The organism is Mesorhizobium sp. M0293 (assembly GCF_040321735.1).
Classification (GTDB): Bacteria; Pseudomonadota; Alphaproteobacteria; order Rhizobiales; family Rhizobiaceae; genus Mesorhizobium.
Genome location: NZ_JAMYSA010000042.1, coordinates 1 through 55,747 on the forward strand (window position 1 = coordinate 1; position 55,747 = coordinate 55,747).

Annotated in this window: 57 protein-coding genes, 1 tRNA gene and 1 riboswitch; of the genes, 24 read left to right on the forward strand and 34 right to left on the reverse strand. The window is 62.6% G+C overall.

Annotation, left to right across the window (positions count from 1 at the left end; translation table 11 throughout):
* From NKJ06_RS17385 to NKJ06_RS17410, 6 genes are all read left to right on the forward strand, one after another.
* Positions 1-431: zinc-binding dehydrogenase (locus NKJ06_RS17385; protein WP_352810291.1), on the forward strand; the 431-nt coding region annotated here is incomplete at its 5' end.
* 67 nt (positions 432-498) lie between these two features.
* Entirely contained in the window at positions 499-1,068 is a 570-nt protein-coding gene (gene gfa, locus NKJ06_RS17390; protein ID WP_352628110.1) for an S-(hydroxymethyl)glutathione synthase, read from the forward strand.
* A 67-nt stretch (positions 1,069-1,135) separates the two neighbouring features.
* On the forward strand, positions 1,136-1,603 hold the full coding sequence (locus NKJ06_RS17395; RefSeq protein ID WP_352628109.1) for a YaiI/YqxD family protein: 468 nt from the start codon (positions 1,136-1,138) through the stop codon (positions 1,601-1,603).
* Positions 1,604-1,634: 31 nt separating this feature from the next.
* Positions 1,635-2,312, forward strand: coding sequence for a DUF1345 domain-containing protein (locus NKJ06_RS17400; RefSeq protein ID WP_352628108.1), 678 nt, complete (start codon positions 1,635-1,637; stop codon positions 2,310-2,312).
* A 97-nt stretch (positions 2,313-2,409) separates the two neighbouring features.
* Positions 2,410-3,291 carry a cytochrome b/b6 domain-containing protein gene (locus tag NKJ06_RS17405; RefSeq protein WP_352628107.1) on the forward strand — a complete coding sequence of 294 codons (882 nt, stop codon included), beginning with the start codon at positions 2,410-2,412 and terminating at the stop codon, positions 3,289-3,291.
* Position 3,292: 1 nt separating this feature from the next.
* Positions 3,293-4,084 carry a molybdopterin-binding protein gene (locus NKJ06_RS17410; protein ID WP_352628106.1) on the forward strand — a complete coding sequence of 264 codons (792 nt, stop codon included), beginning with the start codon at positions 3,293-3,295 and terminating at the stop codon, positions 4,082-4,084.
* Positions 4,085-4,132: 48 nt separating this feature from the next.
* Here the strand turns inward: NKJ06_RS17410 and NKJ06_RS17415 are convergent, their stop codons facing one another.
* The gene (locus tag NKJ06_RS17415) at positions 4,133-5,134 is read right to left on the reverse strand and encodes a hypothetical protein (protein WP_352628105.1); all 1,002 of its coding nucleotides are present in this window, start codon (positions 5,132-5,134) and stop codon (positions 4,133-4,135) included.
* Between the two features lie 280 nt (positions 5,135-5,414).
* Positions 5,415-5,501: riboswitch (glycine riboswitch) on the forward strand.
* 149 nt (positions 5,502-5,650) lie between these two features.
* On the opposite strand from NKJ06_RS17415, the gene gcvT reads away from it, so the two are divergent.
* The 3 genes from gcvT to gcvP are packed head-to-tail and all read left to right on the forward strand — an operon-like array spanning position 5,651 to position 9,953.
* A complete protein-coding gene (gcvT, locus tag NKJ06_RS17420; RefSeq protein WP_352628104.1) occupies positions 5,651-6,751 on the forward strand; it encodes a glycine cleavage system aminomethyltransferase GcvT in 1,101 nt (366 codons plus the stop codon).
* Positions 6,752-6,756: 5 nt separating this feature from the next.
* Positions 6,757-7,125 carry a glycine cleavage system protein GcvH gene (gcvH, locus tag NKJ06_RS17425; protein WP_013531953.1) on the forward strand — a complete coding sequence of 123 codons (369 nt, stop codon included), beginning with the start codon at positions 6,757-6,759 and terminating at the stop codon, positions 7,123-7,125.
* A 17-nt stretch (positions 7,126-7,142) separates the two neighbouring features.
* Positions 7,143-9,953 carry an aminomethyl-transferring glycine dehydrogenase gene (gcvP, locus tag NKJ06_RS17430; RefSeq protein WP_352628103.1) on the forward strand — a complete coding sequence of 937 codons (2,811 nt, stop codon included), beginning with the start codon at positions 7,143-7,145 and terminating at the stop codon, positions 9,951-9,953.
* 123 nt (positions 9,954-10,076) lie between these two features.
* Here gcvP and NKJ06_RS17435 read toward each other — a convergent pair whose 3' ends face one another.
* From NKJ06_RS17435 to cpaB, 10 genes are all read right to left on the reverse strand, one after another.
* The gene (locus NKJ06_RS17435; RefSeq protein WP_352628102.1) at positions 10,077-11,252 is read right to left on the reverse strand and encodes a GGDEF domain-containing protein; all 1,176 of its coding nucleotides are present in this window, start codon (positions 11,250-11,252) and stop codon (positions 10,077-10,079) included.
* Between the two features lie 166 nt (positions 11,253-11,418).
* Positions 11,419-11,889: a hypothetical protein gene (locus NKJ06_RS17440; RefSeq protein ID WP_352628101.1), complete on the reverse strand. Its 471-nt coding sequence runs from the start codon at positions 11,887-11,889 to the stop codon at positions 11,419-11,421.
* A 142-nt stretch (positions 11,890-12,031) separates the two neighbouring features.
* Positions 12,032-12,871: a PA3715 family protein gene (locus NKJ06_RS17445; RefSeq protein WP_352628100.1), complete on the reverse strand. Its 840-nt coding sequence runs from the start codon at positions 12,869-12,871 to the stop codon at positions 12,032-12,034.
* A gap of 78 nt (positions 12,872-12,949) precedes the next feature.
* Complete coding sequence (locus tag NKJ06_RS17450) at positions 12,950-13,912, reverse strand: type II secretion system F family protein (RefSeq protein WP_352628099.1); 963 nt, start codon at positions 13,910-13,912, stop codon at positions 12,950-12,952.
* Between the two features lies 1 nt (position 13,913).
* Positions 13,914-14,879 carry a type II secretion system F family protein gene (locus NKJ06_RS17455; protein WP_352628098.1) on the reverse strand — a complete coding sequence of 322 codons (966 nt, stop codon included), beginning with the start codon at positions 14,877-14,879 and terminating at the stop codon, positions 13,914-13,916.
* A 3-nt stretch (positions 14,880-14,882) separates the two neighbouring features.
* Positions 14,883-16,304 (reverse strand): TadA family conjugal transfer-associated ATPase, encoded by a 1,422-nt coding sequence (locus NKJ06_RS17460; RefSeq protein WP_352628097.1) that lies wholly within the window; start codon positions 16,302-16,304, stop codon positions 14,883-14,885.
* On the reverse strand, positions 16,301-17,515 hold the full coding sequence (locus NKJ06_RS17465) for a CpaE/TadZ family protein (protein ID WP_352628096.1): 1,215 nt from the start codon (positions 17,513-17,515) through the stop codon (positions 16,301-16,303). The genes NKJ06_RS17460 and NKJ06_RS17465 overlap by 4 nt, the downstream gene beginning before the upstream one ends.
* 44 nt (positions 17,516-17,559) lie before the next feature.
* Entirely contained in the window at positions 17,560-17,829 is a 270-nt protein-coding gene (locus NKJ06_RS17470) for a hypothetical protein (RefSeq protein WP_352628095.1), read from the reverse strand.
* A 4-nt stretch (positions 17,830-17,833) separates the two neighbouring features.
* Positions 17,834-19,279, reverse strand: a complete 1,446-nt coding sequence (locus NKJ06_RS17475) for a type II and III secretion system protein family protein (RefSeq protein WP_352628094.1) — start codon at positions 19,277-19,279, stop codon at positions 17,834-17,836.
* Between the two features lie 32 nt (positions 19,280-19,311).
* Positions 19,312-20,238, reverse strand: a complete 927-nt coding sequence (gene cpaB, locus NKJ06_RS17480) for a Flp pilus assembly protein CpaB (RefSeq protein ID WP_352628093.1) — start codon at positions 20,236-20,238, stop codon at positions 19,312-19,314.
* Between the two features lie 238 nt (positions 20,239-20,476).
* Between cpaB and parE the strand changes: the two genes are divergently transcribed.
* Complete coding sequence (gene parE, locus NKJ06_RS17485; protein WP_352628092.1) at positions 20,477-22,531, forward strand: DNA topoisomerase IV subunit B; 2,055 nt, start codon at positions 20,477-20,479, stop codon at positions 22,529-22,531.
* Positions 22,532-22,575: 44 nt separating this feature from the next.
* On the forward strand, positions 22,576-24,642 hold the full coding sequence (locus tag NKJ06_RS17490) for an FUSC family protein (RefSeq protein WP_352628091.1): 2,067 nt from the start codon (positions 22,576-22,578) through the stop codon (positions 24,640-24,642).
* 58 nt (positions 24,643-24,700) lie between these two features.
* Here the strand turns inward: NKJ06_RS17490 and NKJ06_RS17495 are convergent, their stop codons facing one another.
* On the reverse strand, positions 24,701-25,822 hold the full coding sequence (locus NKJ06_RS17495) for a DUF2336 domain-containing protein (protein ID WP_352628090.1): 1,122 nt from the start codon (positions 25,820-25,822) through the stop codon (positions 24,701-24,703).
* Positions 25,823-25,975: 153 nt separating this feature from the next.
* Here NKJ06_RS17495 and NKJ06_RS17500 point away from each other — a divergent pair, with 153 nt between their 5' ends.
* Positions 25,976-26,428, forward strand: coding sequence for a MaoC family dehydratase (locus NKJ06_RS17500; protein ID WP_352628089.1), 453 nt, complete (start codon positions 25,976-25,978; stop codon positions 26,426-26,428).
* Positions 26,429-26,431: 3 nt separating this feature from the next.
* Positions 26,432-27,313, forward strand: coding sequence for an HpcH/HpaI aldolase/citrate lyase family protein (locus NKJ06_RS17505; protein ID WP_352628088.1), 882 nt, complete (start codon positions 26,432-26,434; stop codon positions 27,311-27,313).
* A gap of 12 nt (positions 27,314-27,325) precedes the next feature.
* Here NKJ06_RS17505 and NKJ06_RS17510 read toward each other — a convergent pair whose 3' ends face one another.
* The gene (locus tag NKJ06_RS17510) at positions 27,326-28,000 is read right to left on the reverse strand and encodes a methyltransferase family protein (protein WP_352628087.1); all 675 of its coding nucleotides are present in this window, start codon (positions 27,998-28,000) and stop codon (positions 27,326-27,328) included.
* Between the two features lie 149 nt (positions 28,001-28,149).
* Here NKJ06_RS17510 and NKJ06_RS17515 point away from each other — a divergent pair, with 149 nt between their 5' ends.
* Entirely contained in the window at positions 28,150-28,869 is a 720-nt protein-coding gene (locus NKJ06_RS17515; RefSeq protein ID WP_352628086.1) for a TetR/AcrR family transcriptional regulator, read from the forward strand.
* Positions 28,870-28,873: 4 nt separating this feature from the next.
* Here the strand turns inward: NKJ06_RS17515 and NKJ06_RS17520 are convergent, their stop codons facing one another.
* Both NKJ06_RS17520 and NKJ06_RS17525 read right to left on the reverse strand, forming a co-directional pair.
* Positions 28,874-29,482 (reverse strand): flavin reductase family protein, encoded by a 609-nt coding sequence (locus tag NKJ06_RS17520; protein WP_352628085.1) that lies wholly within the window; start codon positions 29,480-29,482, stop codon positions 28,874-28,876.
* The gene (locus NKJ06_RS17525; RefSeq protein WP_352628084.1) at positions 29,483-30,067 is read right to left on the reverse strand and encodes a nitroreductase family protein; all 585 of its coding nucleotides are present in this window, start codon (positions 30,065-30,067) and stop codon (positions 29,483-29,485) included.
* A gap of 158 nt (positions 30,068-30,225) precedes the next feature.
* Between NKJ06_RS17525 and NKJ06_RS17530 the strand changes: the two genes are divergently transcribed.
* On the forward strand, positions 30,226-31,188 hold the full coding sequence (locus tag NKJ06_RS17530) for an RgsD C-terminal domain-containing protein (protein ID WP_352628083.1): 963 nt from the start codon (positions 30,226-30,228) through the stop codon (positions 31,186-31,188).
* A gap of 33 nt (positions 31,189-31,221) precedes the next feature.
* On the opposite strand, the gene NKJ06_RS17535 is transcribed toward NKJ06_RS17530, so the two are convergent.
* The 6 genes from NKJ06_RS17535 to yidD form a co-directional block, all read right to left on the reverse strand.
* Positions 31,222-31,536 carry a type II toxin-antitoxin system RelE/ParE family toxin gene (locus NKJ06_RS17535; RefSeq protein WP_352628082.1) on the reverse strand — a complete coding sequence of 105 codons (315 nt, stop codon included), beginning with the start codon at positions 31,534-31,536 and terminating at the stop codon, positions 31,222-31,224.
* Entirely contained in the window at positions 31,526-31,801 is a 276-nt protein-coding gene (locus NKJ06_RS17540; protein WP_352628081.1) for a type II toxin-antitoxin system ParD family antitoxin, read from the reverse strand. The genes NKJ06_RS17535 and NKJ06_RS17540 overlap by 11 nt, the downstream gene beginning before the upstream one ends.
* A 109-nt stretch (positions 31,802-31,910) precedes the next feature.
* Positions 31,911-32,849 carry a lysophospholipid acyltransferase family protein gene (locus NKJ06_RS17545; RefSeq protein ID WP_352628080.1) on the reverse strand — a complete coding sequence of 313 codons (939 nt, stop codon included), beginning with the start codon at positions 32,847-32,849 and terminating at the stop codon, positions 31,911-31,913.
* 86 nt (positions 32,850-32,935) lie between these two features.
* Complete coding sequence (gene thrS, locus NKJ06_RS17550; RefSeq protein WP_352628146.1) at positions 32,936-34,912, reverse strand: threonine--tRNA ligase; 1,977 nt, start codon at positions 34,910-34,912, stop codon at positions 32,936-32,938.
* A gap of 178 nt (positions 34,913-35,090) precedes the next feature.
* The gene (gene blaOXA, locus NKJ06_RS17555; RefSeq protein ID WP_352628079.1) at positions 35,091-35,918 is read right to left on the reverse strand and encodes a class D beta-lactamase; all 828 of its coding nucleotides are present in this window, start codon (positions 35,916-35,918) and stop codon (positions 35,091-35,093) included.
* Positions 35,919-36,052: 134 nt separating this feature from the next.
* Entirely contained in the window at positions 36,053-36,427 is a 375-nt protein-coding gene (gene yidD / locus NKJ06_RS17560) for a membrane protein insertion efficiency factor YidD (RefSeq protein WP_352628077.1), read from the reverse strand.
* Positions 36,428-36,762: 335 nt separating this feature from the next.
* Between yidD and NKJ06_RS17565 the strand changes: the two genes are divergently transcribed.
* On the forward strand, positions 36,763-37,668 hold the full coding sequence (locus NKJ06_RS17565; RefSeq protein WP_352628074.1) for a LysR substrate-binding domain-containing protein: 906 nt from the start codon (positions 36,763-36,765) through the stop codon (positions 37,666-37,668).
* A gap of 17 nt (positions 37,669-37,685) precedes the next feature.
* On the opposite strand, the gene NKJ06_RS17570 is transcribed toward NKJ06_RS17565, so the two are convergent.
* The gene (locus tag NKJ06_RS17570) at positions 37,686-38,132 is read right to left on the reverse strand and encodes an iron-sulfur cluster assembly scaffold protein (protein WP_352628072.1); all 447 of its coding nucleotides are present in this window, start codon (positions 38,130-38,132) and stop codon (positions 37,686-37,688) included.
* Between the two features lie 239 nt (positions 38,133-38,371).
* Between NKJ06_RS17570 and folE the strand changes: the two genes are divergently transcribed.
* The 4 genes from folE (at position 38,372) to NKJ06_RS17590 (ending at position 41,252) form a co-directional block, all read left to right on the forward strand.
* Positions 38,372-39,007: a GTP cyclohydrolase I FolE gene (gene folE, locus NKJ06_RS17575; protein ID WP_352628070.1), complete on the forward strand. Its 636-nt coding sequence runs from the start codon at positions 38,372-38,374 to the stop codon at positions 39,005-39,007.
* Between the two features lie 36 nt (positions 39,008-39,043).
* A complete protein-coding gene (hisI, locus tag NKJ06_RS17580; RefSeq protein ID WP_352628068.1) occupies positions 39,044-39,505 on the forward strand; it encodes a phosphoribosyl-AMP cyclohydrolase in 462 nt (153 codons plus the stop codon).
* A 138-nt stretch (positions 39,506-39,643) separates the two neighbouring features.
* On the forward strand, positions 39,644-40,555 hold the full coding sequence (locus NKJ06_RS17585; protein WP_502899252.1) for a patatin family protein: 912 nt from the start codon (positions 39,644-39,646) through the stop codon (positions 40,553-40,555).
* A 139-nt stretch (positions 40,556-40,694) separates the two neighbouring features.
* Complete coding sequence (locus NKJ06_RS17590; RefSeq protein ID WP_352628066.1) at positions 40,695-41,252, forward strand: dihydrofolate reductase family protein; 558 nt, start codon at positions 40,695-40,697, stop codon at positions 41,250-41,252.
* A gap of 15 nt (positions 41,253-41,267) precedes the next feature.
* Here NKJ06_RS17590 and recJ read toward each other — a convergent pair whose 3' ends face one another.
* The 8 genes from recJ to NKJ06_RS17630 all read right to left on the reverse strand — a co-directional run bounded on the left by recJ (position 41,268) and on the right by NKJ06_RS17630 (position 48,487).
* On the reverse strand, positions 41,268-43,052 hold the full coding sequence (gene recJ, locus NKJ06_RS17595) for a single-stranded-DNA-specific exonuclease RecJ (RefSeq protein ID WP_352628064.1): 1,785 nt from the start codon (positions 43,050-43,052) through the stop codon (positions 41,268-41,270).
* Between the two features lie 189 nt (positions 43,053-43,241).
* Positions 43,242-43,466 carry a DUF6434 domain-containing protein gene (locus NKJ06_RS17600; protein WP_352628062.1) on the reverse strand — a complete coding sequence of 75 codons (225 nt, stop codon included), beginning with the start codon at positions 43,464-43,466 and terminating at the stop codon, positions 43,242-43,244.
* Between the two features lie 73 nt (positions 43,467-43,539).
* Complete coding sequence (glpX, locus tag NKJ06_RS17605) at positions 43,540-44,523, reverse strand: class II fructose-bisphosphatase (RefSeq protein ID WP_352628060.1); 984 nt, start codon at positions 44,521-44,523, stop codon at positions 43,540-43,542.
* A gap of 203 nt (positions 44,524-44,726) precedes the next feature.
* Positions 44,727-44,894, reverse strand: a complete 168-nt coding sequence (locus tag NKJ06_RS17610; protein ID WP_352628058.1) for a Thivi_2564 family membrane protein — start codon at positions 44,892-44,894, stop codon at positions 44,727-44,729.
* Positions 44,876-45,319, reverse strand: coding sequence for a hypothetical protein (locus NKJ06_RS17615; protein ID WP_352810293.1), 444 nt, complete (start codon positions 45,317-45,319; stop codon positions 44,876-44,878). Before NKJ06_RS17615 ends, NKJ06_RS17610 begins: the two co-directional genes overlap by 19 nt.
* 137 nt (positions 45,320-45,456) lie before the next feature.
* Positions 45,457-46,770 (reverse strand): homoserine dehydrogenase, encoded by a 1,314-nt coding sequence (locus tag NKJ06_RS17620; protein WP_352628054.1) that lies wholly within the window; start codon positions 46,768-46,770, stop codon positions 45,457-45,459.
* A 46-nt stretch (positions 46,771-46,816) separates the two neighbouring features.
* Entirely contained in the window at positions 46,817-48,034 is a 1,218-nt protein-coding gene (locus NKJ06_RS17625) for an LL-diaminopimelate aminotransferase (protein WP_352628052.1), read from the reverse strand.
* Positions 48,035-48,094: 60 nt separating this feature from the next.
* Positions 48,095-48,487, reverse strand: a complete 393-nt coding sequence (locus tag NKJ06_RS17630) for a hypothetical protein (RefSeq protein WP_352628051.1) — start codon at positions 48,485-48,487, stop codon at positions 48,095-48,097.
* Between the two features lie 98 nt (positions 48,488-48,585).
* On the opposite strand from NKJ06_RS17630, the gene phaC reads away from it, so the two are divergent.
* The 4 genes from phaC (at position 48,586) to NKJ06_RS17650 (ending at position 52,252) form a co-directional block, all read left to right on the forward strand.
* Positions 48,586-50,421 carry a class I poly(R)-hydroxyalkanoic acid synthase gene (gene phaC, locus NKJ06_RS17635; protein ID WP_352628050.1) on the forward strand — a complete coding sequence of 612 codons (1,836 nt, stop codon included), beginning with the start codon at positions 48,586-48,588 and terminating at the stop codon, positions 50,419-50,421.
* Between the two features lie 215 nt (positions 50,422-50,636).
* The gene (locus NKJ06_RS17640) at positions 50,637-51,887 is read left to right on the forward strand and encodes a YcbK family protein (RefSeq protein ID WP_352628049.1); all 1,251 of its coding nucleotides are present in this window, start codon (positions 50,637-50,639) and stop codon (positions 51,885-51,887) included.
* Positions 51,888-51,956: 69 nt separating this feature from the next.
* Positions 51,957-52,175 carry a hypothetical protein gene (locus tag NKJ06_RS17645; RefSeq protein WP_352628048.1) on the forward strand — a complete coding sequence of 73 codons (219 nt, stop codon included), beginning with the start codon at positions 51,957-51,959 and terminating at the stop codon, positions 52,173-52,175.
* 2 nt (positions 52,176-52,177) lie between these two features.
* Positions 52,178-52,252, forward strand: a tRNA-Glu gene (locus NKJ06_RS17650).
* Positions 52,253-52,523: 271 nt separating this feature from the next.
* Here the strand turns inward: NKJ06_RS17650 and NKJ06_RS17655 are convergent.
* The 4 genes from NKJ06_RS17655 to NKJ06_RS17670 all read right to left on the reverse strand — a co-directional run bounded on the left by NKJ06_RS17655 (position 52,524) and on the right by NKJ06_RS17670 (position 55,389).
* Positions 52,524-52,826, reverse strand: a complete 303-nt coding sequence (locus NKJ06_RS17655; protein ID WP_352628047.1) for a DUF1330 domain-containing protein — start codon at positions 52,824-52,826, stop codon at positions 52,524-52,526.
* A 497-nt stretch (positions 52,827-53,323) separates the two neighbouring features.
* Positions 53,324-53,728 carry a TadE/TadG family type IV pilus assembly protein gene (locus NKJ06_RS17660; RefSeq protein ID WP_352628046.1) on the reverse strand — a complete coding sequence of 135 codons (405 nt, stop codon included), beginning with the start codon at positions 53,726-53,728 and terminating at the stop codon, positions 53,324-53,326.
* Positions 53,718-54,143 (reverse strand): TadE/TadG family type IV pilus assembly protein, encoded by a 426-nt coding sequence (locus NKJ06_RS17665; RefSeq protein WP_352628045.1) that lies wholly within the window; start codon positions 54,141-54,143, stop codon positions 53,718-53,720. Before NKJ06_RS17665 ends, NKJ06_RS17660 begins: the two co-directional genes overlap by 11 nt.
* A 19-nt stretch (positions 54,144-54,162) precedes the next feature.
* Positions 54,163-55,389, reverse strand: a complete 1,227-nt coding sequence (locus NKJ06_RS17670) for a pilus assembly protein TadG-related protein (protein ID WP_352628044.1) — start codon at positions 55,387-55,389, stop codon at positions 54,163-54,165.
* Between the last annotated feature and the right edge of the window lie 358 nt (positions 55,390-55,747).

Below are 55,747 nucleotides of genomic sequence, written 5' to 3' on the forward strand. Positions count from 1 at the left end.
CGCATTTCGTCAATCCGAAGGAGATCGACGGCGATGTCGTGCCGCACCTCGTCAACATGACCAAGCGCGGCGCCGACCAGATCGGTGGTGCCGACTACACCTTCGACTGCACCGGCAGCACCAAGGTGATGCGTCAGGCGCTGGAAGCCTCGCATCGCGGCTGGGGCAAGTCGGTGGTCATCGGCGTGGCAGGCGCCGGCCAGGAGATTTCGACGCGGCCGTTCCAGCTGGTCACCGGGCGCACCTGGATGGGCACCGCCTTTGGCGGCGCGCGCGGCCGCACCGATGTGCCGAGGATCGTCGACTGGTACATGGACGGCAAGATCCAGATCGACCCGATGATCACCCACACGCTGAAGCTCGAGGATATCAACAAGGGCTTCGACCTCATGCATGAGGGCAAATCGATCCGAAGCGTCGTCGTTTACTGAAGAAGACCACAAGCCGCCGACCAACCGGCCTGCGACCTCTGTGGCTCACAACTGGGAGGAGAAAAACATGGCGGAGAAACTGCATCCGAAAATCGACAATGGCTTGCCCAGGGAAAGCGCAAGCTTTGCCGGCGGCACGCTGGTCTGCGCCTGCACCAGCAATCCGGTCAAGGTTAAGGTCAAGGGCCAAATCGCCCACAACCACGCCTGCGGCTGCACCAAATGCTGGAAGCCCGAAGGGGCCCTGTTCTCGGTCGTGGCGGTTGCCGGTACGAGCGACGTGACGGTCACCGAGAATGGCGACAAGCTCAAAGTGGTCGACCCCTCGGCGCTGATCCAGCGGCATGCCTGCACCGGCTGCGGCGTCCACATGCACGGACCGGTCGAGCGCGACCACGCGTTCAAGGGGCTTTCCTTCATCCATCCGGAGCGCTTCGAGGAGGACGGCTGGTCACCTCCGGGCTTTACCGCCTTTGTCTCGTCGATCATCGAATCCGGCGTCGATCCAAGCCGTATGGACGGCATCCGCGCCCAGTTGAGGTCGATCGGGCTCGAACCCTATGACTGCCTCAATCCCGGCCTGATGGACTATATCGCCACCTGGACGGCGAAGAAGTCCGGCGCCTTGCCGGCTTAGTATCTAATCGGATTGTATCCATGGGGCCGGACGAAATCGTCTGGCCCCATGCTCATTGGAACCAGCGATGCCAGCACCTGCTATTTACGTCGATGCCGACGCCTGCCCGGTCAAGGCCGAGGTCGAAAAGGTCGCCGAGCGCCATGGCATCGTTGTCACTTACGTCTCCAATGGTGGCTTGCGCCCTTCCCGCGACCCGATGATCCGCAATGTCGTGGTGTCCAAGGGCGCCGACGCCGCCGACGACTGGATCGTCGACAATGCGCGGACCAACGACATCGTGATCACCGCGGACATTCCGCTGGCCGCCCGCGCGGTGGCGCTTGGCGCGCATGTGCTTGGGCCAACCGGACGTCCGTTCACGCCGGAAACGATCGGCATGGCGGTGGCGATGCGCGACCTCAAGCAGCATTTGCGCGAGACAGGCGAAAGCAAGGGCTACAATGCCAGCTTCGCGCCGCAGGACCGTTCGCGGTTTCTCGGCGAACTCGACCGCATCTTGCGGCGGGCGCTCAAATCCGCCACACCGCAGTAGAAACCGAGCGCCATCCAAGGTTGGAACCGCCATGGCTGCTGAAACCCCGATGAAGCCTCCCTTGCAGCGCCACATGCTGTTTGCGGTGTCGGCCTGCTTCGGCGTCGTGGCGCTTGCCGTGGCGTTGCTGCTTCATGCCTCGCTCGCCTATTCGATCGGCGCCAACGCATTCTTTGCTACCTACGTCATTCTTGTCGTCACCCAGATGCCGAAATTCACCGGCAGGTATCTGAGCAAGAATGCGCGCGCCACCGACCAGCCGATGCTGGTCATCTTCGCGGTGACTTTGGTCGTCGTCGGCGTTGCCACCTTCTCGTTGTTTCAGCTGATCAATGAGAAAGACAGCACCCACCCTATCGAATTGATCTTCGCGCTGCTGTCGATCCCGCTTGGCTGGTTCACGATCCATGCCATGGTGGCGCTCCATTATGCGCACGTCTACTGGATGGACGGCGATACGGTCGACGCCGAGACCAAGAAGAAGGTTCCGGTCGGCGGACTGCTGTTCCCGGGCGACAAACGGCCGGAAGGCTGGGATTTCCTCTACTTCTCGACGGTTATCGGCATGACGGCGCAGACCGCCGACACCAACATCTCTACGACGCATATGCGACGTGTCGTGCTTGTCCATTCGATCCTGTCGTTTTTCTTCAACACGGTCATCGTCGCCGCCGCCGTCAATCTCGCCGTCAGCCTGGGCGCTCCGTAATAAATCCGTGATCGGATGAAACATTGGTTTGGATCGCGACGTATCAGGAGGACAATGAACGTGCAGGCCACGCCGTGAGGCCGGGAGACGAGACAAGATGGAATCCGTTGCCAGAAGCCAATCCGCCGCCGATCCCGGTGCTTCGGCGTCGAACGAAAAACCGCTGATCTACCGGCAGTCGCGCTGGACGCGGCTGACGCATTGGCTCTGGGCCATCTCGCTGTTCTTCATGCTGTTGTCCGGCCTGCAGATCTTCAATGCCCGCCCGCAGCTCTATATCGGCAAGGAGTCTGGTTTTGGCTACAACAACACCATCTTCGCCATCGGCGCCGAGAACACCAACGTCGGGCCACGCGGCTACACCGAGATCCTTGGGCATCGCTTCGACACCACAGGAGTGCTCGGCTGGTCGGGGCCGGCAGGCCAGGAGACATCCCGCGCCTTTCCGTCCTGGGCGACCATCCCGTCCTACTACGACCTCGGCACCGCCCGTGTCGTCCATTTCTTCTTCGCCTGGATACTGACCACGACCTTGATCGTCTGGTTCGTCGCCAGCACCGTGAACGGCCATCTGCGCCGCGACCTCGCACCACGCCTCGACGACCTGAAGCGCTTGCCGCAGGACATCATCGATCACGCCAAGCTCAGATTCCACCACACCCGGGAGTACAACACGCTGCAGAAGATGGCTTATGGCGGCGTGCTGTTCGTCCTCCTGCCGCTGATGATCATCACCGGCCTGGCGATGTCGCCAAGCATGAACTCGGTGCTGCCGTTCCTCAACGATCTGCTCGGTGGCCGGCAGACGGCACGCACCATCCATTTCACCGTGATGGTGCTGCTGGTCGTCTTCTTCGTCGTCCATATCCTGATGATCCTGGCCGCCGGCCCGATCAACGAACTGCGCTCGATCATTACCGGCTGGTACCGCACGGATCCTCCCGCTCAGGACGACAAAACTGCCGAGAGGAGTGCCTGACATGGCGAAGTTTGAGATCAGCCGCCGCAAATTCCTGACCGGTGCCAGCCTCGGTGCCTCCGGCATCATGCTGTCGGGCTGCGACGCCTTCGACAGCCAGTTGAGCGTTGGCAGCGGCCTGCGCAGTTTCCTCGAAAACGCCAATGACCTGACATACCGGGCACAGCGCCTGCTCGCCGGACGTAACGCCCTGGCGCCCGAATTCACTGAAGCCGACATCCGCCAGCCGCAGCGGCCGAACGGTGTCACGGCGCCCGATGATGACGTCTACAAGGGCCTGCTCGCCAACAACTTCGCCGACTGGCGGCTGGAAGTTTCAGGCCTGGTCGAAAAGCCGCTGTCGCTCAGCCGCGAGCAGTTGATGAACATGCCGAGCCGCACCCAGATTACCCGCCATGACTGCGTCGAAGGCTGGAGCTGCATCGCCAAATGGACCGGCACACCGCTGTCGCTGGTGCTGGACCAGGCGGTGGTCAAGCCGCAGGCGCGCTACGTCATGTTCCATTGCCTCGACACGATCGACCGCAGCCTTTCCGGCGACATCAAATATTACGGCTCCATCGACCTGATCGATGCCCGTCACCCGCAGACGATCCTCGCCTATGGCGTGAACGGCAAGCCGCTGCCGGTTGAGAACGGCGCGCCGTTGCGCGTCCGCGTCGAACGGCAGCTCGGCTATAAGATGCCGAAATATCTCTACAAGATCGAGTTGGTCGACGGCTTCGCCAGTATCGGCGGCGGTCGCGGCGGCTATTGGGAAGACAATGGCTACGACTGGTATGGCGGTATCTGACACTTAGGGAAATAATGCCCTGAGATCAGCCGCTTAACCCTCAGCACATCAGGCAACCTTGTCGAGCAGCGGCCTCAGCACCGGGTGGATTTCCGGCGAGGCATGCTTGATCAGCGTCAGCAGCGCGCGTTCGTTCTCATATAGAGGCCGGTCCACGCCGATATGCTCGACCAGCCAGCCGGCTTCGCCGGCTTCGATCGTCTCGGCGCGGCGGGCGAGCGCCTCGGCCGCCCTGTTCTTGGCTTCCCACTCGGCCTCGATGTCATCAGGGGACCGGTAGGCCTCGATGATGCCGGCAAGGCCGCCGGAGACCATCCGGCTGAAGAAGCCGCCGATTTCCGGATCGGCGCGTTCGAGGAAGGCATCACGGCGCAGCGCCACATCGCGCGTCGGCGCTTCGTAGCCGGCCGAGCACATGACGAAATTGGCGATCGCCTTGACGAACAGTTCGTTCCAGGACGGATCGTTATGTCCTTGAGCGGTACGCTCGTTGATCTTGAACAGCACCTCGGCCTCGGCGCGCGTGATGGCGATGTTGCCGTCTCCGCCATGGGCATGAAGGATACGGCGCAGCAGTTCGACCTCCGCCTTGGCGATCAGCCCGGGAACCAGCGCACCACCGAGCATCAGCGGCCCCTTGCCGTCGATGACGGCGTGGGCGACCTGTTGCAGTGCATAGACGCAAAGCTGGCCCGGTGACGATCTCGCCTCCTCCAGCACGTGCACCAGCAATTCGAGTTCGGTCCGGCTGTCGACCATGCCGTCGCGCGAGATCGTGCGGATCAGCCAGTCGGCATTGTCCTGCGAGATATAGCCCGACGGCTTCTCCTGGTGGACGATATAGTCGGTGACCGCCTCGATGAAGAAAAGCGGCCATTCCGGGCATTTGTCCTTCGCCGTGGCATCGAGCGCGAACAGTGCCTCGGCCTCGCCGCGCATCACCACACCGTCGCCGAACACCTCATGGCGCAACATCGCCACGTCCTCCGCGGCGATGCGGCTTTTCGAGGTCAGCCCGGCCACCGGCGCGCTCATGATCAATTCGCCCATTTGTCGTCCCCGTCCGCCGCCGTCCACTGCCGGCCCTAAAGCGTCATGCCCGCCAACATATCAGCAGTGTCTTGAAAAACCGGCAAACGGCGTGGTTAGCGAAGACTTGTCGGCGAATGCATGTCGCCCAAGGTGTGCCGCGGTTTTGAGAGAACGACATGCATCAAAACAAGGATCTAAAGCGCATCCACAGCGCGACGCGCTTTAGATGTCGCTGACAGGTGACAAGCCGTCGCGCACAAGCTATGGATGGCGTGTCGAGGACTCAGGGTCTGAGTCCTACCTGTTTGCGGGAGAGAGCAGCGAAAGCTGCCGCCGAAGGGGAAATCGCCCGAAATCTCTCAGGCAAAAGAACCGTAGACGGGAAAGACACTCTGGAAAGTCGGGGCTTGCCCCCGCGCCGAAGGTGTAAGCGCCGCTGACAGAGTTCCGGCTGCGCAAGTCTCTCAGGCTTCAGACAGAGGGGCACGGACTGGTCGCCATTCGCGACCGATTGCGTGCGACTCTGGAGATGACATGACGGGCGACGACAGCAAACACCTTCCCCTCGAAGATATCCATGTAGCCGCTGGTGCGCGCTTTGGCGCCTTCGCCGGCTGGTCGATGCCGCTGACCTATCCGGCCGGCGTCATGAAGGAACACCTTCACACCCGCGAACTGGCCGGCCTGTTCGACATCTCGCATATGAAGCTGTTCGAAATCAGCGGGCCGGAAGCGGTTGCCTTGCTCAACCGCGCCTGCCCGCTGGACGCCGGCGCGCTCGAAATCTCGCAATCCAAACTGTCCTTCTTCCTCAATGAAGCAGGCGGGATATTGGACGATCTGATCGTTACCAGGCTTGGCGACCAGCGCTTCATGGTGGTCGCCAACGCCGGCAACGCCGTCGCCGACGAAAAGCATTTGCGTGCGCTTGCCGCGGATTTCGACGTCAGAGTCGAGCCGCTCGACCGCGTCTTCCTCGCCATCCAGGGCCCTGAAGCCTGGGCAGCCCTTTCCCGTGCCGGCATCGAGACCGGCTCGCTGCTGTTCATGCACGGCGTCGAGCCGCGAAAAAACTGGTTCATGACCCGGTCGGGCTATACCGGCGAGGACGGTTTCGAGATCGGCTTGCCGGAGGCCGATGCGCGCGATCTCGTCGCGAAACTGCTCGACGATCAGCGCGTGCTGTGGATCGGCCTTGCCGCTCGCGACAGCCTGCGGCTGGAGGCCGGGCTCTGCCTGCATGGCCAGGACATCACGCCGGAGACCGACCCGGCCAGCGCCGCCTTGATGTGGGCTATTCCGAAAGACATCCGCGCTTCCGGCACTTTCATCGGCGCCGATGCGCTCCGCGCCGCCGTGGAACGAGGACCCGCGCAAAAGCGCGTCGGGCTGAAGCCGGAAGGCCGCCAGCCGGTGCGCGCCGGCGCTGCGCTCTTTGACGCCGACGGCACGCCCGCCGGCCATGTCACATCAGGCGGCTTTGGCCCGTCAGCCGGCCATCCGGTCGCCATGGGCTATGTCACGGCGCCACTGGCCAAGCCCGGAACACGGGTTTTCGCCGATGTCCGCGGCACGAAAATCCCAGTCGATATCAGCTCCCTGCCCTTCACACCGCATCGCTACCGCAAAGGATGATCTCAATGGCAACGACCTATTTCACATCAGATCACGAATGGCTCCGCGTCGAGGGCGGTATCGCCACTGTCGGCATCACCGATTACGCGCAGGAGCAGCTCGGCGACCTCGTCTTCGTCGAACTGCCCGAAACCGGAAAGAAATTGACCAAGGGCGACACCGCCGTCGTGGTCGAATCCGTCAAGGCGGCATCCGATGTCTATGCGCCGGTCGATGGCGAGATCACCGAGGCCAACGGCACGCTGTCGTCGGATCCGTCGCTGGTCAACTCGGCGGCAACCGGGGCCGGCTGGCTGTGGAAGATGAAGCTTGCCGACGAAAGCCAGCTCGCCGGCCTCATGGATGAAGCCGCCTACAAAGCCCATATCGGCTGATATCAGGACGTATTGACATGACCGCAGCACTCACTCCCTTCTCGGCCCGCCATATCGGTCCTGATGTCAACGATGTCAGAGCCATGCTTGCCGTGATCGGCGTTCCGTCCGTCGAGACGCTGATCAGCCAGGCCGTGCCGCAGTCGATCCGCCTCGACTTGCCGCTGACCCTGCCCGCACCGGCCAGCGAAGCGGAAGCGCTGGCCGAATTGTCGGCGACCATGGCCAAGAACACAGTGCTGAAGAGCTTCATCGGCGCCGGCTATCATGGCGTCCAGGTGCCGCCGGTAATCCAGCGCAACCTGTTCGAGAACCCGGCCTGGTACACGGCCTACACGCCCTATCAGGCCGAGATCAGCCAGGGCAGGCTCGAGATGCTGTTCAACTTCCAGACGCTGGTCACCGAATTGACTGGTCTGCCGGTGGCATCGGCATCGCTGCTCGACGAGGCGACGGCGGTGGCTGAAGCCGTCGGCATCGCCTTGCGCCACCACCGCGACAAGCGCACCAAGATCGCATTTGCCGGCACGCCGCATCCGCAGACGCTGGACGTGGTTCGCACCCGCGCCGAGCCGCTCGGCATCGAGATCGACGGCGAGGCGATCGACGACAACACGGCTGCCCTGCTCGTCTCCTGGCCTGATACGTTCGGCGTCTATGGCGATCACAAGGCGGCGATCGACAAGGCGCGCGCCACGGGCGCCATCGTCGTCTTCATCGCCGACCCGCTCGGCCTGACGCTGACCGACGCGCCGGCCAAGCTTGGCGCCGACATTGCCGTTGGCCCGATGCAGCGCTTCGGCGTCCCGATGGGCTTTGGCGGCCCGCACGCGGCCTATTGCGCCGTCTCCGATAAATTGACGCGATTGATGCCCGGCCGCCTAGTTGGCCAGTCCACCGACAGCAAGGGCCGGCCCGGCTATCGGCTTGCCTTGCAGACACGCGAGCAGCATATCCGCCGCGACAAGGCGACATCCAACATCTGCACCGCACAGGCGCTGCTTGCCAACATGGCGACTGCTTACGCCATCTGGCACGGCCCCGCCGGGCTGCAGGCGATTGCCGGGCGTATCCACGCACTGGCCAATCGTCTGTCAAGCGGCCTCGAAGCGGCAGGCGTGGCGGTGATTGGCGCGAGCCGTTTCGACACCGTGACCGTGAAGACCGGGGGTAAGGCGGCGCAGATCGCCGCTGCGGCCGAACAGACCGGTCGGCTCCTGCGCGTCATCGATGCCGACCATGTCGGCATCAGCTTCGATGAGACCTCGACCGATGCCGATCTCGATGCGATCGCGGCCCTGTTCGGCGCCAAGGCCGCTCCATCGGCCGACAGCACCGTGCCTGGCAAGCCGCGCGGCAAGGAGTTTCTGACCCAGCCGGTCTTCCACGAAAACAAGTCGGAAACCGAGATGATGCGCTTCCTGCGCCGGCTGGCCGACAAGGACCTGGCGCTCGACCGCAGCATGATCCCGCTCGGATCCTGCACCATGAAGCTCAACGCGGCGGCGGAAATGATGCCGGTAAGCTGGCCTGAAATCGCCAATTTGCATCCCTTCGCGCCGGCCGCACACTCTGCCGGCTATCGCGCCATGATCGGCGAACTGGAAGGATGGCTGTCGGAGATCACAGGCTTCGACGCCGTTAGCCTGCAGCCCAATGCCGGCAGCCAGGGCGAATATGCCGGCCTGCTCGCCATCCGCGCCTATCACCGCTCGCGCGGCGAAGGCCATCGCACCGTCTGCCTGATCCCCTCCTCCGCGCATGGCACCAATCCGGCGAGTGCGGCGATGGCCGGCATGAGTGTTGTCGTCGTGCGCTGCTTGGAGGACGGCAATATCGACATGGACGATATGAGGGCAAAGGCCAACGAGCATTCCAAGAATCTCGCGGCGCTGATGTTCACCTATCCCTCGACGCATGGCGTCTACGAGGAAGGTGCACGCCACCTCTGTGCCCTCATCCACGAGCATGGCGGCCAGGTCTATTTCGATGGCGCCAACCTCAACGCCCTGGTCGCCTTGGCGCGGCCCGCCGATATCGGCGCCGATGTCTGCCATATGAACCTGCACAAGACTTTCTGCATCCCTCATGGCGGCGGTGGCCCGGGCATCGGCCCGATCGGCGTCAAGGCCCATCTGGAGCCCTATCTGCCGGGACATGTCACCGAGGGTTCTGCGCACGCCGTGTCGGCCGCGCCGTTCGGCAGCGCTTCCATCTTGCCGATTACCTGGATGTATATCCGCATGATGGGCGCCGCCGGACTGAAGCAGGCGACGGAGACCGCCATCATCTCGGCCAACTACGTGGCGACACGGCTCGCACCACACTTCCCGCTGCTCTACAAGGGCCGGCACGATCGCATCGCGCATGAATGCATCCTCGACACCCGCGTGCTCAAGGACAGCGCCGGCATCAGTGTCGATGATATCGCCAAGCGCCTGATCGACTACGGCTTCCACGCGCCGACCATGTCCTTCCCGGTCGCCGGCACGCTGATGGTCGAGCCGACCGAATCCGAGCCCAAGCGGGAACTCGACCGCTTCTGCGAGGCTATGATCGCCATTGCGGGCGAGGCGGCGAAAGTCGCCAGGGGCGAATGGCCTTTGGCCGACAATCCGCTGGTCAACGCGCCGCACACCGCCACCGAGGTGCTGGCCGGCCAGTGGACCCATCCCTACTCGCGCCTGGAAGCGGCCTATCCCGCCGGCGACGCCGACACGGCGGCCAAGTACTGGCCACCTGTCTCACGCATCGACAATGTCGCCGGCGACCGCAACCTGGTCTGCTCCTGCCCGCCGCTGTCGGACTATCTGGGCGCGGCGGAGTAGCCAGAGCATGATCCCGAAAAGTGGGTACCGGTTTTCTCGGACAAACGGAAACCGTTTGTCCAGAGATCATGCTCAAACAAACAGGTAGAGCCCCATCCCTGTTCCATCGGGATGGAACAGGCTCTACGCGGAGCGCAAGGCCGGCTTGACCGGGTCGGCCTTGCCTGGTGCCGCCCGACCGATGACGCAATTTCGACCGGCGCGCTTGGCGGAATAGAGCGCCGCGTCGGCTTCGCCAAGCACGTCATCGAGGGTGCGGCCGCTTACCTCGCCAAAGCCGAGGCCGCCGCTGACCGTGCTGCGCAACTTGCCGAGTTGGGTGGCGACGATCTCGGTGCCGAAGGCCACACAGATCCTGCTGGCGAGATCATGGGCCTTCTCTTCCGTCATTCGCGACATGACGACGGCGAATTCCTCGCCACCCAGGCGAAATGCGTCGACACCGGTCCTGGCATATTTCTTGATCACCGCGGCGAAGCGGCACAAGACCTGATCCCCGACCGGGTGGCCATAGACATCGTTCGTCCGCTTGAAATGATCGAGGTCGAACATGACGACGGACATGAACGGACCGAAACTCCGCGCTCCGTAGAGCGACGTCAACGCCCGGCGGTTCATCAGCCCCGTCAGCGGGTCGGTCATGGTCTCGGCCTTCAGCTCGATCTGCGCCTGCAGATGGTGGAGCGAGAGCGTCAAGGCACCGAGCCCGGTCATGCAGGCCACCGCCACGACGGAATTCAGCCGTTCGGCCCAGTTGTCGGGCGCGACCGCGAGCGTCCATTGCCCTTTGGTCAGCAGAACCGCGCCGCAAAGCGCAAACGAAACCGCGCAGGTGCCGCTCAGAAACGAAACCACCAGCAGGATCCGGCGATCGTGGCTGCCGCTGATCCAGAACATGGCGCCGATCGCCGACAGCAGCGCCGTCACCGTGGTGTATGTGACGATGAAGCCGATGCCATCAAGGCCCAGGAAGGTGACAATGGCACAGGCAGCCATGGCGGCAAGCGCCGGCGCAACGGCACGTCTGTAGCCGGGCACACCCAGATATTGCATGGCCGACACGCAGATGATCAGAAACCCCAGGCTGAGCAGCGCAAGCACGATCTGGCAAAGCAGTGGATCGGGGTCCTTGGTGTATTGCCAGAACAGGACCACATGCGCGACGAGCACCAGAATGCCGCACGCCACCGTCAGCACGAAGCCTGCCTTGGGCGCGGTGAACCAGATCGCAAACATGGTGACGCTAAGGCAGATGCCCGACAGCGCGGCTGCGAGCAGGAGCGAACTGAAGTCCAGCATATCGGGCGAAGGCCTCTCGAGCGTCGGCGGGTTGCGCTGTATTCTAGGTCAGCGGCAGCTCTCAGACATGGTTTTCGGCCGATCTTTCGACGCAACCTACCGATAGGGTTTACAAAGCGTCGATGCCTTATGTCCCGAAACCGGACCATAGGACGCAACGACCGGATCAACCCTTGTTCAGCAAGGCGAGATTGGCGTCGACGACCGTGGGATCCGCCATGCCGGCCTTCGCTTCGAGCAGCAGCGCCTTGGCCCTCTTGCGATTGCCGCGCAGCAATTGCGAATAGCCCATGTTGTTGACAATCTGCGGCTTGCGGCCGGCGACTTTCAAAAGCTGGCCGTAGGCGCGATCGGCGAAGTCGAAGCGGCCGAGTTCATCATAGGAAGCGGCGAGCCCCATCCAGGCCTCGGCATTGTCTGCCTTCAACTCGACGGCCTTGCGGAAGTGCTTTTCGGCGAGGCCGTAATTGGCGTCGCGAAACTGCGCCTTGCCTTGCGCCAGATCGGAGGTGTCGATGTTCTTTGCCGCCGGTTGGATGGCGGTGGTCTTGGTGGTGTCGACGCCGCCCGTCGTACAGCCAGACATCATCAAGACGACCGCCATCGCGGCCATTGCCGTGAAATTATTGTGACGCATGCCCCTGCCTCATCGCCCGATTTGCCGGGTCGTTCTTCAGGAAACACCTTATATGGGAGACGATTAAACTTCGGTGCCGAAACGCCGCTAAAATTTGGTTTCGGGCACACCAGCCATTAACCACCAGGCACAAGACGGACTTTCACGGCTCCAAGGCTTTGAGCCCCTCGGGAAACTGGTAGCGACTGCCGTCATAGCGCAGCCGGTAGGTGCGCTTCAGGGACTTGCCGGGATGAGACTGGCACTCACCATTCTCGTCGACGGACGGATTGTCCGTATCCACCCGTTCGACCACGGTGATGTCGTGATAGCCATGGTGGCTTGCCGGGCTCATCGCCAGGCTGACCTGGCTCGACTGAAAGGATCCCGCGCAACTGGCGTCGCCTTCGCCGCCAAAGCCGGCCACGTCGACGCCGTCGAGCACCAGGCGCAAGGCATCGCCGGCAAGGGCATAGAGCCGCAGGTCGGTTTCCCTGAAGGGGTTGGGCTGCGAATGGTTTGCCATTTCGATGCGCAGGCCGAAGGCGCTGACATCGGGCGCCAGCCTGTAGCGGCCGGTATCGAATTCGATCTTGCGGATAGCGATGGCATCGTCGGTGATCAGTCCGGGCTGGAGCAGGCGCTGGCGCACCCGCAGGCTGTTCCTGTCGACGACCAGAAGCTCGATATCGCCGACATGCCCGTCGTCGCGGGACTGGGCGCTGTCGATCAGCGGCACCGCGACCAACAGCAGGTCGTCATGGGCGGGCCAGATCTTGCAGACCAGGCCAAATGGCATGTCGCTATCCGGACGCGTCAGGGCGATGCTGATATGAGGTTCGAACGTGAACGAGGCGCCGTCGGCGCTCTTTTGAGCCTCGGGATAGGCCTGCTGCACCAAGGCGGAAGCATCGCCGCAGTCGTCGGCCGCAGCCCATGCGGGCGACAAACTGGCCGCGGTAAGGCCGAGGACGAGGAAGGGAGTGCGCAACAGCATTCGCATGGGTTCTCACGTCGCAGGGGCCGGGTTCGGGCAGAATATTGGGTTGTCAGCCCCTTGCTAGGACTTCGTGGGCGCTCGCTAGTGCGCCGTCATTTTGACGATGACTGGAATGGCCGCAATCATCAACACCACCGGCAGGATGCAAACCACCACCGGCACCGACATCTTGGCCGGCAGGGCGTGTGCCTTTTCCTCGGCCAGCGACATGCGCTTGTGGCGCATGTCGTCGGAAAAGACGCGCAGCGCCCCCGACAGGCTGGTGCCGAGTTCCTTGGACTGTTGCAGCAGCGTGGCGAAGGAGCGCACCTCGTCCAGGCTGAGGCGATCGGCGAGCGCCTTCAGCGCATCGTCAAGGCTGCGCCCGGCCCTCAGCTCCAGCGACACCAGCTGCAGGTTCTGGCTGAGAGCGGGATAGGTCTTGGCGAGTTCCTTCGAGACGCGCTCGATGCCGGCCTCCATGCTCATGCCGGCATCCGAGCAGACGATCATCAGGTCCATGAAATCGGGAAAGCCGTTGCGGTACTCACGCCTGCGTTCCCGCACTTTCTGGCTCAGCACCAGGCCGGGCAGAAAATAGCCGGCCGCTCCTGACAGAATGACGAATGTCCAGCGGCTGGCCATCGTCGCGTCCGGGCTGGCCATCCAGCGGTTGAGCACAAAGACACCGATTGCCGTGCCGATCATCGCGGTGAACCGGATCAAGAAGAACATGCCGACAGCGCGCGGCTCCATGTATCCCGCCTGGATGAGCTTCATGCGCAGCCGGGCGACATTTTCCGGATCGCTCTTGGCGTAGAATTCCTGCGCCCTCTTCACCGCCTTCTCGCGCACGACGCCGGTATTCTTCTTCTGCACCGGTTCGGGTTTCGCGGCCACGGGACCGTCATCGACCTTGAGCCGGCGCTTGACCTCGTTGCGATCGCCCTTCGCCGCCATCATCGGCCAGGCAACGGCGGCGGCGCCCGCGGCCAGCAGCATGATGGCCACCGGCATCAACGAGGTCGGCGCGAGCGAGGCGAGGAATTCGATGAGGCCCTGCATGTCAGAACTTGAAATTCGACATTTTGAACATCATCCAATTGCCCAGCATCAGCCAGGTGATCGAGCCAGCCATCAGGTACCATGTCTTTGGCTCGTCCCAGACGTCGCGGTAGAATCCCGGCATCACCGCCATGATGGCGGTAAACAGCAACACCGGGACCGCCGTCAGGATGTAGGCCGACATTCGGCCTTCTGTCGCAATGGCGCGCACCTTGCGGCGTAGCTTGCCGCGCTCGCGGATCGTCGTCGCCAGGCCGTCGAGGATCTCGCGCAGATTGCCACCCGAACTGGTCTGGATCGAGACGGCGGTGACGAACAGCGGCAGATCCTCCTGTCCGACCCGGTCGAACAGCGAGTTCAATGCCGAAACCAGATCGGAACCATAGGTCACTTCGTCTGCGATGACGCCGAATTCGGTGCCGATCGGGTCGGGCATCTCGCGCGCCACCATGGCGATCGCCACCGGCACCGGATGGCCAGCCTTCAGGCCACGCGTGATCAGTTCCAGCGCCTCCGGCAGCTGTATGCCGAACCGCTTCACCCGGCGCTTGCGCTTGAAACGCAACGTCAGCACTGGCAGCACTGGCACAAGCACCACAAACAGGACAAGCCCCATCAGCGGCGGCAAGCCGTACCAGATGGCGACCAAGGCCATGGCCATCGCCACGCCGCAAGTGATCATCAAGAATTTCGACAGCGGCATGATCATGCCCGACTGGGTTCGCAGGGCGCGAAACCGGTCCGGCGAAAACAGCGGGGTGCCTGCGTCGAGGCCGCGCTCCTTGCGCAGCTGGACAAGCACCTGCTCCTGGCTGATCTTGTTTTCCTGCAGCTTCATGCGACGGTTGATGGCGGTGCGCTTGTCGCTGCGGCCGGCAAAAAGCAGGTAGCACGCCTCGGCGATCAGGATGCCGGTCAGTGCTGCCGCGGCATAGACGACATAGATCGCGCTGAGTCCGTCGAACACTGGCTACTCCTGCGGCCGGCCGGGTTCGAAATATCGTCCGGGGAACTCGATGCCCATGGCGCGCAGATCCTCGAGGAAACGCGGCCGGATGCCGGTCGCCTCGTAGTGGCCGAGTATCTTGCCGTCTGCCTCCATGCCGGTACGCACAAAGCGGAAGATCTCCTGCATCTGGATGACATCGCCTTCCATGCCGGTCACCTCGGCGACACTGGTCACCTTGCGCTTGCCGTCGGACAGGCGCGCCAGTTGGACGATCAGGTCGAGCGCGCTGGCGATCTGGCTGCGGATCGACTGCACCGTCATCGGCATGCCCGTCATGCCAAGCATCTGCTCGAGCCGTGAAATGGCGTCGCGCGGCGTGTTGGCGTGGATGGTCGCCATCGACCCTTCGTGGCCGGTGTTCATCGCCTGCAGCATGTCGAAGGCTTCCTCGCCGCGGCACTCGCCGAGGATGACGCGGTCGGGACGCATGCGCAGCGCGTTCTTCACCAGGTCGCGCTGCTTCAACTCGCCATGGCCTTCGATGTTGGCGGGGCGCGTCTCCATGCGCGCGACATGCGGCTGCTGCAGCTGGAGTTCTGCCGCGTCCTCGATGGTGATCAGTCGCTCGTCTTCCGGAATGAAGGCCGACAGCGCATTGAGCATGGTCGTCTTGCCGGTACCGGTGCCGCCCGAAATGATCGTCGTCTTGCGGGCATGCACGGCCGCCGCCAGCACCTCGGCCATATTCTGGGTAATGGCGCCGAATTCGACCAGTTTGTGCAGGCCGAGCTTGTTCTTGGAGAATTTGCGGATCGACACCAGCGGCCCGTCGACCGCCACCGGGCGGATGGCCGCGTTGAAACGCGAGCCGTCCAGCATGCGCGCATCGACCATCGGCTGTGATTCGTCGACACGGCGCCCGACCGCGGCGACGATCTTGTTGACGATGCGCAAGAGATGCGCCTCGTCCTTGAACGGGATGTGGACCGGCTGCAGCTTGCCCTTCTTTTCGACAAAGCAGTTCAGGTGGCCGTTGATCAGGATGTCGTTGATGTCGGGGTCCTTGAGCAGTGGCTCGAGCGGACCGAGGCCGACCATCTCGTCGACGATGTCGTCGACCAGTGCATCAAGCTCGACGGTGTTGATCGCCATCCGCTCCTGCTTGGTCTTTTCCGACACGAAATCATGCACTTGCCGGCGCATCTCATCCTTGGGCAAACGCTCCAGCGCGACGAGATTGATCTCCTCGAGCAGCAGCCGATGGATACGCACGCGCGCATCAAGCACCTTGTTGGCATTCTTTGCTGGCGCTGCGTCCGGCTTGGCCGGCAAAGCCTTTCGGTTCGTCGGAATGACGACGGCATGATGGGCGACCGGCATTGATTCAGGCGCGCGCTGCGGACGCGCATCGCGGTTCTGCAGGGTGGAAAAGCGGCTGGTCATCCGGCCTTCCTCTTCAGCAATCCACGGCCCATGCTAAACAGCGAGCGCGATTTCGCCCGGGTTGGGACCGCCTCCTCCGGCAGGATGATCTTCTTCAAATCGTTGATGACATTGGCGTTCGGATCGATCTCGTGCAGCGGCACGCCGCGATCGACCGCCTCGCGCACCAACCGGTAGTTGTTGGCGATGCCGCCGACGAAATGCTCGCCGAGTATCTCCTGGACGTCAGCCTGCTTGATGCCGCTGTCGAACATCTTCTGTTCGAAACGGTTGACGATGACGTTCGGCTTCACTTCCTTGCCGGCGGTCTCGTAGACCGCCTGGATCAGCCGCTGCGTGTGGCGCAGGCACGGCACCGTCATTTCCGCGACGATGTAGAGCTTGTTGGAACCAAGCAGCACCGTCTCCGTCCATGGAAACCAGGTGCGAGGCATGTCGATGACGACATTGTCGAAATAGGCCGAAACCAGGTCCAGCATACGCACCACGACATCGGTCTTGAACGAGCGCATTTCCGACGGATGCGTCGGTGCCGCCAGCACACAGAGCCCGCTCGCATGTTTGGACAGCATCACGTCGAGCAGTTGGCGGTCGAGGCGCTCGGGCTGGTTCTCGATCTCGGTGATGTCGAAACGCGGTTCGAGGTCGAGATATTCGGCACAGGCGCCCTGTTGGAAATTGAGGTCGACGACGCAAGTCGACGCGCCGCGCGTTACCGAGTGATGCAGCTGGAAGGCGGTTTGCAGCGCCAGCGTCGTGGTGCCGACGCCGCCCGCGGCCGGCATGAAGGTGTAGATCTGCGACTCGGTGTTTTCCTCGCGGCCTGGGCCCTGCAGCGCCCGCACCACGGAGCGCACGAGATCGGCGGTGGTGATCGGCTTAACCAGGAAATCCGCGACCTTGAGCTGCACGAGAATGCGCACCGCGGCCGCGTTGAACTCCTGCGTGACGACGACGACAGGCACCTTGTCCTCCAGCCGGCGCATGATGCGCTGCAGCGACTCGACCTCCTCCAGCCTTGCCGCATCCATGTCGACGATGATGGCGCCGAAGTCGGCTTCCTGGATCTCGCCGCGCAGTTCGGTGACACTCTTCTCCACTGTCGAGAGCTGAATGATCTCGGAGGCGGCGAATGCGGTCCGCGTATCCTGCACAAAGGTCCTGTCGGTCGATACGAGCAGGATCTTCCTGGTCTTGATGCCGTTTGCCATTCTGTCAGCCTGTCAGGTCGCCGTTGACCAGTTGCCCGTTGGAATCAGTTGCCCGTGGTGGACTGCGACGCCTTTGCGTCGGCCGCCTGGTCGGGTGTGTCGGCCGCCGCGCTGCCGCGCTGGGCGGGCACCAGAAGCCTGGTGTTCTGGACCCCGTACTTCCAGGGATCGACCATCTGCATGACGGTGTTGGCGGCCTGCGCCTCGCCTGCTCCGGTCGTCGGCCCCTCGCTGCGCACATAGTCGTCGCTGGTGCAGCCGGCGGCGAAGCCGGCCAGCAGCAGGGCGATGATCGATCTCAAGACCAGACGCATGGCTTCAGTCCTTCGGCAGGTCGAGGAAATGCCCGACCGTGGTGACGGCGTTAGGCTGTGCGACACTGCCGTCGGCGATTGCCAGTGCGCGGTTGGCATCGGATGTCTTCACTTCGTCGGTGTTGTTGAGGAAATAATCGGCGTTGCTGGCGGGCTGCGTGCCATCGGTCGGCTCGACGAGCTTCTTCGACGGATCGACCGGCTTGACCAGATAGGGGGTGACGATGATGACCAGGTCGGTCTCGCGCCGCTGATAGGATTTCGAGGAGAACAGCGCCCCAAGCACCGGCATCTTGCCGAGGCCGGGAATGCGCGATGTGGTGATGTCGTTTTGCGACTGTAGCAATCCGGCGATCATGAAGCTCTGGCCGTTCTTCAGGTCAATCGACGTCCTGGCGCGGCGCACGATGAAGCCGGGAACCGAGATGGTGCCGATATTGTATGAGGCCGAGGCGTCGATCGAGGAGACTTCCGGCGCGATGTCCAGGCTGACCAGCCCGTCCTTCAGGACCGTCGGCGTGAAATCCAGGCTAACGCCGTATTTCTTGTAGCTGACCGAGATCTTGCCGTTGTCCTCGGAGACCGGGATCGGGAACTCGCCGCCGGCGAGGAAGCTCGCCGTCTGGCCAGACCGGGCGATCAGGTTCGGCTCGGCCAGCCGGCGGGCGAGACCACGCTCCTCCAGCGCTTTGATGGCGATATCGATCGAGACGCCGTTCGACAAAAGTCGGCCGATGATCTCGCCGGTGCCGGCAGTCGGCACTGTACCCGGATCGATCGTCACATCGCGGCCACCCATGCCATAGGCGAAATTGGCGGCGTATTTGGCGCCCAGATCCTGGCCCGCCTGGCGGTTGATCTCGACGAAGCGGACGTTGAGCTGGACCTGCTGCGACGATGAGATGTTGACCGAGTTGATCACCTCTTCGGTGCCGGAAAAGCGTGTCGCGATCTTGTTTGCCTTGTCGGCGGCGACGGCGTCATCCGCTTCGCCCGACAGCACGACGCGGCCATTGGCCGAGCCGACCTTGATCCTGGCATCCGGCACGCTGGCGCGAATGGTGCTGGCCAGTTGGTCGGTGTCGAGCGTCACCTCGATGTCGACGGTGCCGACAAGCTGCTTCTTCTCATCGAACAGCGCGATACCGGTGGTGCCGAGATTGTTGCCGAGCACATAGAAGGACTTATCGGTCAGCGGATTGACGTTGGCGATCTCCGGGTCGCCGATGACTATCTGGTAGAAGGCGGCACTGGTCATGATCGTCTTCGGTTTGCCCTTGGCAACCTTGATCGACGCATTCTTGGTCGACGACACATAGACGATGTCGTTGTCGGCCCTCGCCGAGGTGCCGAAGGCCAGCATCGCGGCGGCCGCCAGCGAAGCTGCGACAGCCACAGTGCGCAAAACGCGCAACCGCCCCATGACCCTATATGTGATCAGCCCGAACATTGTCCCGTCCCTCGCCCAGTCCCCACTGGCTTCTATTTCTGGTCCCGTGAAGGAACCTGGTATTCCTCGGCCTTTGTGCCGCGCGTCACGATGACGGTCTTGAACTTCGGTTTCTCCGGCTCTTTCACCACGGCATCGAACAGCGAACCGGAAGCGGCCTGCACGTTCGAGGCGACCGATCCGCCGAAGGAGGAGATGGTGGTGACACCGTTCTTGCCGTCACCGCCTTCGCTGGCGGACCGAAGCGACAGGGACAAGGTGCCGACGGTGCGGGCCAGCGCCACTTTCTGCGCGCCGTCTGTCGTCACCTCGATGGTCACCGAATTGGAAATCTGCGGCGTCGTCTGGCGCTCATCGGCGCCCTGCCCGACGCTCAGCACCTTGGCATCGGCCACGACGATCTCGGAGGTGACCGTCGATCCGGATGCTCCCTGCGCGTTCTTGGCCACTTCCTGGATTTCGCCGGCATCGCGCGTCAGCACGACATCTACACGGTCGCCCGGCGTGACGAAGCCGCCGACGCCGGCGATCTCGTCGGTGCGGATTGTCACCGCCCGCATTCCCGGGGTCATCATGTTGGAGAGCGTCGCGCGGCCGTTTGGCCCGGACAGCTTGGTCAGCAGCAACGGTTCGTTGACCTCGATCGGCGACAGCACCACGCGCCTGCCCTCGCCGAGCAAGCCATCGATGGTGGCGAAGGCACCCTGCGGCAGGGAATCCTGCGGCCACGGGATTTCGCTGAGTTTTGTGCGGTCAAGCTCCATGCCATAGCGCAATGGAGCATTCGCCACCACGATGGTCTTGAACTCGATCTTGGGTGCGACGGGCGCTGCGATCGACGCCGTCTTCTCTTCGGAATCGGCCTTGGCCTGGCTTTTGACCCAGAAATCCGCGGCAAAGATCGAGATCGCGCCAAAAACGGCGGCGATGCCGATCATCGATATGGCCTTGCCCCTCACGCCGAAAACCCCTGATGCCCGCAGTTTCTTGTTTTGTTGGGCTCAGGCTAGGCGGCATTGTTAAAGAATCAGGAATCTTGTGCGGCGGTATCGGACCTATTTCCGCCGGCTTGGTTATCGAATGGTTTTGGGGTAAGAGGGGCCAGATCCCCGAACGGAACAGGAACCTCGGTCGCTTGGCGCTGAAAAGCGTGGCAGTATCGCGAGGTGATTCGCAGCACCGGACCCTATGGCAGGCATGGACGACAACAACGATCTCTTCGGCACTATGGACAAGCAGCCACAGCCGGTTCGTGCGCCGGCGCGTCCGGCGGATCCGCTGGTGCAGGCCACCAGGCGTCCTGCCGCGACCAAGGATGGCAGCGAGGGCTATAGCGCCGCCGATATCGAGGTGCTGGAAGGGCTGGAGCCGGTGCGGCGCCGGCCAGGCATGTATATCGGCGGCACCGACGACAAGGCGATGCACCATCTGTTCGCCGAGGTCATCGACAATTCGATGGACGAAGCGGTGGCCGGCCATGCCACCTTCATCGACGTCGAACTCTCAGCCGACGGCTATCTCACCGTCACCGACAATGGCCGTGGCATTCCAGTCGACCTGCATCCGAAGTTCAAGAAGCCGGCGCTCGAAGTGATCATGACGACGCTGCATTCGGGCGGCAAGTTCGACTCGAAGGTCTATGAGACATCGGGCGGCCTGCATGGCGTAGGCGTGTCCGTGGTCAACGCGCTGTCGGACCATCTCGAGGTCGAGGTCGCGCGCGGCCGCCAACTCTATCGCCAGCGCTTTTCGCGCGGTATTCCCGTGACCGGCCTGGAGCATTTGGGCGAGGTCCACAACCGGCGCGGCACAAAAACCCGCTTCCATCCCGACGAGCAGATTTTCGGCAAGGGCGCGGCATTCGAACCGGCGCGGCTCTACCGCATGACGCGCTCGAAGGCCTATCTGTTCGGTGGCGTCGAAATCCGCTGGACCTGCGACCCGTCGCTGATCAAGGAAAAGGACCAGACCCCGGCCAAGGCGGAATTCCATTTTCCCGGCGGCCTGAAGGACTATCTCAAGGCATCGCTCGGCGACGAGTTCCAGGTGACGCGCGAAATCTTCGCCGGCAAGAGCGAGAAACAAGGCGGCCATGGAGCGCTCGAATGGGCGGTGACCTGGTTCGGCGGCGATGGCTTCATCAATTCCTACTGCAACACCATCCCGACCGGCGAAGGCGGCACCCACGAGGCCGGCTTCCGCAATGTGCTGACGCGGGGCCTGCGCGCCTATGCCGATCTCGTCGGCAACAAGCGCGCCTCGATCGTCACCTCGGAAGACGTCATGATCTCGGCGGCAGGCATGCTGTCGGTGTTCATCCGCGAGCCGGAATTCGTCGGCCAGACCAAGGACAGGCTGGCGACGATCGAGGCCATTCGGATTGTCGAGACCGCGATCCGCGACCCGTTCGATCATTGGCTGGCCGACAATCCGCAGGAAGCGTCGAAGCTGCTCGAATGGGTGATCGCGCGGGCCGACGAGCGGGTGCGCCGACGCCAGGAAAAGGAAGTGTCGCGCAAGAGCGCGGTGCGCAAATTGCGGCTGCCCGGCAAGCTCGCCGACTGCACGCAAAATGCCGCTGCAGGCGCCGAACTCTTCATCGTCGAAGGTGACTCGGCCGGCGGCTCGGCCAAGCAGGCGCGCGACCGCGCCAGCCAGGCGGTGCTACCACTGCGTGGCAAGATCCTCAACGTCGCCAGCGCCGGCAACGACAAGCTTGCCGGCAACCAGCAGATTTCGGACCTGATCCAGGCGCTCGGTTGCGGTACGCGGTCGAAATATCGCGACGAGGATTTGCGCTACGACCGCGTCATCATCATGACCGACGCCGACGTCGACGGAGCCCACATCGCCTCGCTGCTGATCACCTTCTTCTATCAGGAGATGCCGGCGCTGGTGCGTGGCGGCCACCTTTATCTCGCAGTGCCGCCGCTTTACTCGATCAGGCAAGGCGGCAAGGTCGCCTACGCCCGCGACGACGCGCACAAGGACGAACTCCTGCGCACCGAGTTCACCGGGCGCGGCAAGGTCGAGCTTGGACGCTTCAAGGGTCTGGGCGAGATGATGGCCGCGCAGCTCAAGGAGACCACCATGGATCCGAGGAAGCGCACGCTGCTCAGGATCGACGTCATCGACGCCGAGGCAGCGACCAAGGATGCCGTCGATGCGCTGATGGGCACCAAGCCGGAAGCCCGCTTCCGCTTTATCCAGGAACGCGCCGAATTCGCCGAGACGGAAGTGCTGGATATCTAGCCGCCGGCCGGTTTAGCCTGCGCTTCCGATACGGAGACCAGCATGTGATCTCAGCGCGGCTGAAGAGTTATTTCGAGACGAGTTTAGCGGGGTTGACGCAGCCGACGCGTTCGGATTGGATTTTTGCCCTGCGCACCGTTTCGGCCGGCCTGATCGCGCTGCTGGCCGCCTACGCGCTGAAGCTCGACCACCCGCAATGGGCAATGATGACGGTGTTCATCGTCGCCCAGCCGGTTGCCGGCATGGTGCTGGCGAAAGGCTTCTACCGGTTACTCGGCACGCTGGTCGGCGGCATGGCTGCGATCGGCATCACCACGGTGTTCGGCACCGGCCCGTGGCTGCTGGTGACGGTGCTTGCCGTCTGGATCGGCATCTGCACCTTCGTCTCGTCGCTGCTGCGCAATCCCGAGGCCTATGGTGCCGCCCTTGCCGGCTACACCGCGATGATCATCGGCCTGCCTGCCTTCGGACAGCCGCACCTTGTCGTAGACCTGGCGGTCGCGCGCTGTGCCGAGATCGTACTCGGCATCATCTGCGCCGGCCTGACCAGCCGGCTGATCCTGCCGAAACTGGCCAGCAATGCCATCGTGTCGCGCCTGAAACGCTGCATCCTCGATCTTGCGACATACGCCAGCGGTGCGTTCTCCGGCGGCGATCCTGAAACGCTGTCCGGCCTGCACAGAAAGCTGGTCGCCGACACCCAGACGCTTGGCGAGATGCGCACCTATGCCAGGCTCGAGGCGCCGAGCTTCGCGCCGCGCGCCCATCCGGTCCGGCGCACCATCGGGCAGCTGCTCTCGGCGCTGTCGGCGGCACGCGCACTGCATTCGCACGCTGCCCCGAAAAACGCCGCACTCGTTCCGGTGCGTTCGGAGTTGCAGGCCCTGGTCAGCGAGTTGGCGACCAAGTCAGGCGCGCTGGATGACACGACGCCCTGGGTGGCACGACTCGATGCCATCTCGGCCAAGGCCCGGCAAATGCCCGATGCCTTGACCGACCAGGGTGACGACAGGGTCGGCACCGTCACGCGCCTTACCATCGCCGCCGATTTCGCCGAGGCGTTCAAGCAAGTGCTGCGCGGCCTCGACGCCTTGCGCGCGCCTGCCACGCGACCAGTCCGGGGCAGCAGGCAGCCTGCACTGGTGGTGCATCGCGATTATTCCGGCGCATCGCGCAACGCCGTGCGCGCTGCCCTTGCCACCTTGCTGGTCGCGGCCTTCTGGCTGACGACGAAATGGTCGGAAGCGGCCGGCACGGTCATTCTGGTTGCCGTGGTATCAAGCCTGTTTGCCGCCCGCCCCGACCCCGTGCAGGTGGCCTGGGGCTTCTTCAAGGGAACGCTGCTGGCGCTGCCCTTTGCCTTTCTCGTCGGCCAGGTCGCGCTGCCCGCTTTGCCCGGCTTCGGCTGGTTCATGCTGTTTGTCGTGCCGATACTGGTGCCGACGGCGCTAGCCATGGCCAATCCGCGCTATGTCGGCGTGGCGACGGCCTTCGCCATCAACTTCCTCGCCTTCCTCAGCCCGCATCAGGCGATGACCTACGATCCCGGGCCCTTCTTCGCCGGTTCGGCGTCGATCCTGGTCGGCATCCTGCTGGCGATCGGTGTCTTCATCCTCGTGCTGCCCGCCGATCCATGGCTCGCGGCCAACCGCATCGTGCGCGCCATGCGCGAGGATCTGGCGCGGCTTTGCCTGCATGAGCGCGTGCCGAGGCGTTCGGCCTTCGAGAGCCTCGCCTATGATCGCATCAACCAGTTGATGCCCCTCGTGCAGAATGCAGGCAGCACGGGCGATGCGGTCCTGGGCGGGAGCGTCGCCGCCGTCACCGTCGGCTTGGAGATCCTGCGGCTGCGCGACGCAAGCCAAAGCCACGCTATCCCATCCGAGACCGCGCTTTCGATCACCAACTTTCTAAGAGGACTGGCGCGCGAACTGCTCTTTCGCGCCCCCGGCGATCCGCAGACGTCGACCGTTGCCGTCGCCCGCCAATATGCGACGAACATCGCCCAGCGAAACAGCACCGGCGAATTGCTCCAAATCGCGGCATCGCTGCGCATCATCGCCGCCGCGATGGAGGATTTCCCGGATTTTTTCGCGAAGGATCGAAACTAGCGTACCCAAATGTGTCAAGATTCAGGTCAGGCCGGCATCACCTGAATATCGATACACTTCAGGCGGCCGCTATCGCCAGCGCATGGCCCCGCGCGTTCTCGCGCAGCGCATCGAGATGGATCGACTTGACCAGCGCGGCCAGATCGCCTTCCGCCGACTGTCCACCCACTTCCTTGAGCATCAGCCAGCTGACCTCCTGCACACCGGCGACGCGCTTGCCGTTGGCGACCTCGCGCCAGATCTTCAGCGCGCGCAGGATGACGGCGTGCGTAGCGGCGGCGAGGCCGGCGCTGCGGAACAACGCCTGCAAGGCGATATCGTGCCCGCCGGCAAGCAGCGCCCTCACCCTTTGTTCGGACTGCCGGCCGAGCGCGACTAGCGCCGAACCGAAGAAATCGACCTTTCCATGCGCGATGGTGCGGATGAGGAAGCTGGCGGTGAGATCGCCGCGCAACCTGAGATGCTCGATCAGTGCGGCGTGTTCTTCCTGGCGCGTGCCTTCGATCAGCGTCACCGAGGCCTTGACGCAGGCATCACGCATGACCCGGTCGGCGCGCGCCGCGCCCATCAACGCCATCACCAACGGCGACGTTTTCAGCATCTCACCGAGCTTGACCAGCAGCATATGCCGGCAGTCGGCAGGCAGGCGGGCGTCCGATATCAGCGCCTCACGAACCAAAGGCAGATGGCCATGGCGTTCGGCCATGCGGCGGAAGCTGAGCGAGGCGATGTCGGCGCCGCTGTTGGCGAGCAGCACGGTACAGGCTTCGGCCTCGCCGATCTCGGCGATGGCCGCAGACAGCGCCATCGAGACGAGCGGCCGGTCGGCGATCAATTTCTGCGTCGCCTTCGGACTTGAGGCCACGCGGTTGATCAGATCGGCGTCGGTGAGCAGCGGCGAGCGTGCCAGCACCACGCCGGCGACTTCCGGCTGGTCTGACGCCAGCACGCTGATGATCTGCAGTGGCGCGTGGTGGCTCATCGACAGCGCCTCGGCCATCGCCAGACGCACCTTCGACGAGGCGTCGTCGAGCAGCAGCGTCAGCGCAGCCTCGGCAGCGCAGCGGTCCTCGAAAGGCAATTCGGAATTGATATAGGCCCGGGCCAAAGCACTGGCCGCGGCGGCGCGCTCCGACACCCTGGCCGTGTAAATCCACTTCAGGAAATGCGAAACAACCATGCCCGTCTGCTTACGCCCCTTGCCAGAAGGTCTCTGGCCCCGACCAGGACCGTAGGCAGAAATGGTTTACGAACGGTTCACCATGTTCATTAACTGGCTTGCGAGCGCTGGATGCAGCGCATATCAACCGTCAGGTAGTGGAGGCGAGAGAAAATGGCCGGGCTTTATCTCCAGGAGTTCGTTGTCGGCCAGGTCTTCCAGCACACGCTGCGCAAGACTGTCACCGAAAGCGACAACATGCTGTTTTCGGTGATGACGCTGAACCCGCAGCCGCTGCATATCGACTTCGATTTTGCCGCCAAGAGCGAATGGGGCAAGCCGCTGGTCAACTCGCTGTTCACGCTCGGGCTGATGATCGGCATTTCGGTCAATGACATCACCGTCGGCACCACGGTGGCCAATCTTGGAATGAAGGAAACCGTGTTTCCGCATCCGGTCTTCCATGGCGACACCATCCGGGTCGAGACAACGGTCATCTCGGTGCGCGAGTCCAGGTCGAAACCCGATCGCGGCATCGTCGAATTCGAGCATCGCGCCTACAACCAGCATGGCGATCTCGTCGCCAAATGCACGAGGCAAGCGATGATGCTGAAGAAGGCGGCCTGACGCATGCGTTCTTTGCTGTTCGTCCCCGGGGATTCCGAGAGGAAGCTGCAAAAAGGGTTTGGAGCCGGCGCCGATGTGGTCATCGTCGACCTGGAAGATTCCGTGGCGCCGCACAACAAGGGGCTGGCGCGCGAGGTGGCTGCGCGCTTCATCGTCGAGCGCAGGGCGCAAACCGGCTCGGCGATCTATGTCAGAGTCAACGATCTGTCGACCGGGCTGACCGATGACGATCTGGCGGCGTTGGTACCGGCAAGACCCGATGGCATCATGTTGCCCAAGTCGAACAGCGGCCAGGATGTGCAGCATTTGTCGGCAAAGCTCAGGGTACACGAGGCCGAAAACGGCCTCGTCGATGGCGCGATCAGGATCCTGCCGATCATCACCGAAACGCCGGCAGGCGTGCTGGCGGCCGCGACCTACGCCGGAACAAGCGCACGGCTTGCCGGTCTCACCTGGGGCGCGGAAGACCTGTCGGCGGCGATCGGCGCGCGTTCGGCCCGCGACGAGCGCGGTCGCTACACGGACGTGTTCCGTCACGCTCGCACAGCGACCATCCTTGCGGCCGGGGCCGCGGAGGTCGCGGCGATCGACACCGTCTTTCCGAATTTTCGCGACATGGCCGCCTTCGAAGCGGAATGCGCCGAGGCCGAACGCGACGGTTTCACCGGCAAGATGGCGATCCACCCCGACCAGGTACCCGTCATCAACGCCGCCTTCACGCCGTCGGTCGAGGCCGTGAGACAATCGGCGGCGATCGTCGCCGCATTCCAGGCGGCCGGAAATCCAGGCGTCGTCGGCATCGACGGCAAGATGTACGACAGACCGCATCTGCGGCTGGCCGAGCGGCTTCTGGCGCGGGCCAAGGCGGCAGGTATTTCCGCCTGAGCGCTTGAATCGCTACCAGACCAGCGGAATCAGGCGGTAGCGAACATGGGCCGCATAGTCGTCATAGCCTCGCAGGCCGGTGCGCAGCGTGCTTTCCTCAATGAATGTGCGGGCAGCCAGAAGAATGATGAAGACGATCACCGATGCCAGCCCCCACCACGAGCCGAGCAAGAGTGCCGTGCCGGCAAAGAAGAGAATAGCGCCGGCATACATAGGATGCCGCACGTAGCTGTAGGGACCCGTGGTGATCACGCGCTGGCCGCGCTCGTCCTGGATCTTCACGACGGGCGCCGCGAAACTGTTCTCCAGCATCGTCAGGTGGCAGATCCATATCCCCAGCAGCAGGATCGTCGCGCCAATCACCTGCATCCAGATGGGAACCACCGACCAGCCGAAACGGACATCGAAGCCCATCAGGGCCTGCCAACCGAAGATAGCGGCCAGCAGTATGGTCAACAGCACCTTGTCGGCCGCGGTTTGATTCTTCTGGATGGGAGGGCTCAGCCGCTCATTCATCAGGCCGGGATCGCGCCGGGTCAGCGCCACGCCCATGGTGAGGCTAAGTCCCACCATTACCACCAGGAATACCCAGGCTCCCGGCCAGTGCAGCGTGCCGGCCGACAGGAAGAGCAAGGCGCCCATGACGCCGAACCACGCAAATGTCTGAAGAATCAACTTCGAGATCATGACAAAACCTTCCGCGACATGCCCCCACCGATTGGCCGCTCTAGACCACTGGTCTATTATACCGACCGATGGTCTGCTATTCAAGCCGGCAGGCCAACGATCGCCGCGCATCTGGACGAGAGCGGCCATCGCGTGCAGAAGGTTTCGTCATGCCCCGTGTCATCAAGCATCCCGAGCTCAGGCGAGAAGAACTTCTGGATCATGCTCAGGCGCTTTTCCTGACGCAGGGCTACGACAAGGCGAGCCTGAACGACGTCATCGCCGCCGCCGGCGTCTCCAAGGGCGCCTTCTATCACTACTTCGCCTCCAAGGACGCTCTTCTGCTGGCGCTGGCCGAGCGATTCGCGAGACAGGCACTGGCTGGCGTCCAAGACATACTCGACGATCCCGGTCTCGATCCGCTCGGCCGCCTGAACAGCCTGCTGGACCAGTCGCGGCGCGCCAAGATCGACACTGCGCCGGAAGCCTGGGCTCTTTTTGAGACGCTGTTTCGGCCGGAGAATCTGGTGCTTTTCCACCGCATCAACCTGGCGGCCAGCGCGTCGTTTTCGCCCTTGCTGGTCAAGATCATCAGGCAAGGCATCGAAGACGGCACCTTCAGGACATTCGACCCGGAGGGCGTCGCCGATATCCTCATGCAGTTCGGCATGGCCACGCACGACATCATTGCCAAGGCATTCGCCGGCGGCAGCGACGCCGACATGGACATCGCCATAGAAATCCTGGAGAAACGCGTCAGGCTCTACGAGATCGCTCTCGACCGCATACTTGGCCTCCCTGATGGAAGCATTCGCATCGGCGAACCCGGCTATGTGCGCGCCGTCATGACAGCCCGGCGGAGGACAAGCGCTGACAAGGCGCGGGCCTAGGCGTCTAATCCTTGTCCCAGCGCGGCCGGCGCATCGAAAACACCTCGTTGACGCTGGCATAATCCATGTAGCCGAGACGAGCGACATTGCCGGCCTGGGTAATGTCGAACAGGCCGTCCCTGAGGAAGGTATCGTCGATGTATACGCCGACCACTTCACCGGCGACGACGACAGCGCTTGTCGGCGATCCGTCCAGCGCCTTTGGCCGAAAGACCTCCGTCACCCGGCATTCGAGCGCGGCCGGCGCTGCCGCCACGCGCGGCGGCGCGACCAGGCGCGACGGCGCCATGGCAAGGTCGGCATAGACGAATTCATTGACGCCGCGCGGCGCGTTGACCGATGTGCGGTTCATCTTCTCCGCAAGATCGCGGCTGACCAGATTGGCGACGAACTCGCCGGTCTCCTGGGCAAAGGAAGCGCTGTCCTTCTCGCCCTCGGAGGAGAACCAGACGATGAACGGCCGCGTCGAAACGGCATTGAAGAAAGAGTACGGGGCGAGGTTGATCTCACCAGCCCCGTTCAGTGTCGAAATCCAGCCGATCGGACGCGGCGCCACGATCGCCTTCGACGGATCGTGCGGCAGCCCGTGGCCTTTTGACGGCTCGTAGAACATTCAGCCGTTCCATGGTCCCGAATAATCGGCATAGAGCGTCGCCGGATCAGGTCGTGGTCGCTCCGGCGCCGGCCCTGCATAGGAGCCGATATGGATGAAGCCGACGACGCGCTCGTGCGGCGCCAGCCCGAGCAGCGCCCTGCCCTCCGGCACATCCGAATACCAGTTGCTGATCATGTTGGTGCCATAACCCAGCGCATTGGCTGCCATCATCAGGTTCATCGCCGCCATGCCGCCCGACAGGAACATTTCCCATTGTGGGATTTTGGGATTCTCCCTGGGGATCGACACGACGCCGATCACCAGCGGCGCGCGCGAGAACCGCGCCAGTTCCTGATTACGGCGGCCTTCCGGCAAGGGTCCCTCCCGCTGCTCGGCAAGCGCGGCCAGTTGTCTGCCGATCTCGATACGAGCGTCGCCACGATAGAGGATAAAGCGCCAGGGCTCCAATCGGCCATGGTCGGGCACCCGCGAGGCGGCAGTGATCATCGTCGCGATCTCCGCATCGCTCGGCGCCGGCTCCTTCAAATCAGGGATCGGCGCGGAGTTTCGGGTCAGCAGGAAATTGATGATTGGCGACGCCATGGGCGCAAATCTCCTAAAACACTCTGTTTTGAGCTGAAGCGCACCATCGGGAATTCGGGCGGCTCGGGCATTGGCGCGGAATACGCCGGACGGAAGAGTCATATCGATCGGACTCTTAAGCCTTGAAATTGCCACCGCCATGGGCTTCAACGCAAGGCATGTTTGAGGGGACTGTCCGTCTTTTACTGGTCTGGCTCGGCGCCCTGCTGTTCATGGCGCCGGTTTCGTTCGCCTTAGCACAGAAAGTGGACGGCGTAAGCGACCTGAAGCTTCCGGGAATCTCGAGCTATGCGACGCCGAAAGGCGAGACGTCACTGGCGCTGAGCGGCGGCGGCGCCATCACGCTCTCCGCCCAGCTGACCGACAAGGGTTCCGACATCACGCGCGGCATCGTCTGGCGGGTCTTCAAGCCCGAAGCCGTTAACGGCAAATTGCCGATGGTCGCCTCCGCCCATGGCGGCACCGCCGTCTTCCAGCTCGAGCCCGGCAGCTATCTGGTTCACGCCTCCTATGGCAGGGCCGGCGCTACCAAGCGCATCACCGTCAGTAAGGACGCCAAGCGCGAGAGTCTCGTGCTCGACGCCGGCGGCCTCAAGCTCGACGCCGTGCTGTCCGGCGGCGTGCGCATCCCGCCCAAGAAGCTGCGCTTTTCGATCTACGAGGGCACAGCCGAGGCCAATGGCGACCGCGCGCTGATCATTCCCGATGTCGAGCCCAACAGCGTCGTGCGGCTCAACGCCGGCATCTACCATGTCGTCTCGACCTATGGCGCGGTCAACGCGGTCATCCGCTCCGACATCCGCGTCGAGGCAGGCAAGCTGACCGAAGCCACCGTCGAACATCACGCCGCAGAGATCACGATGAAACTGGTGCGCGAGACCGGTGGCGAGGCGATCGCCGATACCTCCTGGTCGCTGCTCAACGAATCCGGCGATCCGATCAAGGAAACCGTCGGCGCATTCGCCTCGATGGTGCTGGCCGAGGGCGACTACACCATCATCGCCAAGAACCGCGACCGCATCTACCAGAAGGATTTCACGGTCGTGGCCGGGCAGAACCAGGAGATCGAGGTTCTGGCCACCGAGGCAGCGGCGATGGACCCTGAGGAAGGCGCGGACTAGACCTGACTGCGGTTCGCAATCCTACCGGAGGAATCAGGTGTCAGCTTCATCCTCTGAACTGGCCGGATAATCCTGTCCTCCATAGAGCACACGCAGTATGACCACGGTGTCACCGCTGACCCGGAAAACGATCGACACGCGGCGTTCAAAACCGACGATGCGGACGCCGGGGCCAACAGCGTCGCGCACGGTCCCGCGCTCCGGGAAGGTGGACAGTGCCATGCACGCGGCCTCTATGCGGTCGACATAGTCGCCGGCACGCCGACGCCCGCTGTCGTTTTCGACGTAGCTGTAGATGGCGAAGAGATCGGCTTGAGCCGCCGGCCTGAAGACGACCTTATGCGTCACGCTTAGCGGCCTTCATGCGGTCCGCATGATGGGCGCGCAGCGCTTTGAAGACGTCTTCTGCGGGGATGTCCGGACGCGGGTCGTCAAGGGCTTCCTGGACCTTGGCGCGCATGACAGCGGTGATGATCTGCTCCTCGCGATCGAGGGCGCGTAGCGCCGCGCGCATGACCTCGCTGGCGGAGTCGTAGGCGCCCGACGCCAAGCGTGCGTCGACGCTGCTCTGCTGGCGGCCGAGGGTCACGGTGATTGGTTTGCTGGTTCTCATGGCAAGTTCGTTCCTTGCCTCCTTATAACACCGCAACGTTACAGTGTCATACTATTTTCTGAACGGACGGTCGAGTCTCGACCCCTCGTAAGCCGGACCGTTTGTCGCCTCAAGCAGCCAGCTTGGTCCGCGCCGGCAGGAACGGAATCCGGCGGCGCGTCACGACTGGCGCCAGGTCGAACACGCCGCGATAAAGGCGGTCGAGCAATACCTTGCGGTCGCGCAACGGCTCCAGTTCGCTCCAGCACAGCACCTCGCCGACACGCACGACGATCGCCTTGCCGGACAGCCGCGCGAATTCGTGGATGAGCAGCGACGTGCGCAATGTCAGCGACGCCTTTCCGACGAACTTCGCTACCCGACCGTCGCGTTCGGCCATGTTCATCGGCCCACTGACCAGATGGAACAGCCTGCCGTTCTGTCCGGAAAAATGCATCGGGATGACCGACGCTTTTGCCTCCTGAATGAGACGCGCCGGAAACATCTTCCACGGCAGGTCGCGCGCCCGGCCAAAACCTTTTGGCGCGGTGGCGACACCACCGGCCGGAAACACCACGATGGTGACGCCTTCCTTGAGCAGCCGCACCGCCTCGTGGCGCACGGCCATGTTGTTCTTCAGCGCGTCCTTGGTTTCGGAAAAGTCGATCGGCAGCGAGTACGGTTCCATCTCGCGGATCTTGAGCAGGTCCTTGTGGATCATCACCCGGAATGGGCGTCCGAGCTGCTCGGCCAATGACAGCACGGCAATGCCGTCACCAATACCGAACGGATGATTGGCGACGATCACCAGCGGCGTATCCGGCAATTGTGCGGGCGGCCATTGGTCTGATGTCCGCACTCGCACGTCGATCAGGTCGAGCATGCGGCTGAACACGCGTTCGCCGGTCGGAACGACCTGACGGCGCCAGAAATCATAGAGCGCGGTGTAACGGTCGCGGCCCGACAGGCCTTCGACCGAATGAATGAACCAGCGCGTCAGCGCTGGCTGGCGCGGATTGGCATAGGAAAGCTCGGGAAAGGGTCGTTCGCGCGATTTCAGCTTGAGCATAGGGGTTCGTTACAAGGCCGGCGTGACAAGGATATGAAAATGGCGGTGGGTCGCTCCACCGCCATTTTTGGTCTGAACCATACCGATCAGGCCGCGCGTTTGCGCTTGCGGTCGGGTGTAACAGCCTCTTCGGTCAGTTTCGCGATCGCCTGGTCAAGGCCAAGCGATTCCTGGTCGCGTGAGCCCAACCTGCGCATGTTGACCGTCTGCTCTTCCGCCTCGCGCTTGCCGCAGACGAGGATGACCGGAACCTTGGCCAGCGAGTGTTCGCGGACCTTGTAGTTGATCTTTTCGTTGCGCAAATCCGCTTCCGCCAACAGGCCGGCGGCCTTCAGCTTTGCCACCACCTCCGTCGCATAGCCGTCGGCATCCGAGGTGATCGTCGCCACCACCACCTGCAGCGGCGCGAACCAGAGCGGGAAATGGCCGGAATAGTTCTCGATCAGGATGCCGAGGAAGCGCTCCATCGAGCCACAGATGGCGCGGTGCACCATCACTGGCTGCTTCTTCTCCGAATCCGAGCCGATATAGAAGGCGCCGAATCGCTCCGGCAGGTTGAAATCGACCTGCGTCGTGCCGCACTGCCATTCGCGGCCGATGGCGTCCTTCAGCACATACTCGAATTTCGGCCCGTAGAAGGCGCCCTCACCCGGATTGATCGAGGTCTTGATGCGATTGCCGGACCGCGTCCTGATCGTCTCCAGCACGCTGCCCATGATCGCCTCGGCGTGGTCCCACGCCTCGTCGGTGCCGACGCGCTTGTCCGGCCGTGTCGACAGCTTGACGCTGATCTCGTCAAAACCGAAATCGGCATAGGTCGACAGAATCAGATCGTTGATGCGCAGGCACTCCGACGCCAACTGCTCCTCGGTGCAGAAGATATGCGCATCGTCCTGCGTGAAGCCGCGCACGCGCATCAGCCCGTGCAACGCGCCCGACGGCTCGTAGCGATGCACATTGCCAAATTCTGCAAGCTTTACGGGCAGATCGCGATAAGACTTCAACCCATGCTTGAAAATCTGCACATGACCAGGGCAGTTCATCGGCTTCAGCGCGAAGACACGATCGTCGTCGGTATCGTCGCCGGCGACAGTCACCTTGAACATGGCGTCGCGATACCAGCCCCAGTGGCCTGACGTCTCCCACAGGCTCTTGTCGAGCACCTGCGGTGCGTTGACCTCCTGATAGCCCTGCTCGTCGAGGCGGCGGCGCATGTAATTGACCAGGTTCTGGAACATCTTCCAGCCCTTGGCATGCCAGAAGACGACGCCAGGCCCCTCTTCCTGGAAATGGAACAGGTCCATCTCGCGGCCAATCTTCCTGTGGTCGCGCTTCTCGGCCTCCTCCAGCATCATCTGGTAGGCTTCAAGCTGGGCCTGGTCAGCCCAGGCCGTGCCATAGATGCGCGTCAGCATCGGGTTGTTCGAGTCGCCGCGCCAATAGGCACCGGCCACCTTCATAAGCTTGAAGGCATTGCCGATCTGGCCGGTTGAGGCCATGTGCGGTCCGCGACAGAGGTCGAACCAATCGCCCTGCGCGTAGATCTTGAGGTCCTGATCCTCGGGAATGGCGTCGATCAGCTCCAGCTTGTAGCGCTCGCCCTTGTCGGCAAACACTTTTTTTGCCTTGTCGCGCGACCAGACGTCCTTGGTGAACGGCTTGTTGCGCGCGATGATCTCGCGCATCTTCTTCTCGATCACCGGAAAGTCGTCTGGCGTGAACGGCTCGTTGCGGGCGAAGTCGTAATAGAAGCCGTTCTCGATCACCGGCCCGATGGTCACCTGCGTTCCCGGCCACAGTTCCTGTACGGCTTCCGCCAGCACGTGTGCGGTGTCGTGGCGGATCAGTTCCAGCGCGCGCGGATCGTCGCGGGTGACGATCTCGACCTTGCCGGACTTGCCGAGCGGATCACTGAGGTCGCGCACGGTGCCATCGATGGCGTAGGCGACGGCCTTCTTGGCGAGCGATTTCGAGATCGATTCGGCGAGGCCAGCACCGGTCATCGCCGCGTCGTATTCGCGGACGGAGCCATCGGGAAATGTCAGGGAAACGGAATTCAGCATCATGTATCTCCTATCCAGTCCCGCAAACGAGCGCGGGTGGTTAAAATGCATGTCGCCCAAAAGTGTATGGCGGTTTTGGGGTTACGACATGCATCGATGGAAGCCGGATGCGTCCGGCGGCGGCTGTCTTTTATGGACAGATTCCGCCGCCGTAAAGCCCGGCTCAGGCGTCAGGCCTTCATTTAATGAGCAGCGGCAAGTCCTTCAGGAACGCGGCCCGCGTCTTGAGGCCCTTGGGCATATCGGTGCGGTTGGTGTCGACCACCAGCCGCGCAAAAACGATCTGGCGGCCGCCCTTGTTCGCCCAGCCGACGAACCAGCCGAGCGAGCGCTTGTCCCTGATCTTGTCGGCATCGCTAGCCAGCCTGGTGCTGCCGGTCTTGCCTTGCACCGTCCAGCCCCCGGCCTGGAATGTCGGGATGATGGCGTTGGTCATGTCATAGGCTTTGGCCGAGACGGGCAGCTTGCGGGTTAGAAGCTTGCGCAGGAAATCGACCTGCTCGACCGGTGTGATCTTCAGGGAAGAATTCACCCAGGACTGGGTCAGGCCATTATTCTTGCCGGGGTTGCCGGAAACATCGGCGTTGCCGTAGTCGAATTTCAAGACGTAGCCGGCAAAACTCTGCGACCCAAGCCGGCGGGTGATTTCCCGGGAGAACCACAGGATCGAATCCCGCTCCCAGGTTACCGGATCGACGGTCTTCTGATCCCGCTTCACCGCGTTGAATTCCGGCTTGTAGTCCCAGCTCGGCGTGTGCTTGTCGCTCAGGATTCCGCTGTCATAGCCGATCAATGACAGCGGCACCTTGAACGTCGACGCCGGGCTGAACCGCTGATCGCAAACCCCATCCTGGTAGAGCGTCTTGCCGCTCGCCGCATCGGCGATCAGCGTGCATTGGACGTCCTTCAGCGGCGCCGATTGCGCGCGCAGCGGAAACCCCAGCAGCCAGGCGAGCAGGAAAAGGATCCCGGCAAAGATGAAGGGAAGACGGTCGAAATTACGCATTTTCTGCTCGCTCCAGAGGGGTTCGCGAGCGGCTTAGCGAGGTCTCTTGTCTCGATTTTGTCTCAAATGCGCAGTCTTTGTGCAGGCTGGCGTTAACCCTACCGGATCGTAAACGCGCGGTGCCGCCGGCTCGATCACCCCTGCGCTTCGCCGGGCTTGCTGCCGATCCGCCAGTAGCGCCATGGCGTGAACCAGACATAGCGCTCAGCCAAGGTTTCCGGCACGCGGTCGATGCCATGCGTGCCGAATGGCCCGCAGCGCAGCACGCGGAAAAAACCCATCCAGCCGCCGGCCCACAGGCCGTGGCGGGCGATCGCCTCATGCGCGTATTCGGAACAGGTCGGCAGATGCCGGCAGGAATTGCCGATGAAGCCGGACAGCGTCAGCTGGTAAAGGCGCACGAGCGACGTGCCGAGAAGACGGCCCGGCGTCTTGCGCCACGGGCCGGGCCAGTTGCGGCCGCGCTTTGGCGGTCCGGCGATATGCGCATGCCCATGCTGGTCGCGCACCACAGTCTCCGTATCGCATTTCCTAGCCGATAGATGTGGGCTTCCATTGGAGAACGCAATCCCCGATCCTTGCGCGCCTCCGTCGTCACAGACAGAAACGGCGAAACGGCTGCCTGTCAGCCGAAGGCGCCCAGCGGCCAGGACTGGCCGATTCTTCGCGGCACTTTTCATGCTGCCTTTCGTCACGCCATTGAAACGTTGCGATCCGCATGACATCGCCAAAGATGCTCAGCAACTGGATCATGTTTGTGTCTCCTTTGACTCGATTAGACTGCCGCTGGCCTTCGCCTTCAAACGAGTATAATTTCCACTTCGGATAATCCTGGGTTATGCGAATGAAGCGCGGACGCCTGCCGCTGACGGCATTGAGGAGCTTCGAGGCGGCAGGCCGGCATCTGAGCTTCAGTCGGGCCGCCGAGGAGCTTTTCGTCTCGCAGGCGGCGATCAGCCGGCAGATCCGCGAACTCGAGATCTTCCTGCGCCAGCCCTTGTTCGAACGTCACCATCGTCGCGTCGAACTAACCGACACCGGCCGGCGTCTGCTGGATCAGCTCGTCAGAAGTTTTGACGCCATCGACACCTTGCTTGGGGAACTGGTGGAGACGCCGGCGCAGGTCGTGGTTCGCGTCAGCGTTGAACCATCCCTTGCCTCAGTGTGGCTGGTGCCCCGGCTCAACCGGTTTCGCCAATTGCGTCCCGATATCGATATTTCTCTCGAAGTCGATCCAAGGCTGATCGAGTTCCGCAGCGATCAGCCAGAACTTGCCTTGCGCTTCAGCGCGCATGCCAACTCCTGGCCGCGCAGCCAGGCCGAGCGGCTTGCCTCGACGGTCGATTCACCGGTTCTGTCGCCGGCGCTGCTTGCCTCGGGCCCTCCCCTCGAGAGGCCGATAGACCTTGGTCGCTACACGCTTTTGCACGAGGAGAACCGTCAGGGCTGGGCGCGCTGGTTCGAAGCGGCCGGCGTGCCAGCCGACGCCGTGCCCGCGCGCGGTCCGATGCTGGCGGACGCGTCGCTTTCAAAGCAGGCCGCCCTGCTCGGACATGGCGTGGCACTGGGCGATCTCCTGCAGATCGGCGAGGAAATCAAATCCGGCACGCTGGTCAAGCCGTTCGACATCGACGTCGCATCCGGCGCCTATTGGCTGGTGGCCAGAAGCTTGCGCGATCTTTCGGAGCCTGCCGCCGCGTTTGCCGAGTGGGTACGCAGCGAATTTGCCGAAAGCAGACGTGCGCTGTAACCGTCGGCTATCGGGCCTCAGGCCGCTTCTTCGGCGCGCTTCTTCTCGATCTGGCCGATCGCGTCGACCACCGCATCGAAGGTCAGCATGGTCGAGGCATGGCGGGCCTTGTAGTCGCGCACCGGCTCCAGATATTTCAGGTCGGCGAAGCGGCCGCCAGGCGGCGCGCCATTTTCCTTCAGCATCTTCAGCATCGTATCGCGCACCGCACGCAGTTCTTCGGCATTCGCGCCGACGACGTGCTGCGCCATGATCGAGGACGACGCCTGGCCGAGCGCGCAGGCCTTCACGTCATGGGCAAAGTCCGTGACCACGCCATCCTGCATCTTGAGATCGACGGTGACGGTCGAGCCGCACAGCTTGGAATGCGCCTTGGCGGTCGCGTCGGGATGATCGAGGCGGCCGATACGGGCGATATTTCCGGCGAAACCCAGAATTTTCGCATTGTAGACGTCGTTTATCATTATTTTCCAATCCATCGCCGCCAAGCGAACAGCGATTGCCGCTGTCGTGTCTTCCTTTCGCTCGTCATGACCATATATAATGGTGGCAGTCCGGTATCGACAAGACAACGAAAGCCAGTGTCCTTGCCGGGAAGTTCACGCCACTTACGGGGCTGGAAACGGGGCGAGTTTCCGACACCGAAAGGTCGTGGTCCGTTCAACTCGTTCCTCCGTCGAGAGGGACTACGGGAGACGCCTTTATGGATGCAGTCATCAAGAAACTCATGCCCCAATCAGCCTATATGGAGAAGCCGGTTACCGACCGGCCGAGCGAAGCCGAGGTCGAGGCCGCAGTGCGCACGCTTTTGCGCTGGACCGGCGACAATCCAGACCGCGAAGGGCTGGCCGACACGCCCAAGCGCGTGGCCAAGGCCTTTCGCGAAATGTTCGGCGGCTACGATATGTGCCCGGCCGACGAACTCGGCCGCACCTTCGAGGAGGTCGCCGGCTACGACGACCTGGTCATCGTCAAGGACATCACATTCCATTCGCATTGCGAGCACCACATGGTGCCGATCATCGGCAAGGCGCATGTCGGCTATCTGCCGGACGGCAAGGTCGTCGGCCTGTCCAAGATCGCACGCGTGGTCGATATCTTCGCCCATCGCCTGCAGACGCAGGAGGCCCTGACGGCCCAGATCGCCGGCGTCATCCAGGATGTGCTCAATCCGCGCGGCGTCGCCGTGATGATCGAGGCCGAGCACATGTGCATGGCCATGCGCGGCATCCGCAAGCAGGGTTCCACAACGCTGACCTCGACCTTCACCGGTGTCTTCAAGGATACGCCCGAAGAGCAGGTTCGTTTCGTCACCATGGTGCGCGGCGGCGGGGTCTGAATGGCCCTCGCCGGCCACTAAGAACAAGGACCGGCGATGTCGGCACTGGAATTTCCAAAAGCTCCGTCAGACAAGAAAGCGTTGGAGGAAGGCGCGGTGTTTTCACCGCGCTTCGACGCAGCCGGCCTCGTCACCGTCGTCGTCACCGATGCCGAAGACGGCATGCTGTTGATGGTTGCGCACATGAATGCGCAAGCGCTGGCGCTGACGCTGGAAACAGGCATCGCCCACTACTGGTCGCGTTCGCGCAGCGCGCTGTGGAAAAAAGGCGAAACGTCAGGCAATTTCCAGCATGTCGTCGACATGCTCACGGATTGTGACCAGGACGCCATATGGTTGCGCGTCAAAGTGTTGGGCCACGACGCAACCTGTCACACCGGCCGGCGTTCATGCTTTTATCGGACGGTGGGGCTGATCGACGGCAAGGGGACGCTTGCCGACGACGGCAGCAAGCCGCTGTTCGATGCAGAAAACACGTATCGGAAGTCATCAGCTTGAACCTTCTGCCTGACACCAGCGACACAGATTCATCATTTCGATACGGCCCGCCTGTATATTGGCCATGGGACAAGGGAGATCATGATGCTCGAGTGGGCGTCATTGCGTAACAGACCAGATGTCAGGGAGGCCAACGGCCTGTCTTCGTCCGGCGGCGCATCGGAAACACCAAGGAAAACCGGCATTTCGCTCGCCTTGGGTGGAGGTTGCGCCCGCGGCTGGGCGCATATCGGCGTGCTGCGCGCGCTCGACGAAGCCGGCATCGAAGTGTCGATGATCGCCGGCACCTCGATCGGCGCGCTGGTCGGCGGCTGCTATCTCGCGGGCAAACTGGACGAACTGGAAGAATTCGCGCGCAGCCTGACCAAGCGACGCATCTTCGGCCTGCTCGATCTCAACCTGCGCGGCAGCGGCCTGTTCGGCGGCATGAAGCTCGACGCCCGGCTGCGCGAGCACATGGCCGGCATTCGTTTCGAGGACCTGGCCAAGCCGTTCGTCGCAGTCACGTCCGAAATCCGTACCGGCCATGAAATCTGGCTGTCGAGCGGCTCATTGATCACCGCCATGCGCGCCTCCTATGCGCTGCCCGGCGTGTTCGAGCCGGTGGATTGCAACGGCCGCGTGCTGGTCGACGGTGCGCTGGTCAACCCGGTTCCGGTTTCGGTCTGCCGCGCCTATGAGCAGCCACTCGTTGTGGCGGTCAATCTTCACTACGACCTGTTCGGGCGCGCTGCGGTGATAAAACACAGCGCCGGCGAGCTGGTCATCGAAAAGGATGCGCCGAGGCCCGGCCAGATCGACGCCGAGCACCGGTCGCATCAGACCCGGCTCGGCATCACCGGCGTTATGGTCGAGGCCTTCAACATCATCCAGGATCGCATTTCGCGCGCCAGGCTTGCCGGCGATCCACCAGACATGTCGCTGCAGCCAAAGCTCAGCCATATCGGCCTGACCGAGTTCCACCGCGCCGACGAGGCGATCAACCTCGGCTATCAGGCAACGATGGCGCAGATCGGCGAACTGACCCGGCTGCAGTCCGTTCTCGCCTAGGCCTGGCTGCCATTCACCAAAAATTGGTCGGTTCCCGTCACAGCGATGAGACCCGCACCGTCTGCGTTCATCTCGCGACTAACCGATTGCAAAACGCAATTGGTTATGGTCGTCTGGTAAGGATCGAACGGAGGCGCAGATGGCCAGAATAGTCTATTCCATGCTGACATCCTTGGACGGCTATATCGCCGGGCCGGATGGGGAAATTGGCTTGCCCGTACCCGAGACAGGACTGCACCAACACTTCAATGAAATGATGAAACAGACCTCTGTCGTTCTCGCCGGACGGCGGATGTATGAGGTAATGCGCTTCTGGGACAGTCCGGATCGCGAGACCGGCGCCACAGAGGTCGAACGGGATTTTGCCCGTGCATGGCGAGAGACACCGAAGATCGTGTTCTCAACCACACTTGGCCACGTCGGGCACAATGCCCGGCTGGTGAATGGCGATGCCCTGACCACGGTAAGATCTCTCAAATCGCAGACGGATGGCCTCATCATCCTAGGCGGCGCCGATCTTGCCGCCACTCTGGCAAGAGCTGGTCTCATCGACGAATACCGGCTGTACATGCACCCGGTCGTGCTAGGCGGCGGCAAGCCGTATTTTCGTTCTGGCCTATCCCTGACGCTGAAGCCACTCGGCGCGGAAAGTCTTGCCCAGGGCGTGACGCTGACGCGCTACGCACCGGCCAGTTGAGCTGACCTCAGGCAACTACGCGCGCGCCGCATCGGTGATGCGAAACTGAACGGTGCGGTTGCCGTTCCAATGGTTGCCCGACAACGAACCGGCGACGTGGATTGTCTTGCCGCGGTTCTTGAACAGGAATTCGCCGAGTGCGGTATCGACGGCGCGAAAGGCGATCGCCTGGATACGGCCGCCGCTTTCCGATTGCAGCTCGACGCGGATGTGGTTGGTGCCGACCGACCGCGCATCGGCCAGCCGATGACGCGGCAGAGCGAAAACGGGTGCCGCATGTCCGGCACCGAACGGTCCGGCCTTTTCCAGCGCGTCGAGCAGGCCGAGCGTCGCGCCTTCGGCGGCAAGCGCTCCGTCGATCGCCAGGCTTTCCTCCCCTTGCAAGCGAAACACATCGGCCGCCGCCCGCTCTTCGAAAAACGCCCTGAGCTCGCCGAGCTTCGCCCGCTCCACGGTGATGCCCGCCGCCATGCCGTGGCCGCCGCCCTTGACGATCAGCCCGGCATTGGCCGCCTCGCGCACCAGCCGGCCGAGGTCGAAACCCGATACCGAGCGGCCCGAGCCGGTGCCGGTGCCGTTGGCATTGAAGGCAATGGCGAAGGCGGGCCGGCGCGCATGATCCTTCAATCGCGAGGCCAGCAGGCCGACAATGCCAGGATGCCAGTTGTTGCTGGCGGTGACGACGATGGCGGGGCCATTGCCGCCGGCAAGTTCGGCATCGGCTTCGGCGCGCGCCGCCGCGAGCATCTCCTGCTCCATCAGCTGCCGTTCCTGGTTGAGCCGGTCGAGCGTTTCGGCAATGGTGCGCGCCTCGACCGGGTGGTCGGTCGCAAGCAGCCTGCTGCCGAGTGCGGCATCGCCGATGCGTCCGCCGGCATTGATGCGCGGGCCGATCAGGTAGGCCAGATGGAAGGGGCTGATCGGCTCGCCGATACGCGAGACCCGTGCCAGCGCGGCAAGCCCTTCGTTCTTCTGCTGACGCGCCATCTGCAGCCCCTTGACGACGAAAGCGCGGTTGATGCCGGTCAGCGGCACCACGTCACAGACGGTGGCAAGGGCGACGAGATCGAGCAGCGAAAGCAGGTCCGGCGGCGTGGCATCGGCCATGCGGCCACGCAGGATCTTGGCTGTCTGCACAAGCGCGAGGAAGACCACGCCGGCAGCACAGAGATGGCCCTGCCCGGAAAGATCGTCGTCGCGATTGGGATTGACGACAGCGATTGCCGCCGGCAAGGCGCCGCCGACCTGATGGTGGTCGAGCACCACGACATCGGCCCCAGCCTCATTGGCGGCATCGATGGAAACGGCGCTGTTGGTGCCGCAATCGACGGTGACGATCAGTGTTGCGCCACGCGAAACCAGTTCACGCATAGCGTCTGGATTGGGACCATAGCCCTCGAAAATGCGATCCGGGATGTAGATTTCCGACGGCACGGAGAAATGCGTGAGGAACCGTTTCAGCAAGGCTGACGAGGCGGCGCCGTCGACATCATAGTCGCCGAAGATCGCCACCTTTTCCCTGGCCATCACCGCGGCGGCGATGCGCGCCGCGGCCCTGTCCATGTCGGTCAGCGATGCCGGATTCGGCAGAAGGTCGCGGATCGTCGGATCGAGAAATCGCTCGGTCTGCTCGGCGGTGACTCCGCGACCGGCAAGCACGCGCGCGACGATGTCGGGCACGCCGTGGCCTTGCGCGATGGCAAGCGCGGTCATGTCCTGGCGCTCGGTCAGCCGGTGTTCCCAGGAAACGCCTGATACCGACTGCCTGACATCGAGGAAGAGGCGTTTTTCGCCGGTCATACTGTTTGCCGACTCATGGTTGGCCGCAGGATAGTGCATGTCGCCCAAAAGTGTGCAGCGGTTTTGGGACGACGACCTGCATAAACAACAACCTAAAGCGCGTCGCGTGAACGCAACGCGCTTTAGGCCAGAGGCTGGCAAAGCCAAGCGGTTCGCGGTGATGCGCCGTCCCGGGAGATTTCAAGAAAACTACGCTTTCCGCTTTTCAGCCTGACGACGCAGCCACTCGTCGACCGCCTCGCCCATCGTCTTTTCCGCACCGTCCTTGAGCCAGGCCATGAAAGGTCGGTCGAACCTGAACGCATCGCCGCATTCCCGGGTGAGAAAGCGGCGTACGTTCTGGGTGTTGCGATAAGACTTCGTGATCGCGGTGGCGCGCGAAATCGGATCCGCGTGCCAGTCGAATGGTTTCATCGTCAAATCCTTGCAGTCAGCATCGGATGCCCCTGAATGGCTAACAATTGCAAGGTGGCTTCGCAAGCGAGCGTCAGAACTTATCCAGGTCCTGATGGCGGGCCTTGATCTCGCGCACCGTCCGCGACGACGAGCGCAGCACGATCGTGTGGGTGGTGATATAGTTTTGGCCGAACTTGACGCCTGCCAGCATGTTGCCGTCGGTGACGCCGGTGGCCGCGAACAGCACGTCGCCGCGCGCCATGTCTTCGGCCCGATAGACCCGCTTTGGATTGGAAATGCCCATCTTCGCGGCGCGAGCGACCTTTTCCGGCGTGTCGAGGATCAGCCGGCCCTGCATCTGGCCGCCGGTACAGCGCAACGCCGCCGCGGCCAGAACGCCCTCCGGCGCGCCGCCAGTGCCGAGGTAGATGTCGATGCCGGTTTCCTCGGGATCGGTGGTGTGGATGACGCCTGCCACATCGCCGTCGCCGATCAGCCGGATCGCAGCACCCGTGGCGCGCACAGCCTCGATCAGCTTGGTATGGCGTGGCCGGTCGAGGATGCAGGCGGTAATGTCCGAGACGGCGACGCCCTTGGCGCGGGCGAGGCTCGCCATGTTTTCGGCCGGCGTGGCATCGATGTCGATGACGCCGTCGGCATAGCCCGGACCGATGGCGATCTTGTCCATGTAGACATCGGGCGCGAACAGCAGGCTGCCTTTCTCGGCGATGGCGATGACGGCGAGCGCATTGGGCAGGTTCTTGGCGCAGATCGTCGTGCCTTCCAGCGGATCGAGCGCGATATCGACGGCAGGACCTTTGCCCGAGCCGACTTCCTCGCCGATATAGAGCATCGGCGCCTCGTCGCGTTCGCCCTCGCCGATTACCACCGTACCCTTGATGGCGAGCCGGTTGAGTTCCTGGCGCATGGCATCCACGGCGACCTGGTCGGCCGCCATTTCGTCCCCGCGCCCGCGCAGCCTGGCGGCCGCGACGGCGGCCCGTTCGGTGACACGCACCAGCTCCATGGTGAGTATCCGATCAAGACCGGGAACGATATTCTGGGCCACATTCATCTGGTGATTTCCTCGTTGGCAATGCGGCCTCCCGCCGGAGGCGGCCTGTTTTGTCAAACGAGCATGACAACGGCAAGACCTGCAGAAGATTTTATCGAATAACCAGCAATATCAATCGATTAAACAGCATTCCGAAACGAAATCAGCCCGGTCGCAGTGGACCGGACCGGGTTGAAAAAGTGAAAATCGGCGCCCTTAGCGACCTAGAAAACCGCGAGATATTTGAGCAGCGAAATGATGCCGATGATGATGACGATGATCTGCGCGATCTGTCTCGTCCGGGCGTCGAGCGGCAGGCGCTGAACCAGATAGAGAACGAGTATGATGACGAGGAATGTGATCAGGATGCTGATCAAGGCGGATGAAGCCATAGTGCCCTCCTTAAAAATGATCTGCTGAAACAGGGAAATGAGCCGGCAAACCCGGCCTTATCGCGCCGCGGGCAATACCAGCGGCGCGACGTATCGTTCGTCGACTGACCAATGGCGAAACCGGCCATAAAGCCGAGCAAACCGATCACGCCGACCACCGCTGTCGTCGTCCCGGGATTTTCGCGCGCGACTTCGGAGACCGCGTGGGCCTGCGTGCGTAACTGCTGAGCGGTTCGCGACGCGCGGGTCGCGGCCGTGTCGTAGAAGTCAGATGCCTGCTCGCTAGCGTCCAGCATTTCCGCACCGCGCGCCGAAATGCTCTTGTTGATCTTGGTGATCTCCTTGCGCAGTTCGGCAATCTGTTTTTCCAGCGTCTTCTGGATGTCGTCGATATCAGGGGTATCGGATTTGTTGGTATCGGCCATGAAGCGGCTCCCTCTGGTTGCTGACCAAGAGAACGGCGGCGACGCGAATTCGTTCCGGTGGATCGTGGCAACTTGCCATCAACCGACGCGAAGATGCCGGCGGGATTCTTGAGCCCGCGCGGCTATCGGGCGGAAAACTACCCTGCCCGCTCGATGCGGATGACCTGCGGCTTGTCGGTCAGATGGCCGTCCTTGGTGATGCCGTCGACGGCCTTGCGTACGGCAGCCTCGGTCGTCTCGTGGGTAACGAGGATCACCGTCTTTTGCGCCGCCGCTTCGCCGTTGACTGCGTGCTGGACGATCGATTCCAGCGAAATATCGCTGTCGGCCATGCGCTTGGCAATTGCCGCAAACACACCGATACGATCATGCACGGTCAGCCGGATGAAGTAGCCGCCGGCATGGCTGCGCATCTGCGCCTTCTTGTAGGGTTTCAATTCCTTTGCTGGCTGGCCGAAGACCGGACCGTGCTGGAAACCGGGCCGGCTCTTGGCGATGTCGGCGATGTCGCCGATCACAGCCGATGCGGTGGCGTTGCCGCCAGCACCGGGGCCGGACAGCAGCAGCTCGCCCAAAATGTCGGTCTCGATCGCCACCGCATTGGTAACGCCATGAACCTGCGCGATGACCGAGGCGGTCGGCACCATGGTCGGGTGCACGCGCTGCTCGATGCCGCTGTCGGTGCGCTGGGCGACGCCCAGCAGCTTGATCCGGTAACCGAGATCGCCCGCCGCGCGGATGTCGGCCTGGGAGATGTTGGAAATGCCCTCCATGTAGATGTCGTTGGCGGCGATCCTGGTGCCGAAGGCAAGGCTGGTCAGGATCGACAGCTTGTGCGCGGTGTCGTGGCCCTCGATGTCGAAAGTCGGATCGGCCTCGGCATAGCCCAGCCGCTGTGCGTCCTTCAGGCAGGCATCGAACGAGATGCCCTCGGCCTCCATGCGGGTCAGGATATAGTTGCAGGTGCCGTTGAGAATGCCGAAGACGCGGGTGACCGAATTGCCGGCCATCGCCTCGCGCATCGTCTTGATGACGGGGATGCCGCCCGCCACTGCCGCCTCGTAGTTGAGCAGCACGCCGCGCTTCTCGGCGATCTCGGCCAGCGCCACGCCATGCTTGGCAAGCAGCGCCTTGTTGGCGGTGACGACGTGACGACCGGCTTCGAGCGCTGCTTTCACCGACAAGCGCGCCGGCCCCTCGTCGCCGCCGATCAGTTCGACGAACACGTCGATTTCGGCGGTCTGGGCCATCTTGACCGGATCGTCGAACCATTTTGCGGCACTGACATCGACGCCGCGATCGCGCTTCTGGTCGCGCGCCGAGACCGCGGTGACGACGATATCGCGCCCGCACTGCCGGGTCAGTTCCGCCGCTTTGTCGCGCAGTACGCGCGCCACCGACGCGCCGACGGTGCCGAGACCGGCAATTCCAACACGCAATGCTTCAGCCATGTCCGGCGACGTCCCTCAAGTCAGATCGAAATTGTCTGCGGCAAGCTTACCGATGAGCGGAGAGCGGCACGACATTGTTGGGCTGCTTGGCGCTGGTCGCCAGGAAGCGCTTGATGTTGCGCGCCGCCTGGCGGATCCGGTGCTCGTTCTCGACCAGCGCAATGCGTACGTGATCGTCGCCATGTTCGCCGAAGCCGACACCTGGCGCCACCGCCACGTCGGCATGTTCGATGAGCAGCTTGGAGAATTCAAGCGAGCCGAGATGCCGGAACGGCTCCGGAATCGGTGCCCAGGCGAACATCGATGCCGCCGGTGCCGGAATGGTCCAGCCGGCGCGGCCGAAGGCATCGACCATCACGTCGCGGCGCTTGTGGTAGATGTCGCGCACTTCGGCGATGTCGGCGCCGTCGCCGTTGAGCGCGTGTGCCGCCGCCACCTGGATCGGCGTGAAGGCGCCGTAGTCGAGATAGGATTTCACCCTGGTCAGCGCCGAGATCAGCCTCTCGTTGCCGACCGCAAAACCCATGCGCCAGCCCGGCATGGAAAAGGTCTTCGACATTGAGGTGAATTCGACGCAGACGTCGATCGCGCCCGGCACCTGCAGCACCGAAGGCGGCGGATTGCCATCGAAATAAATCTCCGAATAGGCAAGATCGGACAGGATGATGATGTCGTTCTTCTTCGCGAACGCCACCACATCCTTATAGAAATCGAGCGAAGCGACCAGCGCCGTCGGGTTCGATGGATAGTTGAGGATCAGCGCCAGCGGCTTCGGGATCGAATGCTTGACACCGCGCTCGAGCGCCGGGATGAAGCCGTCGTCGGGCTCCACCTGCAACGAGCGGATGACGCCGCCCGACATGATGAAGCCGAAGGCATGGATCGGATAGGTCGGGTTCGGGCACAGGATTACGTCGCCCGGCGCGGTGATCGCCTGCGCCATATTGGCGAAGCCCTCCTTCGAGCCGAGCGTGGCCACCACTTGCGTGTCGGGGTTGAGCTTCACACCGAAGCGGCGGGCATAGTAGCTGGCCTGGGCCCGGCGCAGGCCAGGAATGCCTCGTGACGAGGAATAGCGGTGCGTACGCGGATCGCGCACGACCTCGCACAGTTTGTCGACGATGGCCTTGGGCGTCGGCAGGTCCGGATTGCCCATGCCGAGGTCGATGATGTCGGCGCCGCGCGAACGGGCGCTGGCCTTGAGCCGGTTGACCTGCTCGAAGACGTAAGGCGGAAGCCGGCGAACCTTGTGAAATTCTTCCATGGCAGTTCCAGACAGCAAAGGGGGCCCAGATATCTAAGGTATTGGGCGCGCGCTATATACTTATTTGCAGGTAGGGTCGAGGGCGGGGTCGCATTTGGCTTCGATCTGCTTCAGCGTTTCGTCACCGTGCTTCTTGGCCAGATCCGTAAGCGCCGCCTGATTGGCGACCTGCGGACCGCCGCCTTTTGCCGCCTGCGAATTCTCATCGGCCTTCAATTGGGCAAGCTTGGCGTTCTTCTCGGCTTCGGTGAACTGCGGCGCCGCCACTTGCGGCTTGATGTTGAGGTTCGGAAAAGTACCGGTATCCTTCGGTCCCGCATCCACGGCAATCGGCGTCGGGCCGCTGGTGTTGGTGCTCGAACACCCGGCAATCCCCATGAGGACGATCGCCGCACCGATGCGGCAAAAACGTCCGGCGCCGAAAAAAACAGTCTCGCCAATATTAATCGTCATATTGTTTCCTTGGCAGCCGAGCTAGAGCGAGATTGGACCCGGTCGGATGTCCCATGTTAATATGTCAAGAAAAGGCCTCGGGAGGAACCCCGCCAACCATGTCCAAAACACCCGATTCGGGCAAAGCGGAAGATGACGAGCCTTCGACCGTCGAGCAATATCTGGTGAAGGACCCGGAACGCTTCGCCCTGAACATGGCGCGCATGATCGAGCAGGCCGGCAAGGCCGCTTCCGCCTGGGCCGAGCCGCGCGAAAAAGGCGAGGTGCGCGATCACGTCGCCGAGCCGGTCGTCGACATGGTGAAGACCTTTTCCAAGCTCAGCGAATACTGGCTGTCCGATCCGCAGCGCGCGCTGGAAGCGCAGACGCGGTTGTTCTCCGGCTACATGACTGTCTGGGCCAACGCCATTCAGCGCACCAGCAACGCCGCGGAAGAAACCGAAGACGCCGTCAAGCCGGAGCGCGGCGACAAGCGCTTCCTCGACCCGGAATGGGGCCGCAACGCCTTCTTCGATTTCCTCAAGCAGGCCTATCTCGTCACCTCGCGCTGGGCGGTCGACCTGGTCGAGCACGCCGAAGGTCTGGACGAGCACACCCGCCACAAGGCCGGTTTCTACGTCAAGCAGGTGTCCAACGCCATCTCGCCGTCGAATTTCATCCTGACCAATCCGGAACTGTTTCGCGAAACCATCGCCTCGAACGGCGAGAACCTGGTGCGCGGCATGAAGATGCTGGCCGAGGACATCGCCGCCGGCAAAGGCGACCTGAAGCTGCGCCAAGCCGACTACTCACCCTTCGAGATCGGCAGGAACATCGCCACCACTCCCGGCAAGGTGGTTGGCCGCAGCGATGTCGCCGAGATCATCCAGTACGATCCGGCGACCGAGACGGTGCTCAAGCGACCGCTGCTGATTTGCCCGCCATGGATCAACAAATTCTACATCCTCGATCTGAACCCGCAGAAATCCTTCATCCGCTGGGCGATCGAACAGGGCCATACCGTCTTCGTCATCTCCTGGATCAACCCGGACGAGCGCCACGGCACCAAGGGCTGGGAGGCCTACATCCGCGAGGGACTGCAATATGGCCTCGACACCGTCGAGAAGGCCACTGGCGAACGCGACGTCAATGCGATCGGCTATTGCGTCGGCGGTACGCTTCTGGCGGCGGCACTGGCGCTGATGGCGCGCGAGGGCGACGACCGCATCAAGTCGGCGACCTTCTTCACCACGCAGGTCGACTTCACCCATGCCGGCGACCTGAAAGTCTTCGTCGACGAAGAGCAGGTCGCGGCGGTGGAAAAGTCGATGAGCGAAAAAGGCTATCTCGACGGCACCAAGATGGCGACCGCCTTCAACATGCTGCGGTCCGGCGACCTGATCTGGCCCTATGTCGTCAACAACTACATGCGCGGCAAGGATCCCCTGCCCTTCGACCTGCTCTACTGGAATGCCGATTCGACCCGCATGGGCGCGGCCAATCACTCCTTCTACCTGCGCAACTGCTATCTCGAGAACAACCTCTCGCAAGGCATGATGGAACTGGCGGGTCACACGATTTCGCTCGGAGACATCACCATCCCGGTCTACAACCTCGCCTCCAAGGAAGATCACATCGCGCCGGCACTTTCGGTGTTCCTCGGCTCGAAATATTTCGGCGGCAAGGTCGAGTACGTCATGGCGGGTTCGGGCCATATCGCAGGCGTCGTCAATCCGCCGGCATCCAACAAGTACCAGTACTGGACCGGGGGGGCACCGACGGGCGACTTCGGCCAGTGGATAGCCAAGGCCACCGACCATCCAGGGTCCTGGTGGCCGCACTGGCAAGACTGGATAGAGGCAAAGGACAACACCCGTGTGCCTGCCCGCAAACCCGGCAAGCATATGAAAACCTTGGGGGATGCTCCCGGTACCTATGTGAAGGTGCGTGTGTAACGGACTGTAATGTCTGGTGAGTTGACGCACCGGTAAAAGCGGGCGAAATGGTGTCGTCAACCATCAAGCAGCCGTAATTCGGCAATCACCGCAAAAATACTTTCAGGCTTGCGGATTTGACACAGGTCTCGTTTCCGGATCGGAGACAAAGGTCACCTTGACGCGGCGTATCGGTGCTGCACCAAGGACATACCGACCGGGCATCGAGGGGGAATTTGGCTTTGAAATCAGCAGGATGGAGCCTCGCAAAGGGAGAACGTCGCGCCATCGTGGCAGCGCTGTGCTCCTTACTTCTGGCCTCCTGCACTTCGGCCGGTGACCCGACAATGTCGGTTGGAATGCCCGGCTACAACGCCACTGCATCGGACATAAATGCCGCCTCAGGCGCTGCGCCGACCACCGTCGCCGATTCGTCTGAGGTCACGACCGAGCAGACGACCGTGATGACGGCGAGCGATACGGCGCTCCCCGAGAAGGTCGCCTATGTCCCGATTGCCAAGCCCCCAGCCGCCTTTCCGCTGACCACGCCGGCCGGCGCCGAGACGATTGTCGGACAAACGCCTCAGTCCTTGCAGCAGCAGGCACAGACAGCGCTGCAGAGCGACGCGGTCGCCGAAAAGATCGCTGCCGCCGATGCCGGCGTGAACACGCCGAAGCCGACAGCCGCACCTGCAATGAACAATCCGGTCTATGTGACGGCTGGCGAGATGCCGCAAGCCGACGCACCGAAGAAGAGAGGCTTCCTAGCCTCGATGTTTGGCGCCACACCTGCCTCGGCGACATCCGCACCCCTCATCAACACCCGGTCGGGCGAGCAGCCAGCAGTTCAGGCGAAACCGGCACCAGCAGCGGCAAAGCCGATCATAACGCTCGCCTCCGCCAATTCCGCGGAAAAGCCGGTGCAACTGGCTTCGACCGGTGGCGACACCGGCCACATCACCGGCAGCGACGCCCTGCCCGGCGTGCGCCAGACAGCCCTGTTCGAAATCAAGCGCAAGTCCGGCCTCGACGACGAAAGCGACGTCGACCTCAACGAGGACGAGGGGCCAATCGGCGGCTCCTATCAGGTTGCATCCGCCGCAGGCATGGCCAGGCTGGCGCCCAACGGGCTGCTCAAGCAGAACGAGAGCGTCGATGTGGCCTGCTTGAAGCCGTCGCTGGTCCGCGTGCTGAAGACGATCGAAGGCCACTACGGTCGCAAGATGACGGTGACGTCAGGCTATCGCGACCCAGCCCGCAACCGCCGCGCCAACGGCGCCAAGAATTCGCTGCACATGTATTGCGCCGCCGCCGACATCCAGGTCCCCGGTGTTTCGAAATGGGATCTGGCGAGCTACATCAGAACCATGCCCGGTCGCGGCGGTGTCGGCACTTACTGCCACACAGAATCGGTTCACGTCGATGTCGGCCCCGAGCGCGACTGGAACTGGCGTTGCCGTCGGCGCAGCGGCGGTGGCGACGGCTAGCGGCGCGGACGGTCCGAGGCCTGTTAGCAGCCAAGATCGTTCCGTTGGACCATTCTAAGACATTCGGGATTGGCCGAATCTTTCCCAATTTCGTCATCTCAGAGCGAGGCAGAAGTGAAGCGATTTGCTCCGCCCGTGGATGACGAAGCGATGGGCATCACCGCTGATCATCGAAGCCTGCCAACCCTCGCGAAATCGCTGATTTGGCAGGCTCGAAAAAAGTTGTCCAAGGTGGCACCTGACGGGTTGCCGGTTGCGCGCAACGCCAGTATAAGCCGCTTCGTCTGAGCGCGCCCATCGTCTAGCGGTTAGGACACCGCCCTTTCACGGCGGTAACAGGGGTTCGATTCCCCTTGGGCGTACCAGATACTCAAGCACTTGGTGGAAAACCAACCTCCTTTGACCAATTTCGTTGGCCATGTCGCGGCCCGATCTTCCGCGATCACCCCATAGGCTAACGCGGTCACACAGTTCACAATACTACTACAAGTGGTCGATTCCTCAGGGATGTAGCCGCTCCAAAAGCCCGCCACAGGTCGCTCCCGTGGCGGGTTTTTCAGCGACATGGCACGGCCAAAGCATCCTTGGCTTCAAGTTCTAAGAGAAAGGTCGGGAGAAGTGGCAGCGCCACCACGGTCAGGCAGTGGGTGTTGCGATCCCCTCAAGCGCAATGATCCTGGTGCTGGCGCAACGCTTGCGAATTTCGATAAGGCGGGCGTATTCCGGTGAATTGTACCAGCCCATCAATGACGCCATATCGGGGAATTCGATGATAACCAAACGGTGGGGCTGCCAATCACCTTCCAAAACCTTGGTCGCACCGCCACGACCCAGGTATCGCCCACCGTAACGCGCTTCGGTGGCAGGCACATCCCGCCGGTATTCCTCGAACACGGCAGCGTCTTTTATGTCTACATCCGCGATCAGATAGGCGGCCATCTGTGCCCACTCCTTCCCGACAGCGGCCGAACGGGCGCCCGCCGGTTAAGGCTGCTCCCCTTCAACGCTTCAACTTGGCGTCCTCCAACGCAAAGTCAAAAGCCAGTTACAATCCACGGATTCGAGTTGTATCCGAGGCGCGGCTCTGCCTTTGCGCCGCTGTCTTCCGGTTTGGCAGTTCCGGTCATACTGCAGTCCAGATTTGGAACGGGCTTCTTGCTTGCGGGGTTGGTGGAACACAAGGCGGCGGCGTCACTGACTGCCACCTTCTTCTCCTTCGCAACAGCGACACCGGTTGCAGCGAGCACGATAGCCGCACAAAATATAGCCACTCTCATTGGAACCCCCACAGTGCACACTCCGAGAAATACCCGACATGACGTAGCGTCAGATTTATATTAGCATTAATGAATATATAAGATAGCCCTATGTCGTCGAAAGCCGGCCGGAGTGCCAGGCTTGCGTCACTTGACCGTCAAAAGCCCGGACTCCAGAGCCTAACTCCCGACCAGCGGCACAGTAACGGTTGTCGCGTAGTTGACCGGGAAGTTGCTGAAGTAAGGGAAGTCGATGACGAAGGCATAGGTGGCGGTCAGATGCGCCATGCGGAAGCCACCGCTCGCCGGATCGATAGCGATCGTGACGTTCACACCCTTAAAACCCAGGACCTGCAGTTTCTGCGTGGCGATCGATTGGATGTCGGCCTGGGTCAGCGTGCTCTTAAGCTGCAGCGAGCGTGATGATGTCTCCAACACATAGCGAACGCTGGACACGGAATGCATCGACCAGCCGAAGGCGAAGATCCCGAACAGCAGCATGACGAGGAAAGGCGCGATCAGCGCGAACTCCAACCCGGCCCCGCCCGATCGATCCCGCCTGAACGCGCTTGCCCTAGCGGACACGGATCATCTCCTGATGGCCGATGATACTGGAACCGGAAAAGGCACCGAAGGCGATGGGCGGCACCCAGGTGGCCGATGCCTGGATCTGGACATAGATCGATGGCACCTTCGGCCCACTGCACATGATGGAAGCGTCGACCACGGTCGTCCCGCACATGTATATCCGGCTGAGTGTGACCTGGCCGTCCTCCGGCCGATTCTCCCAGCTCGCAATGGCAACGGCCTTGGTCACCGCGTCATCGGTCGATCCGCTCATGACCAGATTAGCGGCGGTCTTCACGCCGGCGCGCATCGACAGCGAACTCGTCACGTAGGACCAGCCGTCCAGAATACCAAGCAGCACCAGGCATAGGATGGGCAGGACCAGCGCGAACTCGACCGCCGCAACGCCCGCTTCATCGCCAAGGATCGGCATCGATCGGCGCTCCACGAAGCTACTCGGCCAGTGCAACGGACCGCGCGGCTGGAATGTTGGGCACTCCGAGGCTCGAGCAATCCTGATTGATGGTTGAGTTACCGGACCATTGGATCGTATTGGCCACGACCCGGGTGCAGCCGCCATTGCCCGAGAAATTGCCAAGATAGTTTACTTGCTGTTTGGGAAAGTAGATGGCTCCGGTCAGCAGCGAGTCCGCTGTGCCGTTGAATGTGCTGGATGCGCTGATACCGGTCCTGTCGCCGTAGAACAGAACGCCTGAATAAGTCCCCGAAGCCGGCGCGCTGAGCTGCACGGAGGCATTGCCATTCATGCTGACCGTCGAACTGCCCGACATGAAGATGGTCACCCCGCTGCCGGTGATGGCCGCGTTGGCATTTATCTTGAAATTGCCCTGGACGACATAAACGCCCGGCGAGAGCGTGACATTGCCCTTTAGGTTCATGCCGCCGCAATAGGTGCCTGGACTGAGCGTCGCCTTGTTGGCGTTCTGGCAAGGAGTTGAGGATGTCGGAGCTGGCAACCCGGCAAATGGATCGGCGGCAGGCAGTGTCTGGGTGATCGGAGCCGCGCAAACGGTCGTGACGGGGTTGCTGAGGGAGACGCCGCCCGCCGATAGCAGACAATCAGCCTGGAGGCCCGCCGAGCCTTGAAGCTTGATGGCATCCGAGGCGATCGAGTTGGACATGACGGAGCAGCCGATGAGCTTCACGGTGGTGCTGCCGGAAAACAGCACCGCCTGCGAAGCGGATGGATCGAGCGCGAGCATGCAGGCCGAGGAGGCGTCGGTGATGAGGGCCACCGCCCTCGCCTGTTCGGGAACCTGGGCCTGCGTGAAGATCAAGGTGAACATCCGGTCGAGCTTCTGGCCGACGATCACCTCGACCGCTTTCTTCGCCGTATTCGGTCCGGACGCCGGCGGCGTATTGACGATGATCGTGCCCGAACCCAGCCCGTTCGTCGCTGCCGACTGGGTCGCGGCCGCGACGATGGTCGGCTTGTCGGAACCCGAGATCTGTTCAAGCGCGCCGGCATAAGCGGCGGCATCGGCCGTCGCCTGCAATCTCAGGCTGTTGTAGTACCAATAGGAGGTCTCGACACCGAAGCCTGCTGCGCCGACAACAATCGGCAAGGTCAGGGCGAAGATCGTCGCAACATTTGCGCCCGTGCCCCGGCATATACCGTCCGCCATAAGCCGAATTCGGGTGAGGCAACTGAAGGTCATGACATAGATTAGAAAGCACGCATATGTGAATGAATGGCTAAAAAGTTCAGTTCATTTTCGGTCAGCGCTCTATTGTCCTCCAAAAGAAGGGGTTCGTTGGCTGATCGGCGGGCATGGAAGGCAGCAAGACGACCAAAAGGCCCGCATCCCACGCGGACGAAAGCCGGCTATAGTTTACCGTTGGCTAACAGTGCGAATTGCGGAGATGGCGGCAAGTGACCCGCTATGGTGCAGGTTCGGCCGGCTCGCGTTACAACAGGACTTATGCGCGGCAGTTGTGTGCGTCAAGTTCTGCAAAAATGGCGTGGCATCGCGGTGACGTCGGGGTGTCCGTCGCGCAGCCCCCGTGTTTAGCGGA

Excerpts from the sequence above, each read along its gene's own strand:
- gfa (WP_352628110.1), top strand. The coding sequence starts at position 499 with ATGGCGGAGAAACTGCATCCGAAAATCGACAATGGCTTGCCCAGGGAA.
- NKJ06_RS17395 (WP_352628109.1), top strand. The coding sequence starts at position 1,136 with ATGCCAGCACCTGCTATTTACGTCGATGCCGACGCCTGCCCGGTCAAG.
- NKJ06_RS17400 (WP_352628108.1), top strand. The coding sequence starts at position 1,635 with ATGGCTGCTGAAACCCCGATGAAGCCTCCCTTGCAGCGCCACATGCTG.
- NKJ06_RS17405 (WP_352628107.1), top strand. The coding sequence starts at position 2,410 with ATGGAATCCGTTGCCAGAAGCCAATCCGCCGCCGATCCCGGTGCTTCG.
- NKJ06_RS17410 (WP_352628106.1), top strand. The coding sequence starts at position 3,293 with ATGGCGAAGTTTGAGATCAGCCGCCGCAAATTCCTGACCGGTGCCAGC.
- NKJ06_RS17415 (WP_352628105.1), bottom strand. The coding sequence starts at position 5,134 with ATGGGCGAATTGATCATGAGCGCGCCGGTGGCCGGGCTGACCTCGAAA.
- gcvT (WP_352628104.1), top strand. The coding sequence starts at position 5,651 with ATGACGGGCGACGACAGCAAACACCTTCCCCTCGAAGATATCCATGTA.
- gcvH (WP_013531953.1), top strand. The coding sequence starts at position 6,757 with ATGGCAACGACCTATTTCACATCAGATCACGAATGGCTCCGCGTCGAG.
- gcvP (WP_352628103.1), top strand. The coding sequence starts at position 7,143 with ATGACCGCAGCACTCACTCCCTTCTCGGCCCGCCATATCGGTCCTGAT.
- NKJ06_RS17435 (WP_352628102.1), bottom strand. The coding sequence starts at position 11,252 with ATGCTGGACTTCAGTTCGCTCCTGCTCGCAGCCGCGCTGTCGGGCATC.
- NKJ06_RS17440 (WP_352628101.1), bottom strand. The coding sequence starts at position 11,889 with ATGCGTCACAATAATTTCACGGCAATGGCCGCGATGGCGGTCGTCTTG.
- NKJ06_RS17445 (WP_352628100.1), bottom strand. The coding sequence starts at position 12,871 with ATGCGAATGCTGTTGCGCACTCCCTTCCTCGTCCTCGGCCTTACCGCG.
- NKJ06_RS17450 (WP_352628099.1), bottom strand. The coding sequence starts at position 13,912 with ATGCAGGGCCTCATCGAATTCCTCGCCTCGCTCGCGCCGACCTCGTTG.
- NKJ06_RS17460 (WP_352628097.1), bottom strand. The coding sequence starts at position 16,304 with ATGACCAGCCGCTTTTCCACCCTGCAGAACCGCGATGCGCGTCCGCAG.
- NKJ06_RS17465 (WP_352628096.1), bottom strand. The coding sequence starts at position 17,515 with ATGGCAAACGGCATCAAGACCAGGAAGATCCTGCTCGTATCGACCGAC.
- NKJ06_RS17470 (WP_352628095.1), bottom strand. The coding sequence starts at position 17,829 with ATGCGTCTGGTCTTGAGATCGATCATCGCCCTGCTGCTGGCCGGCTTC.
- NKJ06_RS17475 (WP_352628094.1), bottom strand. The coding sequence starts at position 19,279 with ATGTTCGGGCTGATCACATATAGGGTCATGGGGCGGTTGCGCGTTTTG.
- parE (WP_352628092.1), top strand. The coding sequence starts at position 20,477 with ATGGACGACAACAACGATCTCTTCGGCACTATGGACAAGCAGCCACAG.
- NKJ06_RS17495 (WP_352628090.1), bottom strand. The coding sequence starts at position 25,822 with ATGGTTGTTTCGCATTTCCTGAAGTGGATTTACACGGCCAGGGTGTCG.
- NKJ06_RS17500 (WP_352628089.1), top strand. The coding sequence starts at position 25,976 with ATGGCCGGGCTTTATCTCCAGGAGTTCGTTGTCGGCCAGGTCTTCCAG.
- NKJ06_RS17505 (WP_352628088.1), top strand. The coding sequence starts at position 26,432 with ATGCGTTCTTTGCTGTTCGTCCCCGGGGATTCCGAGAGGAAGCTGCAA.
- NKJ06_RS17510 (WP_352628087.1), bottom strand. The coding sequence starts at position 28,000 with ATGATCTCGAAGTTGATTCTTCAGACATTTGCGTGGTTCGGCGTCATG.
- NKJ06_RS17515 (WP_352628086.1), top strand. The coding sequence starts at position 28,150 with ATGCCCCGTGTCATCAAGCATCCCGAGCTCAGGCGAGAAGAACTTCTG.
- NKJ06_RS17520 (WP_352628085.1), bottom strand. The coding sequence starts at position 29,482 with ATGTTCTACGAGCCGTCAAAAGGCCACGGGCTGCCGCACGATCCGTCG.
- NKJ06_RS17525 (WP_352628084.1), bottom strand. The coding sequence starts at position 30,067 with ATGGCGTCGCCAATCATCAATTTCCTGCTGACCCGAAACTCCGCGCCG.
- NKJ06_RS17530 (WP_352628083.1), top strand. The coding sequence starts at position 30,226 with ATGTTTGAGGGGACTGTCCGTCTTTTACTGGTCTGGCTCGGCGCCCTG.
- NKJ06_RS17540 (WP_352628081.1), bottom strand. The coding sequence starts at position 31,801 with ATGAGAACCAGCAAACCAATCACCGTGACCCTCGGCCGCCAGCAGAGC.
- NKJ06_RS17545 (WP_352628080.1), bottom strand. The coding sequence starts at position 32,849 with ATGCTCAAGCTGAAATCGCGCGAACGACCCTTTCCCGAGCTTTCCTAT.
- thrS (WP_352628146.1), bottom strand. The coding sequence starts at position 34,912 with ATGCTGAATTCCGTTTCCCTGACATTTCCCGATGGCTCCGTCCGCGAA.
- blaOXA (WP_352628079.1), bottom strand. The coding sequence starts at position 35,918 with ATGCGTAATTTCGACCGTCTTCCCTTCATCTTTGCCGGGATCCTTTTC.
- NKJ06_RS17565 (WP_352628074.1), top strand. The coding sequence starts at position 36,763 with ATGAAGCGCGGACGCCTGCCGCTGACGGCATTGAGGAGCTTCGAGGCG.
- NKJ06_RS17570 (WP_352628072.1), bottom strand. The coding sequence starts at position 38,132 with ATGATAAACGACGTCTACAATGCGAAAATTCTGGGTTTCGCCGGAAAT.
- folE (WP_352628070.1), top strand. The coding sequence starts at position 38,372 with ATGGATGCAGTCATCAAGAAACTCATGCCCCAATCAGCCTATATGGAG.
- hisI (WP_352628068.1), top strand. The coding sequence starts at position 39,044 with ATGTCGGCACTGGAATTTCCAAAAGCTCCGTCAGACAAGAAAGCGTTG.
- NKJ06_RS17590 (WP_352628066.1), top strand. The coding sequence starts at position 40,695 with ATGGCCAGAATAGTCTATTCCATGCTGACATCCTTGGACGGCTATATC.
- recJ (WP_352628064.1), bottom strand. The coding sequence starts at position 43,052 with ATGACCGGCGAAAAACGCCTCTTCCTCGATGTCAGGCAGTCGGTATCA.
- NKJ06_RS17600 (WP_352628062.1), bottom strand. The coding sequence starts at position 43,466 with ATGAAACCATTCGACTGGCACGCGGATCCGATTTCGCGCGCCACCGCG.
- glpX (WP_352628060.1), bottom strand. The coding sequence starts at position 44,523 with ATGAATGTGGCCCAGAATATCGTTCCCGGTCTTGATCGGATACTCACC.
- NKJ06_RS17610 (WP_352628058.1), bottom strand. The coding sequence starts at position 44,894 with ATGGCTTCATCCGCCTTGATCAGCATCCTGATCACATTCCTCGTCATC.
- NKJ06_RS17615 (WP_352810293.1), bottom strand. The coding sequence starts at position 45,319 with ATGGCCGATACCAACAAATCCGATACCCCTGATATCGACGACATCCAG.
- NKJ06_RS17620 (WP_352628054.1), bottom strand. The coding sequence starts at position 46,770 with ATGGCTGAAGCATTGCGTGTTGGAATTGCCGGTCTCGGCACCGTCGGC.
- NKJ06_RS17625 (WP_352628052.1), bottom strand. The coding sequence starts at position 48,034 with ATGGAAGAATTTCACAAGGTTCGCCGGCTTCCGCCTTACGTCTTCGAG.
- NKJ06_RS17630 (WP_352628051.1), bottom strand. The coding sequence starts at position 48,487 with ATGACGATTAATATTGGCGAGACTGTTTTTTTCGGCGCCGGACGTTTT.
- phaC (WP_352628050.1), top strand. The coding sequence starts at position 48,586 with ATGTCCAAAACACCCGATTCGGGCAAAGCGGAAGATGACGAGCCTTCG.
- NKJ06_RS17655 (WP_352628047.1), bottom strand. The coding sequence starts at position 52,826 with ATGGCCGCCTATCTGATCGCGGATGTAGACATAAAAGACGCTGCCGTG.
- NKJ06_RS17665 (WP_352628045.1), bottom strand. The coding sequence starts at position 54,143 with ATGCCGATCCTTGGCGATGAAGCGGGCGTTGCGGCGGTCGAGTTCGCG.
- NKJ06_RS17670 (WP_352628044.1), bottom strand. The coding sequence starts at position 55,389 with ATGACCTTCAGTTGCCTCACCCGAATTCGGCTTATGGCGGACGGTATA.